This window comes from Arthrobacter sp. M71 S08, from assembly GCF_059089725.1.
Genome location: NZ_JBNHEY010000002.1, coordinates 284745 through 340763, shown reverse-complemented (window position 1 = coordinate 340763; position 56019 = coordinate 284745). Strand labels below are relative to the sequence as shown.

Below are 56019 nucleotides of genomic sequence, written 5' to 3'. Positions count from 1 at the left end.
CAGTGCCGGAGCCGGCCTGATCGCGCTCATCGTGGTTGCCGCCGCCTACATCGCCGAAACGATCCGCGCCGGCATCGAAGCCGTACCCAAGGGCCAGGTCGAAGCAGCCCGTTCACTGGGCATGCGCCCGTCCTGGACCCTGGTGTCAGTGGTTCTACCGCAGGCCTTCCGGATCATCACGCCTCCCCTGACCAATGAGCTGGTCATCCTGATCAAGGACACCTCGCTGCTGTTCATCGCCGGTATGGCCCTCAGCGACCGTGAACTCACCACTTTCGCCCGTGACTCCGTGTCATCACAGGCCAACGCCACACCCCTGGTGCTCGCCGCACTCATGTATCTGGTCATCACCCTCCCCCTGACCCAGCTGGTTGCCAAGCTGGAACGCCACAACAAGAGAGGCCGATAAGCCATGGCCGAACCGCACCGCAGAACTGATGTGCCCGCCATCGAGGTACGCGATCTGCATAAGTCCTTCGGGGACAACGAAGTGCTCAAGGGCATTGATTTCCATGTGGACCAGGGTGAGGTGGTCTGCGTCATCGGCCCTTCGGGCTCGGGCAAGTCCACGCTGCTGCGCTGCGTCAACAGGCTTGAGGAGCCGACCTCGGGCACCATCATGGTCGAGGGCGTTGACATCACCGACGAGGACACCGACCTGGACAAGGTCCGCACCCGCATCGGAATGGTTTTCCAGCAGTTCAACCTGTTCCCGCACCTGAACGTGCTGCGCAACCTAACGCTTGCCCAGATCCGTGCTAAGAAGCGCGGGAGGGTAGAAGCTGAGGAAGTCGCGCGGCGGAACCTCGCCAAGGTTGGCCTCGCCGAGAAGGCAGGCGCCTTTCCCTCGCAGCTTTCCGGCGGCCAGCAGCAGCGTGTGGCGATTGCCCGCGCGCTGTCCATGGACCCGGACATGATGCTGTTCGACGAGCCCACCAGCGCGCTCGACCCTGAGCTCGTCGGGGACGTGCTGGACGTGATGAAGCAGCTCGCCCGCGACGGCATGACCATGATGGTGGTAACCCACGAGATGGGCTTCGCCCGCGAAGTCGGCGACCGGGTGGTCTTCATGGACGGCGGAGTGGTGGTGGAGCAGGGCAGGCCGGAGGATGTCCTCGGCAATCCGCAGCACGAGCGCACGCAGGGCTTCCTGTCAAAGGTTCTCTAACTGTGATTTAAGGGGCCGTTCCTAAACGGGTTGGTGCGTGCGAAGATAAACGCACCAACCCGCCTGGTCTCCCCTACCCCAGGAAATCCATGTCCGAGTTATCCCCCGCCGGACGTCCGCGCCTGAGGGCGCGGTTCGCCGCCGTCGTCGTTGTTTGTCTCACTCTGCTGACCGGCTTGCTCACCGCACCGCCGGCCACTGCCGCCCTCCCGGTCAACGATCCCAATAACGTCCAGGTGCTGGTGACCAAGTCCCGGCCCCTGAATCCACTCAGATACGTTCCCCCGGACCTCGTGTACTACCCGGGCACCAGCTATCTGGTGCGCCGCGAGGTGTCGTCCAACCTCCAGAACCTGTTCTCCGCCGCCCGCGGTGCGGGCGCCCCGCTTTCCTTGATAAGTGCCTACCGCTCGTATGACGAGCAGGCCGCGCTCTACAACTACTACGTCGGCCTCTACGGTCAAGCGGTTGCCGACACCATCTCCGCGCGCCCCGGCCACAGCGAACACCAGACCGGCCTGGCAGTCGACGTCGGTAACCAGGACGGATCCTGCGGGCTCGGCGCCTGCTTCGCGAACACCCCCGGCGGCCGCTGGGTTGCAGCGAACGCGCACCGGTACGGGTTCATCGTGCGGTATCCGGACGGGTACCAGCCCACCACCGGCTACACCTTTGAGCCGTGGCACCTGCGCTATGTCGGCCGGTCAGTCGCCACCGAAATGAAAACCCGTGGCATTCCGACCATGGAGCACTACTACAACGGCTCCAATCCATCGGTGAAGCATTCCTCTGATCTTGTGGCAGCCGATGCCACCGGCACCCTGTGGACCTATCCATCGAACTACCTCAACGGATTCCGTCCAAGGGCCCGTCTTGGCGCCGGTTGGTCCTCGCTCAAGGCAGGCTTCAATACGGACTGGAATGCCGACGGGATCCAGGACATCCTCGCCCAGTGGAACGACGGCCGGCTGACCGTGTACCGCGGCTTGTTCGGTGGAGGATTCCAGGCACCGATCAGCATTGGCCAGGGCTGGGGCTCCCACGAGGTCACGGTAGGCCGCTGGCTCCGGGGCAGCCGTTTCCCATCCGTGGTGGCCAAGGACAGCGCAGGCGGACTCTGGCACTACGCGAACACTTCAGGCGGTGCACTCTCGCGCGGAGTTCGGCTCGGACACGGCTGGCAGGGCCTGCGGATTGCCCAGGCCGATTGGGACCGGGACGGGAATCAGGACATCCTGGGCACGCGGTCCAACGGCCAGCTCGCGCTGTACCGCTCCAACGGGGCGGGCGGTTTCGTGAACGAGACCCGGCGTGTGATCGGCCAGGGCTGGCAGTCCATGGACAGCGTCACCGCCATCTCCGGATTCCAGGGCCCGGGTTCATACGGTTTGAGGGCACGCTCAACAGCAACCGGACAGCTGAAGTACTACCCGATGCCGGGCAACAGGTGGGGAACCGCCGCCACCATCGGGCAGGGCTGGCAGAGCTACCGGCTGTTCCGGTAACTAGCGCTCGACGGCGTCCCGCACGGCGGTTTTCACCCGTGCGTGGAAACCACGAAGGCCGGCGCGGTCGGTCCTTACCTCAAGGACCGACCGCCCGCTGATCGGTTGCTCCAGAGCGGCGTCCAGCTCGTCCGGGGTGCTGATGAGCCGGTGCTGAACGCCGTAGCCTGCCGCCAGGGCTGCGAGATCCGCAGCGTGCGGCGTGCCGAACAGGCGTTCGACAGCGGGCCCGTAGCGTTCCACCGTTGCGGGATCCCCGTGCTCCAGCAGGCCGAAAATGCCGCCGCCCGAGTCGTTGAGCACAACAACCTGCAGGTCCGGTTCCTCCTCGCCGGTGCCGAGAAGGAGGCCGCCGGCGTCATGCAGGAAGGTCAGGTCTCCGACCAGCAGCCGGGTGGGAATACCTGCGGCGAGCGCAATGCCGGTCGCTGTGGAGATGGTGCCGTCGATTCCGGCCAGCCCGCGGTTGGCATACACCTCAAGGGGGTGCCAGTCGCCGGAGGCCATCAGGTCGATGTCACGGATGGGGTTCGATGAGCCGAGCACCAGGTTGTCCGTCGTGTTCTCCCATACAGCATCCGCGACGTGCAGCCCAGTCAGGGCGGGCTCGTTGGCGAGGTGCAACTGAAGGGCGGCCTCGGCGCGGGCACCTGCATCCCGCCATTCCCCGAGCCATTCGTCAGCGCCGCGCCCGGCGAAGTCCAGCAGCCCGTCGAGCTTGCTGATCAGCCGCTCAGGGCGCCTGCCCTCCTCGAACCACGCCTGCGGTTCCGGTGCATACAGTGCCCGTTCCACGTCCGTCCTGGCCAGCAGCGCCGCCACCGGCCGGGAGAGCGTCGGCCGTCCGAAGACAACGACCCGCTCTATCCGCGGGCCGAACTGCTCGAGCAGCAGCCGGTATGCGCCGATGGCGGACGAGCCGAACCGTGCGTTCGAGGACGGCTCCGCCAGCAGCGGGAGGCTCAGATGCTGCGCGAACACCGCTGCCAACTCACCTGCTCCGTGCCCGGCGAGCACAACAGTGCGGGCGGCGTCGTTCGGAGCAGACGCAGCGGTCCCCGCTGGTTCTGCTGCCTGGGCCATCGGCACCGCGTCAGGGAGCGGCGTCTCAGCCGGCCCGCGGACCTCGTCCTGGTCCGGTACGAGCGGATCCCGGAACGCGAGGTTGACCTGCACAGGGCCCGCGGGGCCGTTGGCTCCGCGCGCCTCAGCGAGCGCCCGCGCCAAATAGGGCGAAGGATCAGTGCCTGCCGGAACATCCAGCGCGGCACGGGTGTGGATGCCGAACAGGCCTGCCTGGCGTGTGGTCTGGTTGGCACCGGTTCCGCGCAGCTCGTCGGGCCGGTCTGCGGTGAGGACCACGAGGGGCACAGCGGCATGGTTGGCCTCCATCACCGCCGGGAGCAATTCCCCCACCGCGGTACCGGAGGTGGTGACGACGGCGGCCGGACGCTGGGACCCCAGTGCCAGTCCCAGCGCGGTAAATCCACCCACCCGTTCATCGATGCGAACGTGAAGTCGGAGTCCGCCGTGTTCAGCCGCCTCTGCGAGGGCATAGGCAAGGGGCGCGCTGCGTGATCCCGGGGCCAGAACGACGTCGGTGATTCCGGAGGTGCGCAGCGCCCGAACGACGGCGCGGGCTGATTCGATCGAGTTCACCGCTCCATCCTTTCACTGATGACCTGCCTTCCCCTGGCGCCCAACTATTTACCCCGGGTTCACCTGATAGTCCTCACCGGGACAGGTGGCACTGACAGCCTCAGATTCGACCGTTCACCTTCGGAAGGCAACACTCCCATGACTATCGAATCCCGTCGCCGCTTCCTGCCCATGCTGGACCATGTGAAGGGCAAGCGAAGCGCGGTTACCTGCGCGCTGAAGTGTGACAACGCGTGCGCCAAAGACGTCTGCAACACGTCGAACAACAGCTACATGCGCGACATCATCTCCGCCGAATATTCACGCCGCAACGTACTCGGTGTGGGCGCTGTCGGGGCGCTGACCCTGCTGCTCGGCGCGAACGCCGTCAACCAGGCACCGGGCGCCTCCGGCCTTTCCCCCGCGGCAAAGGCCGGAGGTCGCCTGCCGTTCTCGGCCATCGCCCCCGTGCCCGCGTCCGTCGATGAGTTCACCGTCCCGAAAACGTACTCATGGGAGCCGATCATCCGCTGGGGCGACCCGATTCTGCCGGGAGCGCCAGAGTTCGACATCAACAACCAGACCCCGGAGTCCCAGGCCGGCCAGTTCGGCTACAACAACGACTACCTGGACATCCTGCCGCTGGACAGGAAGAACACCCGTGCCGTTCTCGTGGCCAACCACGAATACACCAACGAGAACATCATGTTCCCTCCCGGCACCGATGCCGCCACCATCCGGGCGATCGCGAAGAACGCCCACGGCATGGCCGTCGTGGAACTGGAACGCAAGGGCGAGGGCTTCCCCTGGAAGTACACCCGCACCGGCAAGCTGAATCGTCGGATCACCATGTCGACGCCGTTCACGCTCACCGGCCCTGTGGCTGGCTCCGACCTTGTCAAGACCGTTGCGGATCCCGAGGGACGCACCGTGCTCGGCACCCTGAACAACTGCGCCGGCGGCACCACCCCCTGGGGCACCATCCTCTCCGGCGAGGAGAACTTCCAGGGCTACTTCAAGGTGGGAACTCCCACCGCTGCGCAACGCCGCTACGGGATCACCAGCACCAACCCCGGCCGCGGCTGGCATCTGGATGAAGAGCGCTTCGACGCCTCCACCGATGCCTACAAGAACGAGCCGAACCGCTTCGGCTACATCGTCGAGGTCGACCCCATGGATACCAACTCGACCCCGGTCAAGCACACTGCCTTGGGCCGTTTCAAGCACGAAGGCGCCAACGTCCGGCTCAATGCCGACGGACACGTTGTGGCCTACATGGGCGACGACGAGCGATTCGACTACCTGTACAAGTTCGTTTCACGCGACAAGCACATCGAAGGCAACCGCGAGCACAACAAGATGCTCCTCGCCAACGGTGACCTGTTCGTGGCACGGTTTCGCGGCAACTCTGAAACCGAAATCGACGGTTCGGGCACAGTGCCTTCCGACGGTTCCTTTGACGGCACCGGCGAGTGGATTCCGCTCACCCGCGGCGGACGGAGCGCCGTTCCGGGCATGAGCATTGAGGAGGTGTTGGTCCACACCCGCCTGGCTGCGGACAAGGTCGGCCCCACGAAGATGGACCGTCCGGAAGACGTTGAGCCCAACCCGGTTACCGGTCGGATCTACGTGGCGTGCACCAACAACTCAAACCGCGGTGTCGGTTCCAACCCTGCCGCCGATGAAGCCAACCCCCGCACGCAGAACCGCGACGGCCACATCGTCGAGATCACCGAAACCAATAACGATGCCACGGCTTCGACCTTCAACTGGAACCTGCTGATGGTCTGCGGTGACCCTGCGCAGGGTGACGTGACCTACTTCAGCGGCTACCCGGTGGACCAGGTCTCCCCCATCTCCTGCCCGGACAACGTGGCCTTCGACTCAGCGGGCAACCTCTGGATCTCCACCGACGGCGCGCCGTCCGGTATCGGCTACAACGACGGCCTGTTCAAGGTCACCCTTGAGGGCGCCGACCGCGGCAAGGTCGAGCAGTTCCTCTCCGTGCCGAGGGACGGAGAGACCTGCGGACCGGTCATCCACGACCAGGAAGGCATGGTCTTCGTCGCCGTGCAGCACCCGGGCGAGGACGGCTCGTGGGGCAACCACACTTCGCTGTTCCCGTATGACGGAACCCCTGCACCCCGCCCGTCAGTGGTCCAGGTCTTCCGCGGCAAGAACGGCAAGGGCCTGCGGAAGTAACCTCCGCGGATGCGGCCGGGGTGTGCATGAACCGCACACCCCGGCCTTTGCCGTTATGCCCCGGCCCCAAGGGTTGCGCGCACCCGCCGAAGCCGTTCCAGCCACCAGGCAGTACGGTCGGTCGGTGCCGCGAAGCGCTCAAGGAGTTCTTCGGTAACAGGTACCGGGCGCACCGGCAGCCAGCCGCCGTCAGGCAACATGGGCTCGGGCGATACGTCACCGTCCATCAGCGACAGTGTGGCCAGTCCGCAGGCGTAGGGCAGGTCCGGCAGAGAGGCGGCGAGCGCCACGCCGGCTCGAATACCCACCGAAGTGTCCAGAGCGGAACTTACGACGGCGGGAAGGCCCGCCTGCGCCACGATGTCCAGCGCCAGCCGGACGCCGCCCAGCGGTGCAACCTTCACGACAATCAGATCGGCCGCGTCCTCCCGGGCGACGCGGAGCGGATCCTCCGCTTTGCGGACACTCTCATCCGCCGCGATCAGAACCGGGATGCCGCGTCGTCGTACTTCCAGCCGCACGGCCCGCAGATCAGCCGTATCCATGACTGGTTGCTCGGCGTATTCAAGCTCGAACGGAGCGAGCGCCTCAAGCGCTGCCAAGGCATCGGCACTATTCCAGCCGCCGTTGGCATCGATGCGCAGCTTCGCCTCCGGAAGGAGGCGGCGCACCTCGGCGACGCGGGCGACGTCGTCGTCAATGGTTTGCCCGCGCTCCGCCACCTTGATCTTGACCGCGCTCACGCCGCCGAACCGCGCCAGCACGGGTTCGACGCCGGCCGCCGCCACAGCGGGGACGGTGGCGTTCACGGGTACGCGGCTGCGCACCGGCGCAGGGAAGCCCTCCCATGCGGCTTCGACCGCAGCGCGTAGCCAGGAAGCCGACTCGGCGTCGTCGTACTCGGGAAAAGGCGAGAACTCGCCCCAGCCCGCCGGTCCGCGCAGAATCAGCGCCTCCCGATGGGTGACTCCGCGGAAGCGGACACGCATCGGGAGTGAGACTACGCGTGCGGAATCCAGCAGCTCATCCGAGGTGGGTTGATCCATTGGATCAGCGTAGTCATAACGATCAATTAAGAAATTCCCAAGATGTCGGGGTGATCCTTGCCGGAGCAGGCGTCCGTCCTGCGGCGAACTAGTTCGGGGCCTGCGAGCTCCGTTAGGAAAGGATTCGTGATGAAGTCAGACAATCACGTTTCTCCCGGTGCTACAGGTACCCCGTCTTCCCGGAGACGCGTTACCGGACTGCTCGCGGGAACCACCGCACTGGTGCTGGTTGCAGGGGGTGCGTCAGTTGTCATGGCGGCGAACCCTCCTATTGGACCAGGCAATGTAGAAATCTTCACCAAACGCGACATGGTCGCCATCGAGGGTTACACCGCCCAGGCTGGCCAGGATGTCATCATCAAGGTCACCCGCGGCGGGAACCTCATCGGCATTTCGCACGGGGTGGTCGGCGATGATGGCTTCTTCGAAGTCAACCACCCCGGTGGATCCTGCTGGGACGTGGTCACCCCCAACATCACCGGCCTCGACGTCGTCACGGCGGAATTCGAGGATGGCAGCAGCGACGGGGCGGTCGCAGGAACAGCGGTGATCACTTCCGTCGAATCGGTTGACGGCACAGTAACCCCGGATGTCGCTGGAGACGTCGAAGGCACAGTTGTTGTCAAGGGAACCTATGGCCCCGACGTCGACCTCGCCCGCATGGGAGTTGAAATCGTCAACCCCGACATGAGGGACATGGGAATCGGCGAGCGTGCGATCGGTTGGCCGGATGACGAAACGCCGGCCGGGTACCGGGTCAATGGCAACGCGGCGAACGGAGAGTTCACCGTCACGTACGGCTTCTTCTCCAAGGCCGAGCAGGATGCCGCGTTCGCCGGCGACCCTTCAGTAGCCAGCTGGCAGGCTGAGCCGGCGAATGTTGAAGCGCAGTTGGGACTGACCATTTCTGAATTCAAGGAGATCGACGGCCCTGGCTTCGGCGGTTGCCCCGCCGGTCCAGCGGGACAGGCTCCCGACGCTCCGACCGAAGCGTTCGCCAGCGCAGCCGGCCAGAACGGCATCAAGGTCACTTGGAAACCCGCAACTGTTCCTGCTGACGCCCCCGCCATCACCGGGTACGAAGTAGTTGCGGTGGACACGGTCCTCGGGCAGGAAGTGAGCGTGAAGGTCGGGGCGGAAGCGACCAGCGCCACCATCCGTGGACTGGTCAACGCCCAGGCGTACCCGGTGCAGGTGTTTGCCCTCAACGGGCAGGCGAGCACCGCCGCAGAGGCCGGTACCGTCATGGTCACCTCCGCCGCCACGCCTCCGGCGGCGACTGCACCGTCGGCTCCGGGCGACGTAGCGGTCAAGGATGGTTCGCTGCTTGGCTCAGCCGAGATCTCCTGGACCGCCGCGGCTGCGAACGGCTCTGCCGTGACCGGCTACACAGTCACGGCGATGTCCGGGGCCGCGGAAGCTGCAACCACCACGGTCGGAAGCGGGGCCACGTCGGCAACGCTTGAGGGCCTTACCCCGGAAACTGAATACAGCTTCACTGTGACGGCGAACAGCGCCGCGGGCAACACCGCAGCTGCACCGGTTCTCTTCACCCCGAAGGCCGGAGACCTGACGGCACCGTCCGCTCCCAACGTCGTTCGCGTGACGGCCGGGAACGGCAGCGCGACCGTCGAATGGCAGCCCGCAACCGCAGGCAATACGCCGATCACGGGCTACCGCCTCACGGCCACTCCGCCGACGGGTGAACCGGTGATCGCGACACCGGATGCTGCGGCCCGGAGCGCGGTGCTCAATGGGCTCACGAACAACATCACCTACACGTTGGAGCTCGTTGCCACCAGCGCAGCAGGTGACAGTGCGCCCGCAACCTTCGGCAGCGGTGCATCGTCCACGGTAACCCCGGCGGACCAGCTCACCGCGACCGCTGAGTTCCGCGCCGACAAGAGGGAGTGGCGGATCGGTGGCAGCGCAAGCATCACCGCGAACAACACCATCACCGCGGTGAACGCGAACGGTGTGCTGATCGGGAGGGCAACCGTGCTGGCTGACGGCAGTTGGACCATCCGCGTTCGCAACTCCAACGCCCCAGTGACGGACACCATCAAGGTCACGTCATCGGCCGGAGGGTCGACCACGGCGACGGTGAACAGACGCTAAGCGCTTCGTCAAGTTTGTCCAGACGGATCCGCCCGCACACCCCAGGGTGTGCGGGCGGACCCATGCGGCGCACAGTACGGGCGCGCTGTTCAGGAACCAACCCGGGATCGTGTAAGTGTTAATCAGGTGAGCACCAAGCACTCGACCAAGTCCCGCCGCTTCTCCACTGCCGCACGGCACCCCGTGCTGTTTGTCCTCGGCGCGTTCGGCTGCTTTGTTGCCCTGGGGTGGACCTACTGGGCGTTTGTGCGCACCACGACGGGGCAGTTTGCGGATGAATCAGCCTGGGCGGAGGCAGGGATCGCCGCACCGGACAGTCAGGGACCATTCCTTCGACTGCTCGACAGCCTGCCCATGATCTCAGTGTTCATCGCGGCGGTGGTGATCCTGTTCGTCACACTGGCACGACGGCGGTGGGCCGCGGCCGGTATAGCCCTCGGCACGATCATCGGCGCGAATCTCACTACGCAGATCCTGAAGAACCTCCTTTTCGACCGCCCGGACCGGGGCGTGCCCACGCTCGACTTCAACTCGCTTCCCTCCGGGCACACAACCCTGGCCGCGTCCGCCGCTGCGGCCATATTCCTCGTCGTCTCGCCCCGCTGGCGCCCCTTCGCGGCCGCCGCCGGTGGCACCTATTCCGTCCTGGCGGGAGCCGCAACCTTCATCAATTTGTGGCACCGGCCCGCTGATGTCGTGGCCGCGTATCTGGTGGTCGCCGCGTGGACGCTCATCGGCGGTCTTCTCATCATGCGTACCGGCAACCCCTGGAACGTCTGGGACGGCTTCGGTGAATCGTGGGCTGCGTCCCGGGCGTGGCTGGCGTTGTGTTGGATCCCCGGCCTGCTTTCCTTGGTGCTGTCGCTCGGCTTGTACGTGTATGTACAGGCAATCGGTCCCGCTCCCGTGCCGGGCACCGCCCGGGTTCCGCTGTTTTTCTGGTCCGGGCTGTCGCTCATTGTCGGCGTGGGTTACACGTTGAGCGGCACGGCGTGCTGGTTGTTCGGCTCGCAGGCGCGGCTCCGCAAGTCCTAACCCACCAGCTTCCGGTTCTGTGACGGCGGCACCCACCGCCACAGAACGAGCGCCCCCAACAGACCCAGCGCACCGGTGGCCCAGATTCCGCCCGCGAGTGTTGCCGCAGCTGTCACCAGGGACACGGTTCCCGGGCCCGCCATGGTCCCGGTGTCAGATAGCAGGCGCCAAATGCCAAGGAACTGCGGCCGACCCGGCGACGGCGAGAAATCGGCCCCCAGCGTCATGACGATGCCTGAGCCGATACCGTTGCCGAATCCGATGAGCAGCGCCACGGCCAGCAGGCCAAAAGCATCCCGTGTCAGCGGGAGCAGGAGCAGCGCCGTACCCATGATCAGCATGCAGGGAACTGCAACCCAGCGCCTGCCGTAGACGTCCATCACCTTGCCTGCGGGATAGAAAATGAGCATGTCGATCCCGCCGGACACACCGTAGATAAGCGCCGTCGTCGTCGGGTCCAGACCGATTTCCTGGGCCCAGAGCGGAAGGACGGCCTGCCTTGTGGCACGGACCGCGGCTATCAGCAGCACTCCGACGCCGACGGTTCCGAAGATTCGCGCATGGCTCCGGAGAGTCGCCCGGAGGGTCGGCACGGCTATGGCGATGTCCGAGGTACCGCGTTTTCGGGACGCCCGCGTTCCGCCCAGTTCAGGGACCTGGAAGCTCAGCACAGCGGCAACAAGGGTGGTGACAGCACCAACCCAGTAAGCGCCGTCGAGCCCGAGGAAACTCATCGCGAGAGCACCGGCAAACGGACCGAGGAAGACGCCGATCCGGGTCACCCCGCCGAGTGTGGAGAGGGCACGGGCACGGAAGTGAACGGGTACAGCCTCGGTGAGGTAGCTCTGACGGGCGAGCCCGAAGACGGCTCCGGCCATTCCGATCATGAAGATGGCGGTGGCGAATACCGCGAGGTTCGTCGCGACGAGCGCAAGGATCATTGCGGCAGAGCACCAGAGCGACGCCGCCACGAGCGACCAGCGCTCACCGAAACGGGAGGTGATCAGGGTGGCCGGAACGTTGGTGACCAGCGATCCGATGCCGGTGAGCGTGAGGACCAGTGCCGCCGTCGCGACGTCGGCGCCCAACTCCGTGGCCGAGAGCACGATGACCGGCATGATCGACCCGGTTGCGGCACCGTACAGGAGTGAGGGACCGTAGGCGCCAACGGCTATTTTTCGAAGGTTGAACGGTTCCTGGCGCACCGTTCAACGCTAGCGCAGTGCGGCATCCTTCCGCGGCGCCAGGAAGAATCCGATGACGGCGAGCACTCCTGCAATTCCTTCGGCGACTGCACTCAGGGTTTTTTCGAAGAACCAGACCGGCTCATACATCGCTGGTATGGGCCCTATCTGCGGCAGCTGGATGTAGGCGGACAGTACGACGGCGGCAAACGCCGAGAGCGCAACAAGAGCCGCGATGGCGTAGGACAGGCGGCTTCCGCGGATCAGTACGTAGAGCCCGGCGATGATGGCCGCCACGGCCTGGATGCGGAAGAGAGTTCCTCCGCCCATCCCGTCCGGGTAGGCCATCTGGTAGTTGGGCGCGAGGATGAAGTGCACGTACGCGTCGATTGCCAGGCCCAGCGCGATGAGGACGCGGAGACCCATGAGCAGCGGAGCAGATCGTCCGCGGCTGACACGCCGCCCGTGCGTCGCCGCACTAGCCATCGCTGCTCACCACGAGCGTTCCCGTCATATTGGGGTGGTACGTACAGACGAAGGGATACTCTCCGGCCTCTGACGGCGCGGTGAAGGTGACGGTCTCCCCGCCCTGGGCGACGGCGTCGAAGTCTTCGGTCTCGGTGGAGGTCACGGTATGCGGGGCCGTGTCCTCGTTGACCACGGTGATCTCGGCACCGGCGGGCACTGTTTCGGGCATTTCGTACTCGAAGTTGCGGATGGTGATGACGACTTCCTCGGCCGGTGCCTCTTCAGTGGGTTCCTCACCTGCCGCCGTCTCATCCGGTGTGGCTTCTGCTGCGCTGGTGGTTTCAGCCGGCGGAGCTTCGCTGGCCGGTTGATCGCCTGCCCCGCATCCCGCGACTCCAACAAGCACAAGTGCAAGACTCAGGCCAAGCGCGCTGCGTCTGATATCCATAGCGGTCCCCTTCACTGCCGATTACCAGTCTTCATCCAGTCGCCCTCGCGATGATTGTTTCCGAAGAGTACACCCGCGAGAGGCGAAAATGACCGGTGTTCCAAGGAATCCGCATGGTCCCGGTGTGGTGCTGCTCGGAATAGACGGGGCGGGGAAAACAACGGCCGCGCGAGCAGTGGTCAGTCAGCTGCATGCGCGGGGCATCGAGGCCGAGCTGTTCCGCAATCCCGGTGGCCGGCGAACGCTCGACCGCTTCACCTCAAGGCATTCACCTACGGCTGAGGCGCTGCTGGGCGCGCGTCTTCTGGACACGATCGAAACATCGTTCCGCGTCCTCGCGGTACTGCGGTCAACCCTGCAGGCACGACGACGGCGGGGGGTTGTTCTCTTCGACCGTCACCTGCAGTGCCAGCTGGCCCTGCGGCAGGTGCGCGGTCTGCCGGCAGGCGTGCTGCTGCCGTGGCTGCTGCGCGTACTGCCGCAACCTGATCTGGTGGTCTACCTCCGCGTGGAACCGGACACGGCGCAGCAGCGCATCGCTTCCCGGAACACGGACATGGAAACCCGCGAGTTCCTCAGGGCGCTGGACGCCTCCTACCGGAGGCTCCCTGGATTCGGCGAGTACACGCTGGTGGACGCAAACGGAACTGAAGCGGAGACAGCCGCAGCCCTGCTGGAGCAGATCGACGCCAGGCTGAAGCCGCTCATCCCGCCGCCGTCAGCCCCTGTTGCTCTGGCGCTCCAGCCACTTCCAGTGGGCGAGGGTGCGAAGGCGGGTCAGTAGCGCCCGGGACTGTTCGGGGCCATACGGCAGGATGGGGATGGCCTTGGTCATATCCGTTGAGGCCTCGTCCATGGCGATCTTCGTGACCCGGACCGCGCTGCGCATCTTGTTCAGTTGAGTGAGCACAAACTCGACGTCGACCGGCGCACCATGACCGGGCACGAAAATGTCGTACAGGTCTTCGAGCGCTGCCATCTTGCCCAGCGTCCGGAGCCACTCCGCCGGATATGAGTCCTCGAACCCCGGGTCTGCGCCTTCCTCCACCAGGTCGCCGGTGAAGAGGACGTTCCCGGCTGCAACCAGGAGGTCGTTGTCGGTGTGGCCGAACCCGAGGTGAAACAGCGTGACCGAGATGCCTCCCAGGTCCAGGTCGACCGGCGACCCGGAAACATGCCTGTTGGCGGGATGGATAGCGGTGTGCTCGCCCTCGTTGGCAGCCATCGCCGGCTCGATCTGGGCAACTTCGGCCCGCTGTTCCTCGGCGCTTTCGCTGACGACGGCGGCGCACCGGTCGGTTGCCCAGAAATCCTCCACGCCGTGCGCAGCAAAATATGCGTTCCCGAAAACATGGTCGTAGTGGGAGTGCGTGTTCACAACAACGAGCGGCAGGTCGGTGAGCTGGCGAACAGCGTCCATGATCCGCGCAGCCTGCTCCGGTCCGGCTCCGGTGTCAACGACGAGCGCCCGTTCCGTTCCAACCACCAGTCCTGTGTTCAGGCCCAGCGGATCGGTCCGGAGCATCCATACCTCCTCCCCCAACTGCTTCCAGGGATGGGACTGTTCGATTTGCTGCTCGGACATAAGTTCCTCTCTGCTGGCGGCTGATCCTAAGCCTATCGGCAGGGACCCGGCGCGAGCGCAGCGAGCCCCGGGGGGCCGGTAGGCGCTATCGGCAGGGACCCGGCGCGAGCGCAGCGAGCCCCGGGGGGCCGGTAGGCGCTATCGGCCCCCCGGGTCAGGGAGGCGCTAGAGGTCGGCGAGGACTCCACCCGGGTTCTCGATTGCATCGGCAACGTAGCGCAGGAATCCTCCGGCCACGCCGCCGTCGCAGACGCGGTGGTCGAAGGTCAGCGTCAGCTCGGTCACCTTCCGCACAGCCAGCTCACCGTCCACAACCCACGGTCGGTCGATGATCCGACCCAAACCGAGGATCGCAGCTTCCGGGTGGTTGATGATCGCGGCGCTGCCGTCCACCCCGAACACGCCGTAGTTGTTCAGCGTGAACGTGCCGGATGTGAGCTCCGCCGGGGTGGCCTTGCCCTCGCGTGCGACGGCGGCCAGCCGCCGGATCTCAGCGTCCAGTTTCCGGGCGCTCATCCTGTCGGCCCGCTGAACGGCGGGGACCAGAAGTCCCCGGTCCGTCTGGGCAGCAATGCCGAGGTTGACTCCGTCGAACTTGAGGATAACCTGGCTCCCGTCAGCACGGTCGACGATGCGCGTGTTCAGTTCCGGGTACCGGGTCAGGCCGGCCAGCGCAAACCGCGCAACGAAGGCCAGCAGTCCGGGCGTGGCGTCCGGCTGGCGGCGCTTCAGGTCGGCGCGCAGCTCCACCAGGGCGGTTGCGTCGACATCCACCCACACGGTTGCCTCGGGGATCTCGCGGCGGCTGCGGGTCATGGCCTCGGCCACGGCCTTTCGTACTCCACGAACGGGGACCCGGCCGGTGACGCGCAGACCGGTCCGGCGATCCTGGTCTTCCACCTCCGGAGTGGCCTGTTCGCGCTGCGATGTCGGTGTGCCGGCCGCATCCTCAAGGGCGCGCTCGACGTCGCGGCGCAGGATCATGCCGTCGGCTCCGCTGCCCTCGATCGACCGAAGGTCCAGTCCCGCGTCCCGCGCCAGTTTGCGCACCAGCGGTGAGATACACAGCACCGCCCGCAAGGCGGCGTTAGGCTCCGGTACTTCCGGCACGGCAGTCAGAGCGGTCCCGCTCCTGCGGCGCCGGGTCCGGCCTCCCATTCCTGTCCCGGGGGTCCCGTAGCCGATCAGGACGTTGCCTGATCCTCCATCTGACTCCCCGGCGTTATCTGCCGTCTCCTCGTCCACAGCGGGCGCAGCAGCGACCTCCGCGTCCGTGGGTACGCTGACGCCGGCGCGTTCTTCTTCGCGGTAGGCCTCGGCCTCAGGATTGGGCGCCGACTCCGGTGAGGATGGTTCCGCTGCAGCACCGGCGGGCCGCACGGAAATCAGTGGGGCACCGACGTTGATGGTGCTTCCCGCCTCGCCGTGCAGTTGGGTCACGACGCCGGCGAAGGGAGAGGGAACCTCCACCATTGATTTCGCCGTCTCAACCTCGGCAACCGGCTGGTCGACGGTTACGGTGTCGCCCTCGGCCACGAGCCAGTTCACCAGTTCGGCCTCGGTCAGTCCCTCGCCGAGGTCCGGGAGCAGGAACACCTTGACGGATGGTGAGATGGTTTCCGCGCTCATGCGTCCTCCCACTGCAATTCATCCACGGTGTCGAGGATTCGGTCAACGCTGGGCAGGAAGTAGTGCTCCAGTTTCGGTGCTGGGTACGGGATATCGAACCCGGTTACGCGCCGCACCGGGGCGGCGAGCGAATGGAAGCAGCGCTCCTGGACACGGGCAACGATCTCCGATGCCACCGATGCGAACCCCGGCGCTTCGGCAATAACGACGGCCCGGCCTGTCTTCCGGACGCTGGCGGTAACGGTCTCGTCGTCGAACGGCACGATGGAGCGCACGTCGATCACTTCCAGGCTGCGTCCCTCGGCGGCAGCCGCTTCCGCTGCGGCGAGCGCGGTCGGTACGGAGGGGCCGTAGGCAATGAGGGTGGCGTCGGTTCCTGAACGGGCGACGACGGCGCGGCCTACGGTCACGCCGTTGGTTGCGGCGTCGTCGGCTTCTTTGCGCAGCTCATCCAGGTCGAGGGTCTCCTTGGACCAGTAGAGCTTCTTCGGCTCAAGGAAGACGACCGGATCCGGAAAACGAATGGCTTCACGCAGCATCAGGTAGGCGTCGCGTACCGTGGCGGGCGCAAGCACAGTGAGGCCAGGTGTGTGTGCGTAGTAGGACTCCGAGGAGTCGCAGTGGTGCTCCACTCCCCCAATGCCGCCGGCGTACGGGATGCGTATGACCAGCGGCAGTTTCACCTTGCCCTTGGTCCTGTTGGGAATCTTCGCCACATGGCTCACCACCTGCTCGAAGGCAGGGTAGGCGAAGGCATCAAACTGCATTTCGACGACGGGACGCATGCCGTTCATTGCCATGCCCACCGCCATGCCCATGATTCCCGACTCCGCGAGCGGCGTATCGAAGCATCGTTCCTCCCCGAAGCGGGCAGTCAGCCCGTCGGTGATCCGGAAGACGCCGCCGAGCGGGCCCACGTCCTCGCCGAACATCACGACAGAGGAATCGGCTTCCATGGCGTCGGCCAACGCCGTGTTCAGGGCCTTGGCAAAGGTGAGCGGCTGAGGCCCCGCCTGGGTGGTGCCGGCGGACTTCTCAGCCGGCCCGGGCCGGACTGCGGTCTCGGTCATTGCTACGCCCCTTCCCTTGAAAGCTCGTCGGCCAGGAGCGCCGCCTGTTCACGCAACTGGCTCGTCTTCTCGGTGTAGACGTACTCGAACAGATCGGCGGGGTTGATCTCCGGATCCGAGTTGAGGCCGTCACGGAGGATCGTTGCTGTGTGCTCGGCGGCCTCGGCGATGCGCTGCTCGCCATCCGATGTGAGCAGGTTGAGGTTGCCGAGGTACGTATGCATCCGGGTGATCGGGTCCCTCGGCACCCATCGGTCGACGTCGGACTGCGAGCGGTACCTCGATGGATCGTCCGCGTTGGTATGGGCCTGCATCCGGTAGGTGTGCGCCTCAACAAGAGCGGGGCCTCCGCCGTCGCGCGCACGGTCCACAGCCTTGCCGAGCACGGACAGCATGGCTGCGAGGTCATTGCCGTCCACGCGTTCACCGGGCATGCCGTAGCCGATCGCCTTGTGGGCAAGCGACGGGGCCACGGTCTGGTGCTTCAGCGGCACCGAGATGGCGTACTCGTTGTTCTGCACGAGGAAGACCACCGGAACGTGGAATACGGCAGCGAAGTTCAGGGCCTCGTGGAAGTCCCCCTCGCTGGTGGCACCGTCACCGCACAGGGCGAGCACCACCGTGTTCTCGCCGCGGAGCTTGGCTGCGTGTGCCACGCCGACGGCGTGCAGCAGCTGGGTGGCAAGCGGTGTGGTCTGCGTCGCGGTCTTGTGCTTGTACGGGTCATAGCCCGCATGCCAGTCGCCCCTCAGCAGTGTCAGCACTTCGAGGGGATCCACGCCGCGGGTGACCACCGCAACCGTGTCCCGGTAGGTCGGGAAGAGCCAGTCCTCCTTCTCAAGCACGACGGCGGCAGCCACCTGGCATGCCTCCTGTCCGTGCGATGAGGGGTAGACAGCCATCCGGCCCTGCCGGACCAGTGCATTGGCCTGGTCGTTGATGCGGCGGCCGACCACGAGCTTCTCATAGGCAGCGAGGAGCGCTCCGCCGTCGGGTAGGGGGTAGCGGTCATTGTGGACGTGCTCGCCCCGGGGATCTACGAGTTGGACCGGTTCGGGGGACGGAAGCATATATTCCTCCGCCGTGGGACCCATGTCGCTGGTGCGGTGCCCCGAGCGCTTCATGGATTCGCCGTACTGGTTGGCGGAGCTGCCGGTCGAAATGGTCATGCTGCCTCCTCAGCCGTCACGACGTGAGGACGGCTTCTCTGCCTGGCGTCCCCGACGACTGGTCGAGAACTATATCTGTTCCTCAATTATGCTTTTAGGACCGGTTTCGTATCCACAAGAACCCAATATCGTGGAAGAATGGTTTCGTAACGCGACTTCTCGCGGACATATTGGCATTGTGAGATGGATAACAAACAAGGGTGTAGACAGATGGCCGAGCAGTCCCTCGACGAGGTCGATCGGAAGATCCTCGCCGAACTCACCCGTGACGGCCGGCTCTCGGTAACTGCCGTTGCCGAGAACGTCCATATCTCGAGGGCCCACGCCTACTCGCGCATCTCCCGGCTGACTGAGACCGGGGTGCTGACCAAGTTCACGGCGCTGATCGATCCGATCAAGGCAGGTCTCAGGTCGTCGGCGTATGTAACCCTCAAGGTCCAGCAGCACTCCTGGCGGGAGCTGCGGGAGCAGTTGCGGGCCATCCCCGAGATCCACCACATTGCACTGGTTGGCGGGGATTTCGATGTCATCCTGCTGGTACGCGCTGAAGACAACGTGGATCTTCGACGCGTCATTTTCGATCAGCTGCAGTCCATGCCGGGTGTGCTGGATACACAGACTTTCCTCGTGTTCGAGGACATGGATACGCGCTAGGTGTGTCGGCAGACCATGAGCAGTGCATGAACGAGTACGAGCCCCGTCCTCCCGGACGGGGCTCGTACTCGTTATCTGCTAATTGATGGGTGCAGGCGGTCCCTCGCCGCTGAGCACGGCGAGGGCATTGTCGGCGGCAAGCATTGCCATCGCTGTGCGCGTCTCCACCGTGGCTGAGCCGAGGTGCGGCACAAGCACCACGTTCTCGAGCTCGAACAATTCGGGGTGCACGCTGGGTTCGTTCTCAAAAACGTCGAGCCCCGCGCCCGCGATTTGTCTCTCGCGAAGAGCGGACGCGAGCGCCGCTTCGTCGACGATTGGGCCTCGCGCAGTGTTGACGAGGTATGCCGAGCTCTTCATCGCCGTCAGTTGTTCGGCGCCGATCAGATGATGCGTGGCAGGCCCGTAGGGGCAATGCAGCGAAACAACATCGGAGACGTTCAGCAGCTCGTCGAGATCGACCCGTCGGGCACCCAGCTCGGCGGCGATCTCGGGATCGATCTCACTGCGCGACTGGTAGACGATCTCCATGCCGAAGGCCCTGGCCCGGCGCGCGGTCGCCTGGCCGATGCCGCCCATGCCGACGACGCCGAGGGTCTTGCCTTGCAGGCTGCTGCCGAGCAGGAAGAACATGCCCCACTTCCAGGCCTGGCCGGAGCGGATAAGCCGTTCCCCCTCGCCGAGACGGCGGGTCGCCATGAGGATCAGGCCGAAGGCGATGTCGGCTGTAGCGTCCGTGAGCACGCCCGGGGTGTTGGTGGCGACGATGCCCCGTTCGGTGCAGGCAGGCACGTCGATATTGTCATAGCCGACGGCGACGTTCGCGACCACTTTGAGCTGCGGACCGGCGGCGTCGAGCAGCTCGGCGTCGATGCGTTCGGTGAGCAGGCTCACGACAGCGTCGGCGCCGGCTACCCGGCGCAGGAGCTCCTCGCGGCCAATCGACTCCTGACCCTGCCAGGCGTCGACATCATGCTCGGCGCGAAGCTTTTCGATGGCGGCTTCGGGTATACGTCCCGTGACGACGACCCGGCTCATGCCGTCTCGATCCACTTGCGCAGGCGTCCGAGGCCGTCGCGGATATTGGCGACGTCAATGCCCGAGTAGGCGAGCCGGATGTACTGCCGCTCTTCGCCGGGCTGACGGCGCCCGAAGTGCTCTCGTGTGCAGAAGGAGACGCCAGTCTCGTACAGGGCTGCGGAGGCGAAATCACCGACTGCCGTGTAACCCATACGCTGCATGACGTCGGTGACGTCGGGGAAAAGGTAGAACGTCGACTTCGGAACGGCGACCTGCATACCGGAGATGTCGTTCACGAGTTCACACGCGGCATCCCGGCGCTCGCGCAGGATGTCGAGCATCTGCTGTACGGGTTCCTGGGTGCCACGGAGCGCTTCGATGCCGGCCCATTGCACGTAGTGAGTTGTACACGACTCATCGTTGGTGTTGAGCGTGCTGAGAATTTTGGCGATCTCGACCGGCGCTACGGCGCAGCCCAGACGGGATCCGGTCATGGCGAACTTCTTGCTGAACGTGTAGAGGATCACGGTGCGCTCCGCCATGCCGGGAAGCGAGGCGATGGAACTCGAGACACCCTCGTAGCGCGTCTCGAAGTACGCCTCATCGGAGAGCACCCAGAGGTCGTGCTCCTGCGCGAGCTGTGCAATAGCTTCCCGCTCGGCCGACGTCGACTCGGCAGAGATGGGGTTCTGCAGGTCGTTGTAGATGATTGCGACAGTATTCGGCGTAATCGATGCGCGCACCTGGTCGAGATCGATCGCGAAGCCCTGGCTCGTGGGCAGGTAGCGGTAAGGCACGGCCGTGCCACCGAGGTACTCGATCTGCGATTCGTAGATCGGGAAGCCTGGGTTGGGGTAGAGCACTTCCTGGCCGGGGTTCATGACCGCCTGCAGGAATTTCGTGATCACGGGCTTGCCGCCCGTCATCACGACGACGTTCTCGGGCGAGAACTCGATACCTCGGCGGGACCCAATATCGTCGGCGAGGGCCTCGCGCAACTGTGGGATGCCGGGGCCCGGGCAATATCCCGTATAGCCGTCGGCGATTGCCCGGTTCATCGCCTCGACGATATGCGGGGCCGTCGGGATGTTGATGTCGCCGAGATGGAAGGGGTACACAAGGTTCCCCTTTGCCTTCCAGGCGGCCGCGGCTTGGGCGACGCTGAAGGCGGTTTCGGTGCCCAGGCGTTCGAGCCGGTGCGCCAGTTGCTGCATGCTGTTCCACTCCTCATCGAGTTAGCGATCAATCCTCCGGGCGGATTCAATCTAGTATAGGACTCATATATCAGATCGCAAGTTAAAGATATACGCGAAGATCTCACAGGCGTTAGGGAAAGCTGGCTCTGGGAACAGCGGGAATGGTCATCGAGAGGTCCCGGGCATCAAGACAGGCCCGGTTTCCGGACGTCATTGGGGCTGAAGAAGAGGCGTGGCCGGGGTGTCCGCCGTACTGGAGGTGACATCCCGTTCTGAATGTCACCGTCCCCCATGAGGCCCCCCGACAGACTCCCCGGCCACAAGTCCTAGTAAATGCCACGAAATGACAAATTTGGCCAGTTCTGCGCAGATTACGCCGTATTGAGTTCAAACCGTTGCGTAAGTGGTTGCTTCGGTGTATCAAACACGGCGCCCTTGCATCAGCCCGTGAAAATCGGGGGGCGTTTCTCCTGGAAAGCCCGGAATCCCTCGGCGTAATCGGTGCTCCTGCACAGCTCGCCCTGGGCGGCGTTTTCGTCAGTCAATGATTCCCACAGGCCAAGCCTCCGGTCGCGAATCGACGCCACGAGGTTTTTCGACGCCAGGAAGGCTCCTGTGGCGCCTTCTGCGACATGCTCGACGGCAGACCGTGTGGACGGCAGTAGTTCACCGGCCGGGAAGACCCTGCTGAAGAGCCCACCTGCTACAGCTTCGGCGCCACTCATCAGGTCGGCGGTGTAAATGAGGTCGAGCGTGCGGTGCGCGCCCAATCGCTCGGTGAAGAGCCAGTGCCCGCCGGAATCCAGTGTTGCGCCGAGCTTCGCGAATGGAGAACCGATTTTGGCAGAGTCGGCGACGTAGACAACGTCCGTCGCGATGAGGAGACCAAGACCCACCCCGAGACAGGCACCCTGTGCGGCCGCGAAAGTGGGCGCAGGAAAGGCCGACATCTTCTTCAGCAGCGGCGCGACCAGACCGTCCAGGTAGGCGACGGCGTCGTCAGTTTCCGGCTCGACGCCGGCAATGTCCCGTCCGGCGCAGAACGCCCGGCCCTCTCCACGCAGCAGCAGGGCACGTACTCGGCCCTCCGCTGCAGCGGAGGCAGCGTCGTCGTACGCGTCAGAGAGTTCGGCGAGCGCCGCCTCGTTGAGGGAATTGAGCTTCTCCGGCGCGTTGAGGACAATCTCGGCGACGTTGCCGTCGATGGTCAGATCAATCAAGCGACCGCTCCTGTTCTGTAGGGGTCAGGCGTCGTAGTCGACGGTGACTTCGGGGCTCGTAGGCCGCGACTGACAGGTCAGCACATAGCCGTTTGCCAGTTCATCCGGCTCCAGGGCGTAGTTCTCTTCCATGTCCACGGTTCCGCTGACCACTTTGGCCCGGCAGGTACCGCACACGCCGCCGGCACATGCGAAGGGCACGTCCGGCCGGACGCGCAGCGCCGCGTTGAGGATGGACTCGCGCGCGTGCGTCGGGCTGGACACCGTGCCCTGGAGGCCGTCGAGGTTGAAGTTGATGGAGTAACTGTCCTCGCTGCCGTCGTCCTTCACGGGTCGGCCGATCTGACCTTCGGGCTTCGTCGGCTCACCCGTGGTGAACAGTTCGAACCGCACCTTCTCTGGCGCAACTCCACGTTCGGCAAGGGTGTCCCGGCACAGCTGAACGAGTTCGAAGGGCCCGCAGAGGAACCATTCGTCCACCTCTTCAGTGCGGATCACCCTGGTCAGGATGGTCTGCAGCTTCTCGGCATCGATGCGTCCGCTCAAAAGCGGCGAAATGCGCTGTTCGCGAGAGAGCACGTGGTGCAGCGCGAACCGGGCGGGATACCGGTCCTTCAGGTCAGCAAGCTCCTCCAGGAACATGACATCCATTGAGGCCCTGTTGGCGTAGATGAGATCGAAGCGCACCGCCGGGTCGGCGGCGAGCACCGAGCGCGCAATGGCGATCACGGGCGTGATGCCCGAGCCGGCCGCCACTGCGACAAACGAATGCTCGGTCGTAGTGTCTATGCTCTCGGGGTCGTTGAGGCCCGTCATGGGATGCTTCGAGATGAACTGACCCATCGGGCTCATCACGTCGAGCTTGTCCCCCGCCTTGAGGAACTCATTCGCCCAGGTCGAAAAGGTACCGCCGAGGTCCTTCTTGATGGCGACGCGGATTTCACCGGGTTTAGGTTCTGCACAGATGGAGTAGCTGCGACGCACCTCCTTCTGCTCACCGTCGATATCCATCGTCGTTCTCAGCGCGACATACTGCCCGGGCACGTAATCGAAGCGGCCGGCCAACTCCTCCGGAACCGCGAAGGTCACCTCGATGGCGTCTTCGGTGAGGCGCCGCACCTCTGCGACCGTCAGTTCGTGGAAGGCGGTTCGCCGTTGGGTGGACGGTGCCAGCTTTACTGCCATTAGTGGACCTTGAAGTAGTCGAAGGGCTCCCGGCAGTCCTGGCAGACGTAAAGCGCCTTGCAGGACGTGGAACCGAAACGGGTGAGCTCGCGGGTATTCAGGGAGGAGCACTGCGGGCATTTGACGCTCAGGCCAACGCTCACTTTTCCGGCGGTAGCTTTGCCGGTGGGCGGGGCAATACCGTAGTCCTCGAGCTTCGCCTTGCCCGTCGCACTCATCCAGTCGGTTGTCCAGGCCGGCGAGAGCACCAGGTTCACGCGCACGTTGGTGAAGCCCTGCGCGTCAAGAGCGGTGATGATGTCGTCACGGATCGCATCCATGGCCGGGCACCCCGAGTAGGTGGGGGTGATGGTGACAGTGATGGCGCCGTCGTCGGCTATTGTCACCGCTCGGAGGACACCAAGGTCTTCGATGGTGAGCACGGGAATCTCGGGATCCGCGACGGTTGCGGCGATCCCCCAGACAGTAGCCTCAAGGGCGCTTCTGGACGGATGCAGTGTGGTCACCATGTCGCTCCCGGATGTTCGCGGGCGAGGACCTGCATCTCGGCCAGGATGTAGCCCAGGTACTCGCTGTGGCGGCCGTGCCGTCCGCCGCCTGTCGCGGCGGGAACGTCCGGGACTTCAAGCTCTGCTTCGGTGAAGAGGGATTCGATTTCCGTGTCGAAAGCGGCACGGAGGTCGGAGGGGCGAACCGCGACGCCGTCGAGCCCCTTCACGAGGCCGTCATCCGCGAACAGTTCCCCGACGTACGGCCAGGTGAGGATGAGCCCTTCGATCATGCGGCGGCGGGATTCGTCGGTTCCCAGCGCGAGGCGGAGCACCCACTGGCGGGCATGGTCGCGGTGGTAATCCACTTCCTTCACCGCTTTGGCGGCAATGGCCGAAAGGGTGGCGTCAGCTGAATCCACCAGCCGGGAGTACAGCTCGAACTGGTACTGCGAAATCACCAGCTGACGCGCGATTGTCCGGGCGAAGTCTCCGTTGGGCTGCTCCACCAAATGAGCCGAGCGGAACTCATCTTCCCCGCGAAAGTACGCGAGGTCATCCTCGGTCTTGTCCCATGCATGCCCGGCGTAGGCGAGGAAAGAACGCGCATGTCCGATCTGGTCCAGTGCGATATTGCCCAGCGCCACATCTTCTTCAAGCTCCGGGGCACGCGAGATCCACCAGCCCAGTCGCTGGGCGAGAATGAGAGCGTCATCGCCGAGACGGATCGCGTACTCCGCCACAGCCTCGCTGGGCCGGACGCTGGAGGCTGCAATATCCTCCGGTCGGAGGGCATTACCCGGAGTGATGCGGGTGGCGCTCGCATTTGACTCGCTCACAGGTGCTTCACTCCCTCGCTCTTGGTGTAGTAGGTGGCGTGGCGGTAGTCCTTGCCCTGCGGAGACTCGAAGAATTGGCCCTTCGCATCCGGGTCGCTGGAAACAATGGCCGACGCCGGCACCACCCAGAGGCTCACGCCCTCATTGCGGCGGGTATAAAGATCGCGGGCGTTACGCACGGCCATCTCGGCGTCCGGCGCGTGCAGCGATCCGGCGTGTACGTGACTGAGACCCCGCGAGGACCGAACGAACACTTCCCACAGCGGCCATGGTTCGGCCGTCGGGTGATCCGGCTGCTCAGCGCTGGGAGCCTTGGCGCCGTCGTCGCCCGTTTGTGATCCGCTGACCATTTACGCCGCCTCTTTCACTTCGTTGCGCTTGGCGGCCTGCTTCGCGGCGTAGGCTGCGGCGGCCTCGCGGACCCAGGCACCGCCGTCGTGAGCTTCCCGACGACGTTCCATGCGTTGGGCGTTACATGGTCCGCGACCGGCAAGAACTTCCTTGAACTCGTGCCAGTCCAGTGGACCGTGCTCCCAGGTGCGGGTTTCCTCGTTGTAGCGGATCTGGTCATCCGGCAGGGTGAGCCCGAGGGTCCTGACCTGCTCGACGATCATGCCGACAAAACGCGAACGGAGCTCGTCGTTGGAGAACCGCTTGATGTTCCAGGCCATGGACTGCTTGGAGTTCGGCGAATCCTCATCAGGAGGGCCGAACATCATGAGGCTCGGCGCGTACCAGCGGTTCACGGCGTCCTGTGCCATCTGCTTCTGGGCCGGCGTTCCATTCGCGAGTTCCAGGAGGATCTCGAATCCCTGGCGCTGGTGGAAGGACTCTTCCTTGCAGATCCGCACCATGGCGCGTCCGTACGGCCCGTAGGACGCACGGCACAGCGGGACCTGGTTGGCGATTGCGGCGCCGTCGACCAGCCACCCGATGGCACCCATGTCAGCCCAGGTGCGTGCCGGATAGTTGAAGATGCTCGAGTAGCGCGCTTTACCGGCGATGAGGTCTGCCATCATCGAATCGCGTGTGGTGCCGAGGGTCTCCGCAGCCGAGTACAGGTACAGCCCGTGCCCGGCTTCGTCCTGGACCTTCGCCATGAGGATGGCCTTGCGCTTCAGGCTTGGTGCACGGGTGATCCAGTTGGCCTCCGGCTGCATGCCGATGATCTCCGAATGCGCGTGCTGCGAGATCTGGCGGGTAAGGGTCTTGCGGTAAGCCTCGGGCATCCAGTCACGGGGCTCGATGCGCGAGTCCTCGGCGATCAGCCGGTCGAACTGTTCCTGCTCCGCTGTTTTCTCCTGCGGAGCGTCAGTCGCGGTTGTCATGATGGTCACCTCACTGTGCGAGGCCGGCAGATTCGCCGACCCGAAATAATTACCGACCGTTCGTTCAGGATATCGGCGCGGTGAGTTCAGAGTCAACACCACGGGTCTCCGTGGACACGCAAAAGGTCGGAACAGTGTGTACTGTTCCGACCTTTTGGGTTAGCTACTACTTCGCTTCGAATACCGCAACCGTGAGCGGCGGGACGGTGAAGCTGCCCGTCGATGAGTCGAACGTTGCATCCTTCACAATCTCATCCGAGCCGTCCAGCTGCACCGGGTGCAGTCCGAAGGACTGCCCGACAGCTGCCGGGACCGTTTGCGTGGTGGCGGTGGCTGACGCATTGAAAACAACGACGACGCCGGTCCGCTCCCCATCCATATCCGGTCCGGCGGTGTCGTCAATGTGCATGACGATCACGCCCGGGGTCTGGTCCGGCCCGCCGGTTGGGAACGACACCTTCTGCTGCACAAGTTCAGCCGTGCCCAGATGGAACAGCGGCGTGCTCTTGCGGATCTGGAGCAGGGACAGCGCCTGATCGCGCGCAGCGCCGATGTCCGCCGGACCCGGCTTGAGTGCAGGGTCCGCCAGCAGGGGCCGCATGAACGCGTACTTGTCGGCGTTGTCCTGGCGTGGCGGCAATCCACGGCCGAAGCCGTTCTCCGTACCGGTGTGGTCCAGAAGATTGAACCAGTCACCCGAGTCGTAGCTGTTGCGATCCAGCGACTTGCTGCGCAGCGCCTCTCCCCCGGCGTGCCAGAAGGACACACCCTGCCCGAAGGCCGTGATGCTGAGCGAGAGGGTCTGGAAGCGGATCCGCTCGGCCATCGAAGTTCCCGGGGACAGCTTGAAAGCGAGACTGTCGAACAGGGTTTCGTTGTCGTGGGCCTCGACGTAGGTGATGGCCTCCTGCGGATCGGCCGTATAACCGGCCGGGCTGCCGTTCGAGTGAACGTCCCCGCCCGCCACCCGGGCCCCGGTTCGGTCTGTAAAGGTGTAGTCCCGCAGGTTTCCGGTGAGCCCTACCTTGATCTGGTCCTGGTTCAGCAGCAGACGGGCGCGCTCTTCCTCAGGTGTGCCGCTGACCCCCGCACCGTTGGGATGGGTCCAGAGCCCGGAACCGAAGCCCTGCACGCGCGGGTCCTGGTCGAAGGGTCCTCCTCCGCGCACTGCGTCGCGAAGCCGGTCGTTGAAGGTTCCGATGCCCGTGCCTGCCATGTTCGCCTGGGTTGCCTGCTCGAACCGGGCGTTGTCTACCACCTCACCGAAGTTCCAGCCTTCGCCGTAAACATAGATGCCCTTGCCGTCGACGCCGTCCCGTTTGAGGGTCAGTTCGTCGAGGGCGGCACGCACGTCCAGCATGTTCTGCTTGCTGTGGTGGCCCATCAGGTCAAAGCGGAATCCGTCCAACTTGTAGGTGCGCGCGAGGGTCACCACGGAATCCACCATGAGCTTGCCCATCATGGCATTCTCAGTGGCGGTGTTGGGGCAGCAGGTCGACGTCTCGACGGCTCCACTGGCCGGGTTCAGCCGGTGGAAGTAACCCGGGACGATGCGGTCGAGGTTGTTGCTCGATTGCTGGCCGGCGCCGGCGGTGTGGTTGTAGACCACGTCCTGGATTACACGGAGCCCTGTGCTGTTCAGGACCGCCACCATGTCGCGGAACTCGCGGATACGGGTGGCGTCTTCGGGGTTGGTGGAGTAGGAGCCTTCCGGCACGGTGTAGTGCAGCGGGTCATAACCCCAGTTGAATCCGTCCCTGCCTGCGACGGCGGAGATACAGGCCTGCTGCTCCTCGCTGTCGGGAGCGAAGCCCGCAAGATCGCACTGCGGCTGTGCCTGTGCGTCCCGGCGCTCCTCTATGGTTGCGATGTCGTTCAGGGGCAGGAGATGGACGGCGTTGAGGCCGGCGTCCGCGAGTTCCGCCAGGCGCTTCATCCCGTCGCTGCCACTTTCGGCGAAGGCCGCATAGGTGCCGCGCCGTTCCACGGGAACCGTGATGTCGCTGATCGAGAAGTCTCGCACGTGCAGTTCGTAGATGGACAGGTCTACTGGCCGGGTTAGGGCGGGCTTCGCCAGGGAATCCCAGCCAGTGGGTGCCAGCTCCGGGTCGTCCAGATTGACGATCAGGCTTCGTTCGGAGTTGGTGGACAGGCCCACACTGTAGGGATCGGTGACGAGGTTGTTCTCCACTTTTCCGGTTTCAGGTACGTAGACCTGAACCTCGTAGAGGAAGTAGGCGTCTTTCCAGCCCTTCTTGCCGTTAAGGGACCAGACGCCGTCGTTCTCTTCATTCAGGGGGACGGTAGCCACAGGCTCCCCGCCGGATCCCTCCCGGTACACGTGGATGTGCACCTGGCGGGCAGTCGGGGCCCACAGGGCGAAGCGGGGACGCCGTCCTTTCCAGCTGAGACCGAGCGCGCGCTTGCGGGCACTCCGGTACAGAGAATCGAGGACGCGGGGGACCTGCACTCCTGTCGCCTGCAGCACCGATCCGTCGGCACCGATCTGAACGGCGAGCAGCTCGCCCTTCAACAGGGGCTTCGCCCGCCGTGCCGCCTTTTTCGGGAGGGTCAACGTCTCGAAGGATCTCAGGTGCGGGGACGCAGCCGCCAGCTCCGGGTCCAGGGCGTCGGCGCTGCGTTTCAGGTCAAAGTAGTCACCGCCCGTGACCGCTCCGTCCACCATCTCCAGGCCGCCGTCGGGCGAGTGGTAGAGGCGGTACGAGGACCCCGTCGGAGCATCCGGAAGGTCCCACGCCAGCACGCGCGGGGCGAGCCAGTGCGCAGCAGCATAGACGACCAGCGACTCTGGAACGTCACTGGTGGTCGCGGGTCCTGCCTGCGAAGTCATTGCCATATCGGCTCCCCTGCCGCGCCGCCGTCGCCGTAGTTTTCGGCTCAGCTCCCTTTGAGCGCCGCCCTGTCAGCGTAATCCCCCGCCCTGAACTTCAACCAGCTGACGCGCCTGTCCCTCTGGCAGGATAGTGCCATGACTTTCACCCCTCCCGTTGCCAAGAAGGTTCCCACCGAACGCACCCACCACGGCGACACCGTAATCGACCCTTACGAATGGTTGCGCGCCAAGGACTCCCCGGAGGTCGTTGAGCACCTCAAGGCCGAGAACGCCTACACCGAGGCCGTGACCGCCGGGCAGGAAGGCTTGCGGCAGGACATCTTCAACGAGATCAAGAACCGCACCCAGGAAACGGACCTCTCCGTCCCCGCCCGCAAGAAGGACTGGTGGTACTACTCCCGCACCGAAGAGGGAAAGCAGTACAGCATCCACTGCCGGGTACGCGCGACGGACACCGGCGATATCGCCAGGGACTGGACACCGCCCGAGGTCGTGCCGGGACGGCCCGTCGAGGGCGAGCAGGTGCTGCTCGACGGCAACGCCGAAGCGGAGGGCAAGCCCTTCTTTTCGCTCGGCGGACTCTCCGTGAGCGAGGACGGAAACCTGCTGGCCTTCAGCGTGGACAACGCCGGGGATGAGCGCTTCACTCTCAGGCTGAAAGACCTTCGTACCGGGGAGCTGCTGCCCGATGAGATTCCCAATGTCTTCTACGGTGTGGCTTTCTCACCGGACGGATCCCAGGTGTTTTACACCGTCGTCGATGACAGCTGGCGCCCCTATCAGGTGAGATCCCACCGGCTTGGCACCGCCGTCGAACAGGACGTCCTGGTGTACCAGGAGGACGACGTCGCGATGTGGACCGGCTTCGACCTTTCCGCCGACCGCACGCAGCTCCTCATCGGCATCGGCTGCTCGGAGTACAGCGAGTACCGCGTGCTGGATCTCGAGAACCAGGAAGCCGGCCTCACCACCCTGATCCCGCGTTCTGAACGCGTTCTTTACGAGCCTGAGCCCCTGCGCATCGAGGGCCGGCTCCACTACCTGCTGACCCATGATCATGGCGCGAAAAATTCGATGGTGAGCCTCGTTCGCGCGGAGCAGTTCGAGCGCCCGCTCGCGCAGCAGGAGTGGCTGACCGTAGTGGCGCATGACGACGCGGTCCGCGTTCACGGCGCCACCGTCACCGCCACACATGTGCTGGTTTCAGTGCGGAAGGACACCACCATGCGCGTGCAGATCCTGCCGCGCGAAGGCCTCGGCACACCCGCCCAGCCGTTGCTGACAGAGCCCACCTTCGACGAATCGCTGTACACCTGCAACCTCGCCGGCGCCGAGTTCGAATCTCCCATGATCCGGCTTTCCTACGCCTCCTACTTCACGCCGCCGCGTGTGTATGACTACCTGCTCGACGGCGGTGTTCTGACCCTGCGCAAGGAGACGGAAGTGCGCGGCGGCTACCGGTCGGAGGAGTACGTCGCCGAGCGCCAGTGGGCAACGGCAGCGGACGGAACGCAGATCCCGCTGTCGGTGCTTCGCCGTCGTGACCTTCAGCAGGACGGCACCAACCCCGCCGTCGTCTATGCCTACGGCAGCTATGAAATCAGCATGGATCCTGGGTTCTCCATTTCGCGCCTCTCTGTGCTCGACCGGGGGATCATCTTCGTCGTCGCGCACATCCGTGGCGGCGGCGAGATGGGGCGTACCTGGTACGAGGGCGGAAAGAAGCTCGCAAAGAAGAACACCTTCACAGATTTCGTGGACGCCACCACGTATCTGGCCGAGTCAGGCTGGGTGGACCCGAACCGGATCGCGGCGATCGGCGGTTCCGCCGGTGGGCTCCTGATGGGTGCGGTGGCCAACCTGGCACCCGAGAAGTACTGCGCAATCGTCGCGCAGGTTCCGTTCGTCGACGCCCTGACAACCATTCTGGATCCAGACCTTCCGCTCTCGGCGCTGGAGTGGGAGGAGTGGGGCAACCCCATCACCGACTCCAACGTCTACCGGTACATGAAGGAATACACCCCGTACGAAAACATCCGCGGGACGGCATACCCGCGAATCGCTGCTGTGACGAGCTTCAATGACACCCGTGTGCTCTACGTGGAGCCCGCCAAGTGGGTGGCACGGCTGCGCGAGGTCACGACCGGCAGCCAGCCCATTGTCCTCAAGACCGAGATGGACGGCGGCCATGGCGGCGCGAGCGGGCGGTATGAGCAGTGGAAGGACGTCGCTTGGGACTACGCGTTCGTCGCTGACGCACTCGGCGCTACGAGGGTGCTTTCACAGGCCGGCGTCGCGGGCTAGATCCCGGGGTCAGGATGACGCCATAGTGCCTTCATTTGCTTGACAGTGGAGGCCCTCGAGGTATTACCTAATGAACGATCGGTAAATAAATCTCGAGAGGCCTCCATGAAGGACACTGACGTCCGCCCTGTTCACCCCATGCTGGAGAAGGACTACGCCTCTCACTGGCTCGGCATCGAGGTACTGCGCCTTGCCGACGGGCACGCCACCACAACCATGCGCGTGCGCGAGGAAATGCTCAACGGCTTCGGCATTGCCCACGGCGGAATGATCTTCGCCTTCGCCGACACCGCCTTCGCCCTTGCCTGCAATCCCGTCGGTGAGACCGACACCATCACTGTTGCCTCCGGCGTCGACATCAACTTCCTGTCCTCGGCAATGCCCGGTGAACGCCTCACGGCGGTGGCGGACAGAAGTGCCGGCGCCGGGCGCAGCGGCATCTATGACATCACCATCACGGCAAGCGATGAGGGCGGCGGCCCCGACAGCGAGCGCCTCGTCGCCCTGTTCCGTGGTCGCTCCCGCACGGTCCCGAACCGCCGTAATCAGAACCTGCCCCAGTCGGAAGACGCGTCCGGAACGAGGAAAGCATGACCACCACGGCCATCAAGGCAACCGCAGCGGAAGCAGCCACCTGGGATCCCGAGGAGAGTTACGACCGGGCCCGTATCGAGGAGCTCCAGCTTGAGCGGCTGCAGTGGACGGTCAAGTACGCGTACGAGAATGTGGATCTGTACCGTCAGAAGTTCGATGACGCCGGCGTCCACCCCACCGACCTGCGCGGACTCTCCGACCTCGCCAAATTCCCTTACACCACCAAGGAAGATCTCCGTCAGACGTATCCCTTCGGAATGTTCGCCGTTCCCCAGGAACGGGTGGCGCGTATCCATGCGTCCTCCGGCACGACCGGGCGGCCTACCGTGGTCGGCTACACAACCGGGGATCTGGACCGATGGGCGTCCCTTGTAGCGCGGTGCCTGCGTGCCAGCGGTGTGAAGAAGGGGCACAAGGTCCACAACGCGTACGGCTACGGGCTGTTCACCGGCGGCCTTGGGGCTCATGCCGGTGCTGAAAGGCTCGGCTGCACTGTTATCCCCATCTCGGGCGGGCAGACCGAACGCCAGGTGCAGCTCATTCGGGACTTCGAACCGGACGCCATCCTCAGTACTCCGACCTACCTGCTGACCATCCTTGACGCGATGGTGGCTGCGGGGATCGATCCGCAGAGCACCTCGCTGAAGACCGCCGTGCTTGGTGCCGAGCCGTGGACCAACCAGATGCGCCTGGAGCTTCAGCAGCGGATGGGCTTCGATGCCTGTGACATCTATGGCCTGTCTGAGGTGATGGGCCCCGGCGTCGCGGGTGAATGCGTTGAGACGAAGGACGGCTCCCACATCTGGGAAGATCACTTCCGCCCGGAAATCATCGACCCCTTCACTGACGCAGTGCTCGACGACGGCCAGTCCGGGGAGCTCGTGTTCACCTCCCTCACCAAGGAAGCGTTGCCGATCATCCGCTACCGCACCCATGATCTGACCCGCCTGCTCCCCGGTACCGCACGCCCCGGCATGCGGCGCATGGACCGCATCACGGGACGCAGCGACGACATGATCATCCTGCGTGGAGTGAACCTTTTCCCCACGCAGATTGAGGAGATCGCGCTGCGCATCCCCGCGCTGAGCCCGCACTTCCAGCTTGAGCTCACACGCCCTGAGGGGCAACGCATGGACCAGTTGACCGTGCGGATCGAGCCGCGTGAAGGTGTTAGCGCCAATGAGGCTGAAGCGGCGGCATCCCAGCTCAGCGAGCAGATCAAGATCCACATCGGTTCAAGCTGCGCCGTCTCCGTCGTGGAAAGCGGATCGCTGGCGCGCTCAAGCGGCAAGTTGAAGCGGATCTACGACCTGCGTCCGAAGGCGTAACAGCATGATGTCCGCTGCCTGGTCTGACCGAACGTTCATGCGAAAATAGCCCGTATGCCCAGCCCACAGGCCGCTACCCGCCGCGGACGCCCCGGATATGATCAGCAGACCGTTCTCAACATCGCCGTCGACGTTTTCAACCGGCATGGCTATGAGGCGACGTCCATGGGTGTCCTCGCCGAGAACCTGGGCATCAGCAAGTCGGCAATCTATCATCACGTGCCCTCGAAGGGTGACCTGCTGCGACTTGCCCTGGACCACGCACTCGGCGGACTCGAGGCTGTCCTGACAAAAGCCGAAGCAACCTCCGGCAAGGCGGATCAGCGGCTTGAGTACGTGCTGCGCGGCACCATTGCAGTGCTGACCGAGCGGCTGCCCTTCGTGACGCTCCTGCTGCGGTTACGCGGCAATACGGAGGTTGAGCGCGAAGCCCTCGAGCGCCGTCGTACGTTTGACCGTCAGGTAGCGGCACTTGTTGAGGCGGCCCGGTCCGAGGGGTCCATCCGCAAGGACATCGACCCGCGCACCACCACGAGGCTGCTGTTCGGCACCATCAACTCGGTGGTCGAGTGGTACAAACCGGGCGGCCCGCTGACTCCTGAGAAGCTTGCCGACGACGTCATCGCCATGGTGTTCGAGGGTCTCCACCACACCTGATGCCTTTTGGTCTTGACTGATCCCCGCCCTGAGCGGACCCTGATCCTATGACCGCCAAGCTCTCCGACACGATGCTGGGTCTGCTTTCCGAACTTCGTTACGAGCCCACCCTTAAACGGGTTCGTGGTGACCTCGACGGCAATTCGATCGTCGACACCCGCCGGGCGCTGCTTGTCTGGGAGCCCAAGCGGGTCACACCGATTTTCGCGGTGCCGGAGGAGGATCTGCAGGCGGAACTCTCGCCCGCGGATGCGGACCAACGGATCGGCGAGGAGTACCCCGTCGCCCTCATGCTGGAGGGCCCCCCTGTTCTGGACCCCCGGACGCCCTTCAGCCGGCACACGACGACCGGTACCCCATTGACCGTCACTGCGGGCGGCTCTACCCGGCCACATGCTGCCTTTCGTCCCGACGACGCTGCACTCGCGGGGTACATCCTGCTCGACTTCGACGCGATGGACTGGCGGGAAGACGACGAATCGATCATCGGACATCCGCGCGATCCGTTCCATCGCATCGACATCCGCCGTTCGTCCCAACAGGTCACGGTGCAGATGGGAGGCACCACACTCGCCGAGACGTCGCGCGCTGCCCTGCTGTACGAAACGTTCCTGCCCCCTCGCCTGTACATCCCTCCCGAGGATGTGCGGTTCGATGTGCTTGAGCCAAGCGCGACCAGGACGGTATGTCCCTACAAGGGGCAAGCGAGCTACTTCTCTTACCCGGAGTCGCCGAAGGGTCAGGACATCGCCTGGCAGTACGATTCACGCTTCCCGGACGCAAACCAGATCCACGGCCTCGTGTGCTTCTTCGACGAGCGGGTCGATGTGTTGGTTGACGGCGCACACCAGGAAAAGCCTGTCACGCCCTGGTCCTAGCCTGTATCGCGGCAGCCTCATCTGAATCCCGGTGGACTGTCGAGGTGGGGCGGGAGGGGCTGCGCCCGCGGAGACGAGGGGTTACTTCTCCACGAGGGTCAGCACATCGTAGGTGGCCACGATCTCGTCGTCCTGGTTCGTGAGCACCGCGTCCCAGGCCACCTCGCCGTACTCCTCATCCTCGCGCGGGGTGATGCGCTTCGCCGTCAGCGTCACGCGGATAGAGTCACCGGCCGCAACGGGGGTAATGAACCGCAGGTTTTCCAGGCCATAGTTCGCGAGGACGGGCCCCGGCGCAGGCTCAACGAACAGCCCTGCACCCCAGGAGAGCAGCAGGTACCCGTGCGCCACAATGCCAGGAAAGAACGGATTGGCGGCCGCGGCTTCCTCGTTGGTATGCGCGTAGAACTTGTCGCCCGTCGTGTTCGCGAACGCCGTGATGTCCTCGAGAGTTACCTGACGCAGGTCGGACCGCACCGCGTCGCCGATACGCAGTGTCTCAAGGTTCTTCCGGAACGGATGTTCCTCATCGAAGTTTCTGTCAGCCCCGGCATGCCAGACGCCGGTGATCGCGGTGAGCATGTTCGGCGAACCCTGCAGGGCTGTGCGCTGCATGTGGTGCAGCACGGATCGGATACCTCCGAGTTCCTCACCACCACCGGCGCGGCCCGGCCCGCCATGCACCAGGTGCGGCACGGGTGAGCCGTGCCCGGTTGATGACCGCGCATCCTCACGGTTCAGCAGAAGGACGCGGCCATGGTGGGCGGCAATGCCGGTCACGAGTTCGCGGGCGATGGACGGATCGTTCGTGCAGACCGTCGCCACGAGCGAACCCTCCCCCATGGCGGCCAGGCGCACGGCATGGGGGACGTCGTCGTAGCCCACCACCGAGGCGACGGGACCGAAAGCCTCAACCGTGTGAAGTTCGACGGCGTCTGCATTCTCCCAGGTCAAAAGAACCGGAGCCATGAACGCGCCTTCCTCAGCCACATCCACGGTGCCGTCGGCGTGTGTCACGCGGGGAGAGTCGAGCGTTCCGTACGCGAGCTCACCGCCGGCCGCGAGCATGGACTCCACTGCCTCGCGCACACCCCGCAACTGCTCCACCGACGCGAGCGCGCCCATGGTGACTCCCTCCGCGCGCGGATCGCCGAGCGTGACGCGCTGCTCAATGCGGTCGCGGGCGGCAGCAACGACGTCGTTCACCACCGCCTTCGGAACCAGTGTCCGGCGGATGCTGGTGCACTTCTGGCCCGCCTTGACGGTCATTTCCGTCACGAGGGACTTGATGAAGGCGTCGAACTCGGGTGTGCCCGGCACTGCGTCCTCACCGAGGATCGCGGCATTGAGGGAATCAGTCTCGGATGAGAAGCGCACTCCGCCGGTCGTCACGTTCTCGTGGGACTTCAGCTTGTTCGCCGTGGACGCCGACCCCGTGAACAACACCAGGTCGCGGTAATCAAGGTGATCCAGAACGTCGCGGGCAGGCCCGGAAATGAGCTGCAGAGAACCCGTCGGAAGGATGTTCGACTCGATGATGAGCTTCACGACGGCGGCCGTGAGGTAACCGGTCGGCGTCGCGGGCTTCACGATGGTCGGCACGCCGGCCAGGAATGCCGGTGCAAGCTTCTCAAGCATCCCCCAGACCGGGAAGTTGAAGGCGTTGATCTGAACGGCCACCCCGGGGATGCGGGTGTAGATGTGCTCGCCGATGAAAGACCCGTCCTTCGACAAGACCTCCACCGGCCCGTCGATGACAACCTGGGAGTTGGGCAACTCCCGCCGGCCCTTGGAACCAAAGGTGAACAGGACCCCGATACCGCCGTCGATATCCACCATCGAGTCGATCTTCGTTGCGCCGGTCCGGGCAGAAAGCTCATAGAGCTGCGCACGACGGTCGTTCAGGAACTGGGCAAGCGCCTTGAGCTTCAGCGCACGCTGGTGGAAGGTGAACTCCCCCAACTCTGCCTGCCCGGTGGTGCGGGCGTAATCCACGACGTCTGCGACGTCCAGGCCGCTCGTGCTCACCAGGGCGAGCAGCTCGCCGGTGCTGGCATCCCGGACCTCGGCGGTGTTGTCTGCGGACAATGTGTGCTGGTCAGGGGCCCACCAGGCGTCGCGGATGAAGCTGGGGACAATGTCCACGCTGAGGGCGGTCGAAGTCATCGTTGACCTTTCGCGTTCGGAAGCTCACGGAGGTGTCTGAACAAACATTACTGAACGGACGTTCGGTAATATGTCCAGAGTACATGAACGCGCGATCCGCCCACACCCCACAAGGAGCCCTTAAGTGACCGGCGAACCCTGGCAAATCACCCTCGGCGAACTCGACGAGAAGATGGGTGTGAAAATCCTCGAACAGTCCGTTGAGCGGGTCGTAGCGACGATGCCGGTGGAGGGAAACCGGCAATCGTTCGGCCTGCTACACGGTGGAGCGTCGCTCGCGGTCGGCGAGGCCGTCGGCTCCTGGGCCGCCGTGATTCACGCGAGCACACTGGGCAAGACCGCCGTGGGGGTGGACGTTTCAGCGACGCACCACAGGTCCGCACGCAGCGGCACCATCACCATTACCGCGACCCCGATTCATCTCGGGCGCACCCTCACCACCCATGAGGTGCTGATAACCAACGACGGCGGCGGCCGCCTCTGCACCCTGCGCATCACCAACCTGCTGCTCGAGAAGACACCCGGGAAGGATTAGTCCTGGGAAGTCAGCCGGGCGCGAACCGCATCCAGCTCCGCCTGCGACAGCCCGGCATCCCGCAGGTAGGCCTCAGCGTCGAAACCCTCCAGCAGCTCGAGCAGATGCGCGCGGGTGTGCGAGATCCACTCGTGCAGTTCCTCGGGTGATTTCGGCCTCTCGTGCGGCTTCTCCTGCGCACGGTGGTGCTCGTTGATGCCGTGCACGGCCAGCGCGTAGTCGTCGGCAATGTCCTCGTGCGTTGCGCCGGCGAGCGCCAGCAGCACCGCGGTCACCAGGCCGGTCCGGTCCCGCCCGGCGGAACAATGCACGACGACGGCGCCCTCCGACTCCGCGATGACGCGCACCACCGCGGCAATCTTCTCCGGCCACCGGCGAAGGTTCTCCAGGTAGTACTCGGGGGTGCTCAGGTAAGGGCCGACCAGCCGCATGAACTCCTCATCGGATTGGTCCTCGGTCGGGCAGTTGATGACCCGGAAGCGGTCCAGGACGGCTGGGTTGATCACGGGATCAGTGTCCCGCCGTCCGCGCTCCCCCGGGTTCCTCAGGTCCACAACGGTGCGGACGCCGTCGTCGTATGCCTGTTGCCACCCGGCGTCCGTCAACCATTCTTGGCGGCCCATCCGGTACAGCCTTCCGGGGCGGATGTCCGGGCTGACGCCGCCGAGGTCCCGCGCATTGACCGCGCCCTGCCATGGAACCGTCCGGCTCACGCCGTTCCGGCGCAAGTGATCCAGATCAATCGAAGCCATGTTTCAGGGTAACAAGCGGCAACGAGGCCGTTAGGGCAACAACTCGTAGAAGCGGAAGAACCCGAAGTCCCCAATGGGCAGGACCCGAACGTCGCTGAATCCGGCTGCCGAGGCATACCGGCGCAGGGTGTCCGGCCGCATGACGGTTCCGGTGCCGGCGCTGCTGGGGTGAGCCATGCCGTCAGGCAGGCAGATCAGCAGACTGAATCCATACATGAGTCGCTCAACCTCATCACCGGGTGGAGCGAAGGCTTCCGCGACGGCCTCATCCATGACGATGACGCTTCCGCCGGCACGGAGCGACCTGCGAGCCGCTGACAGAACGTCAACCGGGTAGGGCATGTCATGGATGCACTCGAAGGCGAATACCGCGTCGAACTGCTGCCCGGGCAGCCCCGCCGCGTCGATGTGCTGGAAATCCACGCTGCTCCCTGCGGCGGATGCATTGGTCCGTGCGAGATCGATCGAAGCCGCGTCAATATCGAACCCGGTGACCCGCGCTGAGGGGAAGGTCCGGGCGAGCGCGATCGTCGACCAGCCGGCGCCGCAGCCGATGTCTGCGATCGAAGCCTCGGGTACCTGCAGTCGGGCAACTACGTCAGGTGCCTGGCTCAGGGCATTAGCAAGTTCCCGTTCAAACCACGGCCGGTTCATATCAGCCTGCGATAGACGGGCGTCATCGCCGAACTGCTGCCAGCTGACCCCCTTTCCGTCACGGTACGCCGCTTGCAGCGCAGGGAGCTGCACGGCAGCACCCGCGAGCATCCGTGCCAGTGGAGCGAGGAAGTTGAGGCTGCTGCTGTCGGTCAGCACCTCAGCGGCACCGGGAGGCAGAGTGAAGCGGGGCTTGTCGCCGTCGTCGGAGTTCACAGTCAGGAGGCCGGTGATGGCCTGCTGCTCGAGCCATTCCACGGCATACCGTTCGGAAGTACCCGTGCGCTGTGCCAGTTCGGCCGCAGACGCAGGGCCATCGTTTGCCAGGCTCCGATACCAGCCGAGCCGGTCACCGAGGTGGATGGCGAGGATGTCCATGGTGCCGAGTGCCGCGTTGAAGACACGCTCCGCGACGGCCTCTGCATCGGGTTCCGGGCCCACTTTCCCTCCCGCGTTGAGGTGTCGGTGAGAACTAGGATGTACCTCTTCGGCGAGGCTGGCAAGGCTCGCCGAAACCCTATTTTCGAATTCGGGATTCAGGCGTATCTTGATGCGATGAAACTCATCCGACACAGACCTCGTGACTCTGACGGTTGGCGGTAATGACGTGCGGTACCTTGACGTGATCCTCGCCTGCGGACAGGGACCTGTGGTCTGCGAACAAACCGTCGGCGCGGCAGTGTTCGGAGCACAAACCGGGCTTGCCACGCAGCTGGCAGGGCTCTACGGCGAGATCAACCGCTTGGCTCCCAACGCCGAAGTGCTCGTGACGGGCTACCCGCACCTGTTCTCGCCGGAGTTCGGCACCACGATCACCATCCCAGTCATCGATCCGGTCACAGGCGCCCCCGTTCTGGATCCGACGGGCGCGCCAGTGCCGCCACTGGTCCTCACCCCGGTCGAACAGCAGATCCTCAACGACGGCACCGATGCACTCAACGCCGTCTTCCGCGCCCAGGCCGAAGCCACGGGCTTCACCTACGTTGACGTCGTCGAGCGCTTCGACGGGCACGGCCTCGGTTCACCGCACCCGTGGATCCAGCCATTCACGGACCCGGCCGCCCTCCATCCCACCGCGAAGGGCTACAAGAACGGGTACCTTCACGAGATCCGGCACGCGCTCTACTAACGGATCGACTAATCGATCGTGATGGTCGCCTGCACCGGCGTGTGGTCTGACGGCCACGCGCCGTTGTAGCGCGTGGTGTTGATGCCCGCTTCCACCACAGTGACGCCCCGGTTCACCATCAGCCAGTCGATCCGCTTGGTCCCCTGCTTCGGCGCGCGGTAGTGCGGGAAAGTGCCCCAGAGATCGGTTACCCGCTTCTGCGCGGCGTCCCAGGCATCAGCGAGCACCTCGCCGTTGGTCAGCTCCTCATAGGGCTGCGACGCGGCGCCGGTATTGAAGTCGCCCATGACGACGACGGCGCCCTCCGTCCGCGAAACGAGCAACCTGATCGCCTCCGCCGACCGCTGGCGCGACTTGCGGGACATGTGGTCAAGATGCGTGTTGACCACTGTGACTTCCTTGCCTGTGTCCCGATCCCGGAAGCGGCCGGTCACCACGACGCGGGGAATAAGGTTTCCCCAATCGTTTGAGCCCGGCGTGTCCGGAGTAGTGGACAAGGCGTCCTGATCCCAGTCGAGCAGTTCCAGCCGGTCAGCGTCGTAGACAATCGGGCACTGTTCGCCGTCACCGTCGGCATTGCGGCCACGGCCGATGCTCCGGTACCTGTCTCCGAGACTCTCGAGGATCGCCGGCAACTGGTCAGGAAGTGTTTCCTGCACGCCGAGAATAGTGGGCTGCTCAGCCGCGAGCAGGCGGCGGACCAACGGTTCCCTGCGGCCCCAGTAATCGTGGCTCCAGGGGTTCACATGAGCCACCCGGCGTCGGATATTGTACGTCATGACATGGAGCTCAGGCGCATCAACAGGTCCGATCAACGGCTTGTCCACCAAGGTCGTCCGCTCGCTCATTCCAGTACCTTAGCCCTTTTGGCCCTCGTGCGGGCAAGGCTTTCGCGCTACGGTCACTCGTCCCAGGTGAAGAACCCCTGGCCGGACTTCCGTCCCAACTCCCCGCGCTCTACTTTGTCCCGGAGAACCTGCGGCGGAGTGAACCGTTCGCCGAGGGTCGAGGCCAGGTATTCGGCAATTCCCAGCCGCACGTCGAGGCCCACAATGTCGGTTGTCCTCAGCGGACCAACGGGGTGCTTGTAACCGAGAACCATCGCCGTATCGATGTCTTCGGCGGATGCGACACCTTCCTCGACCATCCGCATCGCCTCCAGGGCAATCGCAACGCCCAGGCGGGAACTGGCGAATCCCGGAGCGTCCTTGACCACAACAGGCGTCTTCCCCAGGGCATCAGCCCACCCGCGTGCCTTCTCGGCCAGTTCAGCCGACGTAGAGGGCGCGAGCACAACCTCAATGAGCGTCGACGCGGGCACGGGATTGAAGAAATGCAGGCCGCAGAACCGGTCCGGCCGCCGCAGGACGCCGGCGAGTTCGCCGACGGACAGGGAGGAGGTGTTCGTTGCGAGCCAGGCGTCGTCGTCGAGCTGCTCCTCTACACCGCGCAGTGCCGCGGTTTTCAGGCCAAGGTCCTCCGGCACGGCTTCGACCACCAGGCCGCACGGCCCGAACGCGGAGTAGTCGGTCGCCACCTCCAGCCTTGTCGACAGCGCGTCGAGGCTCTCCTGCGTGGTCCCTTTGGCGATGCTGCGATCTAGCGCTGCGGTGATGCGTCCTCGCGCGGCCTCCGCGGCGTCGTCGTTCTGTTCAACGACGACGACGGCGGCTCCCGCCACACAGAACGCGTGCGCGATACCCGCGCCCATACGCCCGCCGCCGAGGACGCCGACCTTGGAAGGAATGGCCTGACTGCGCTGTGTGGTCAATGTTCCTTCTTCCGGTCTGTGTCTTTCCTTGTCAGGAATGCCTGCATGCGCTCGAACTTCGCCTCGGACTCGAACAGGATGCCCTGCGCGAGCTGGTCGATCATGGGGTGGGCCTCGCGCGGCGCGTGGAACACGGCTTTGGTGATTCGGGTTGCCAGCGGATCCTGGCGGGCAATGCGGTCCGCGAGCCGGTGGGCAGCCTGCAGCAACTCCTCAGCCGGATGGATCTCGCTGATGAGCCGGACGGCGAGGGCCTCGTCGGCGTTCATCACCCTGCCCGCAAGCAGGATCTCCTTTGCGAGCGGCTCTCCGACAAGCTCGCGCAACCGCCACGTGGCGCCGGCCGCGGGCAGGATGCCGAGGCCGGTCTCCGGATTCCCGATCTTGAGTTCGGGAGTACCGATCCGGAAATCGGCGGCGAAGGCGAGTTCGGCGCCGCCACCGAGTGCGTAACCGTCCAGGGCGGCGATGACCGGCATAGGCAGGCCCGCGATCCGGGAGAACAGCGTCGAGTTGATTCCGGCCAGGGCGTCTTCGCGCCGTCGTTCCTTCAGCTGTGCAATGTCGGCGCCGGAGGCGAACACGCCGCCCGTTCCGGAGAGAATGAGGATCCGCGGAGTGCGCTCGAGGTCGTCGCACACTTCGTGCAGCTCGACGACCATCCGCTGGTCGATCGCGTTTCGGACGTCGGGGCGGTGGAGCTGGACGCTCAGGCGGTCGCCGCCGTCGTCAATTTTCAGGGTTTGCACTACACACGCTCCAGGAGCATGGCGGTTCCCTGCCCCACACCGACGCACATGGTGGCGAGGCCAAGGCGTCCGCCCTCCCGCTCCATGCGGCCCATGAGGGTGACCGCGAGACGCGAACCGGAGGAACCGAGCGGGTGCCCCAGTGCGATCGCGCCGCCGTCGCGGTTGACGATTTCCTCGTCCAGCCCGAGCCTGCGGATACAGGCGAGGGACTGGGTGGCGAAAGCTTCATTGAGTTCGACGGCGTCGAGGTCGCCGATGGAGCGACCCGAGAGTTCCAGGATCTTCTGCGTTGCCGGAACCGGGCCGATGCCCATGATTTCCGGGGGCACTCCCGCTGAGGCGCCGGTGACGATCCGGGCTCGGGGCGTCAGGCCGAGCCGGGTGAGTGCCGCTTCAGACGCGACGATCACGGCGGACGCGCCGTCGTTGAGGGAGCTGGAGTTTCCGGCGGTTACCACGCCGTCCTTGGTCACCACCGGTTTCAGTCCGGCGAGTACCTCGAGGGTGGTGTCCGGCCGTGGTCCCTCATCGGTGTCAACGGTGACGTTCTTCTTGCCGTGTGTGGTGTTGACCGGGACGATCTCGTCTGCGAACCGGCCGGCTTCTGTCGCCGCGACCGCGCGCTGGTGTGAGCGGAAGGCGAAGGTGTCGGCGTCCTCGCGGGTGATGCCGTCAACGCGGGCCACTTCCTCTGCCGTCTCCGGCATCGAGTAGGTGGTCTTCTCCTGTGCCGCGAAGGTCGGATTGGTGAAGCGCCACCCGATCGAGGTGTCGAAGGCTGCGCCGGGCTTGGCGAACGCCGTCGTCGGCTTTTCCATCACCCAGGGTGCGCGGCTCATGGACTCGACACCACCGGCGATGACGACGTCGGCAGCACCCGCCTTGATCATGTGCGAGGCCATGATGATGGCCGACAGCCCGGATGCGCACAGCCGGTTCACCGTGATCCCCGGGATGGTGTCCGGCAGACCCGCGAGCAGGGTGGCCATGCGGGCGACGTTGCGGTTTTCCTCGCCGGCGCCGTTGGCGTTGCCGAGGATGACTTCGTCTACAGCCTCGGGATCCAGCCCCGAGCGGTGGACCAGTTCACGGAGAGTGAGCGCTGCGAGATCGTCCGGCCGGACCGCCGAAAGCGCTCCACCGTACCGTCCCACAGGGGTGCGAACCCCGCCCACCAGAAAAGCCTCGGCCATGCCAGCCTCCGTCATCATCGTCATCATCGTCAGCGCGTCACGCTGAGGGCGGCACAATTACCGACCGTTCGTTCTATAAAGAATCGCACGGGGTGCCGGGGCGGTCAACCAAGGCGAAAGAAGCGCCGGCGGAGCTGCCCCGGAATGGCGCATCGGGGCGAGCTCAACGCCGGCGAGAATACCGTTGCGGGTTCAAACCGCAAGGGGGTTGTGTGTTGCGTATTTCGTCAACTGTTCGGCTGGCTCACGGTCAGTTCTCCAGACGGAAGCCCAGCTTGACGGTCACCTGCCAGTCAGCGACGGCGCCATCCGCCAAATGCCCCCGGATCTCCTTGACCTCGAACCAGTCGAGGTTCCGGAGCGTCTTGGCCGCGTGCGTCACCGCGTTGGTCACGGCTGCGTCCACCCCGTCCGGTGATGTGCCGACAACCTCGGAAATGCTGTACGTATGGTTCGCCATGCTTCCTCCTTCAGCGGACGCCGGCCACTCCGGCGGGTGGGTGTCACGCTAGTCCTCCCCGCCGTTCCGGTCCAGACCCTCCTGCGGCAACCGCCACCGGAATAGCGGACAGGGCATGTCCGGAATGCACTGGATCGGGGTTGCAGCCGTTCCTACGCTGAGAGCCATGACGTACAACATTCAGGTAGTAGTCGACAGCGCAGATCCCCATACCCAGGCTGACTGGTGGGCAGAAACCCTCGGATGGGAGGTTGAGCCGACGGACCAGGATTTCATCGACAAGATGCTCGCAGAAGGGTACGCACAGCAGAGTGACCTCATCGAGCACAACGGCGTTCGCGTCTGGAGCACCGGCGAGGCGGTGTGCCGTCCGGAAGAAAAAGGCAAGAAAGGTCGCCAGCGCATCCTGTTCATGAAAGTTCCGGAACCAAAGACGGTCAAAGACCGCATCCACCTCGACATCAGCCTCAACGGCGATGACAGGGACACCGTTCGTGCCGCACTGGAGAGCCGCGGGGCGCGCTTCCTGTACCAGGGCAATGAGGGTCCACACGTCTGGTACACCATGGCTGACCCTGAGGGCAATGAATTCTGTGTGAGCTAGGCAGGAAGCACTTTGAAGTCACCCCCGCCCTCGAAGCTAGACTCGATTGGTGACCACAGACCTTCCTGCCCAGGTATCCGATGTCTTTGACCCTGCCCGCTGGCGGCTCGTGGAGGGGTTCGAGAACCTTCAGGACATCACCTACCACCGTCAGGTGGAACACAGCCAGGTAGAACCCAGCCATAACGACGGCGCCGCGTCGCGGGACCTGCCCACCGTCCGCATCGCGTTCAACCGGCCGGAGGTTCGTAACGCTTTCCGTCCGGGCACCGTGGATGAGCTGTACCGGGCGCTGGATCATGCCCGCATGACCCCGGACGTCGCGACGGTCCTCCTCACAGGTAACGGCCCCTCCCCCAAGGACGGCGGTCACTCGTTCTGCTCAGGCGGCGACCAGCGGATCCGCGGGCGGGACGGCTACCGCTACGCAGAGGGCGAAACCCGGGAAACCATCGACCCCGCACGTGCCGGGCGCCTCCACATCCTCGAGGTCCAGCGGTTGATGCGGACCATGCCGAAGGTGGTCATCGCCGTCGTTAACGGCTGGGCGGCAGGCGGCGGCCACAGCCTCCATGTGGTGGCGGACCTGACGATCGCCTCACGGCAGCACGGCAGGTTCAAGCAGACCGATGCGACGGTGGGCAGCTTCGACGCCGGCTACGGGTCGGCCCTCCTCGCCCGTCAGATCGGGCAGAAGCGCGCCCGCGAAATCTTCTTTCTCGCACGTGAGTACTCCGCCGAGGACATGGTCGCCATGGGAGCAGTGAACGAAGCCGTTGACCACGAACGGCTCGAGGAAGTCGCGCTTGAGTACGCGGCAGACATCGCAAGGCAGAGCCCGCAGGCTATCCGCATGCTCAAGTTCGCCTTCAACCTGCCCGACGACGGCCTGGCCGGGCAGCAGGTCTTCGCCGGTGAAGCCACCCGCATGGCCTACATGACCGATGAGGCCGTCGAGGGCAAGGAAGCGTTCCTCGAGAAACGCAGCCCCGACTGGTCCAGCTTCCCCTACTACTTCTAGGCGCCCATGGAACTCCTGCCCGTTCATACCCCGTCCGGCTTCGATCCGCATACCCTGCTCCCCCCGCTGGCGTCAGCCCTCGCAGGCGAGGGACCAGCGGTTGCGCCGCATGCTGACGAGCACCAGAGCTTCGACGGCGAACTTCCGAACGACGAAATCGCTGCGGTGCTCAGCACGTCCGGCTCCACGGGCAACCCGAAGCAGACCATGCTCAGCGTCGATGCGCTTTCCGCGTCTGCCATGGGCACCGCCTATGCACTCAAGTCCGAGGGTCAGTGGCTGCTCACCCTCCCGGTGCACTACGTCGCCGGATTCCAGGTCCTGGTTCGTTCCCTGTACGCGGGAACCCGTCCGTGGGCCATGGACCTAAGTGGAAGCTTCAGCCCGGAACGTTTCACTGAAGCCGCCGGTGAACTGACCGACAAGGTGCGCTTCACGTCCCTGGTGCCCACCCAGCTGCACCGCCTGCTGGAGGATCCGGCGCCGGAAACCATCAAGGTGCTCCAGCGGTTCAACGCGATCCTGCTCGGAGGTGCGGCCGTCACCGACGCACTTCGCAGCAGAGCCCGTGCGCACGGCCTGAAAATCGTCCGCACCTACGGCATGAGCGAGACCTGCGGAGGCTGCGTGTACGACGGCGTCCCCCTCGACGGTGTGGAACTCACCAACGAAGAGGGCCGGCTCTGGATCAGCGGGCCCGTCCTGGCTGACGGTTACCTGGGCCAGCCGGAGCTGACCCGGGAGAAGTTCCCGTTCAACTCGGGGCGCCGCTGGTTCCGCACTGACGACGACGGCACCATCAACAACGGCGTCCTCACCGTTCATGGACGCGTGGACGACGTCATCATCACCGGCGGTCTCAAGGTCTCAGCAGTCGCAGTGGCCAGCGTCATCGAGGGCCTGGCGGGAGTCAGCGAAGCGCTGGTGCTTGGCATCCCGCACCCGGAGTGGGGCGCTCAGGTGGCTGCCGCCGTCGTCGGCTCAGTCAATCCGGACGCGGTGCGGCAGCACGCGCAGGAGCATCTTGGGTCCCACGCGGCACCGAAAATCGTGCTGACCCTCGACAAATTGCCCACGCTGCCCAGCGGCAAGCCCGACCGGCTGGCGGTTCGCGCGCTGTTCGAACAGTCAACACTGTAGTGGGCTACCGCGCTTCAGAGCAGCGTCCAGGCAAGATCAACACCGTAGACAACCGGAGGAACACCGTGGCAACAGCTGCGCAATGGGTGGAGGGAGCGCGCCCCCGCACGCTTCCGATGGCGGTGGCGCCCGTGATCATCGGGTGCGCCGCGGCCTTTGACCTCGGGGCATTCAAGCCCGTGCATGCCCTTCTGGCCGCCATGGTGGCGATCCTGCTGCAGGTGGGGGTCAACTACGCGAACGACTACTCCGACGGTATCCGCGGCACCGACAATGACCGCGTCGGCCCACTGCGGTTGACCGGGTCCGGGGCGGCAGAAGCGTCGCAGGTGAAGTGGGCCGCCTTCGGGTGCTTTGCACTGGCCATGGTCACCGGTCTCGCTCTGATTGTGCTGTCCCAGGCCTGGTTCCTCCTGCTCGTGGGCCTGGGTTGCGTTGCGGCAGCCTGGGGATACACGGGCGGGCGCAATCCTTATGGATACATGGGCCTCGGGGACCTTTTTGTCTTCGTTTTCTTCGGCCTGGTGGCGACCCTTGGGACCACCTACACCCAGGCCGGGCAGCTGAGCGCCCCCGCCTGGGTAGGCGCCGTCAGTACCGGGATCATCGCCATGGCGCTGCTGATGGCGAACAACGTGCGGGACATCCCCACCGACCGGGAAGCCGGCAAGCTCACCCTCGCTGTCCGGCTCGGCGACACGGCTGCCCGGATCAGCTACGTCATGATGCTTGCGGTGTCGCTGCTGCTGCCGCTGTTCCTTGTCTACGACTACCCGTGGGTGCTGCTGGTCCTGCTCCTGGTCCCGCTGTGCCTGATGCCGAGCTGGCTGATGCTCAAGGGCAAGAAACGACGCAGCCTCATTCCCGTCCTGAAACAGACGGGAATCATCAACCTGGGCTTCAGCGTGCTGTTCGGCGCCGGCCTGGTGCTCTCGAGCTCGCTGTCCTAGACCTGATCCCGCGCCTCGATTACGGCTGGCGGCGGTCCGAGTTGACTGGCGTATTGGGGTCCAGGGTGTCCTCGGCGTCCGCATCCCGGAGCTCGCTGGCGGTGCGGACGGGCGGGGCTCCGTCGCGGAATCGGCGCTGCAGGGATGACGCTGCTTCGTTGCGAAGATCTCGGAAGAAGAGGTACGTGACGCACCATGCCATGATGGCCCCGGCAATCACGGAGAAGATCGCCCCCAGGCCGAGGGAGTAGCAGATCACAAAGAACACCACGACGAAGCCGAGGCGTAAAGCGGTGAATTTGAGGAAGGGCACGACCCAAGTTTACTCGCCTACAATTGATGCATGCCGCGCCTGTTGCTGTTCCTCGTGATCCTGGGGATCGCTGTCATTATTTACGCGCTGTTCGACTGCGTCATGAGCCGCGCCGAATCAGTGCGCAGCATTTCGAAACCCGCCTGGTTCTTCACCATCCTCCTTGTTCCCCTCCTGGGCGCCGGCCTGTGGTTCCTCTTCGGGCGTCCCCGCGGCGATGACCGCCCCAGCCAGCGTCAGCCGCGCCGGCCAACCGCGCCCGACGACGACCCGCAGTTCCTGCGCAACCTTGAGGTACGCCGCCGTCAGGAAGCCCGCGAGGCAGAACAGCGCAAGCGTGAGGCCGAGCGCCGGGCCCGCGAGGAGAAAAAGAAGGACGAGGGCACAGCCAACGACGGCAAGACCGCTTAGGCCTTCAACTGACTTAACTGAATTGGCAGGACACGCCTCTAATGCGTCGGCATTAGGGGCGTGTCCTTCCAATTCGACGTCGGGGTGTTGAAGCGCTGGGTGTCCAGCGGTCAGACGCCTGCGTAGCTGTGCAGTCCCGAGAAGTAGATGTTCACGATCGTGAAGTTGAAGACGATGCACAGGTAGCCCACGATCGACAGCCACGCGGCGCGCGTCCCGGTCCAGCCGCGGGTGGCACGGGCGTGCAGGTAACCGGCGTAGACCACCCAGATCACGAACGTCCAGACTTCCTTGGTGTCCCAGCCCCAGTAACGTCCCCAAGCCTTCTCCGCCCAGATGGCTCCCGCCATGAGGGTGAACGTCCACAGCACGAAGGCAATCGCATTGATGCGGTAGGAGAGGTTCTCCAGGCTCAGGGCCGAGGGAACCAGCCGCATAAAGGGCAGCCGGTCGTTCCGCCCGGAGGCAAGCCGTGCCACCCGGTCAGCCTGCATCAGCTGCAGCACCGACATTGCGAAGGTCAGGGTGAACAGCGCGGAGGCCGCAACGGCCACGGACACGTGGATGATTAGCCAGTAGCTCTGCAGGGCGGGCACGAGGTTGGCCACCGGCGTCGGGAATCCGATCGTGGCCGCGCACAGCATGACCACCACGAGGCCAATTACGAAAGTGCCCAGGAACCGCAGGTCCTTGCGCGTGAGCACCAGCAGGAAGACAACAGCAACCACCAGGCCGCCGGTGGTACAGAACTCGTACATGTTGCCCCACGGCACCCGGCCGGCGGCGACACCGCGGCTGACCACCGCAACCGCGTGGATTGCAGCAGCGACAATGGTGAGTGCGACGGCGATGCGGGCCGCGGAGCGTCGCTCGCCCTGGTAGTTCATTGAGTCGTCGGCCGTCGAACCGGCTGGGGCGCCGTCGTCGTCGGTTGATTTCCCGCGCTTGCCTCCCGCTACGGCACCGGCGAGCACGAGCTCCCGCTCCTCGGCCGATTCGGCGAGGCCTGCCTCCATCTCGCGGATGCGCCTGCTGCTCTTGACGAGGTCCCAGGTGAAGGCGAGGAAAGCCACCGTATAGGCGAGAGCCGCGAGCAGCATAAACAGCTCGCTGTACTGCCCAAGGGTCTGGTTAATGTTCTGCATCAGTTGTCCTTACCGCTTACGGGCGCCGAGGCCCCCGCGTGCGCTGTCTCATTCTCGTCGTCTTCGGTGCCGCCCGCCAGCCAGCGTTCCCGCAGAAGCTTCTCGATTGCAGCACCCTCGCCTGCCAGCCTGTGATCCTCGCCGCGGGCCAACAGACCGTACTCGACCGTGATCCGGCCGTCCGCGCCGGTGCCCGTGCGTATCCAGACCCGGCGTCGGCCAATGAACAGGGAGGCGCTGAGCCCCGCAAGGGCCAGGGATGAAAACACCAGGGCGCCGACCTCAGCAGGGTCGTGGGTGATATCCAATGCTGCGTAGCGGCGCAGCCCGTCGAACGTTATCGAGCCCAGGCCGTCGGGCAATTCGAACGTCTCACCGGCGTCGAGCACGATGCCGCCCGCCTCACTGTTCCGGCTGTTCAGCTCGGTCAAGGTGTCGGTGTTCAGGACGTACACGTTCTGGGGTTCGCCGTCGTCCAGTCCAAGATCGCCGTAGTAGGAGTTGAGGTTCAGCTGCGGAAGGAACGGGTCGGGGTCGCGGCTGAAGGAGACACCGTTCTCGTCGATCGCCGCCGTGGGCAGGAAGAAGCCCACGAAGCCGAGCTGCTCCGGCTGTGCGTCGGGCACCTTGAGCACGATCAGGGAGGTGAACAGGCCGTCCTGCGGGATCGACACCACGGGGCCCTGGTGCGCGACGTTGCCGTCGCCGTCGCGCACTGTCACGACGGGCGCGTAGCCGTTGCCCACCAGGTACACGCTGGTGCCGCCGATGGTCAACGGCTCATTGACCTTCAGGATCCGCTGCTCCGGTTCCTCCCCGGGTGCGGTCCTGGTGGTCATGGTGGCAGTGAAGTCGATGGGCTGCCCATAGTGGGTGAGTTGCCGGTCGAACTTGACGTCGAATTTCTCAAGCGTGACGGAGTACGGGTCCAGGTTGTCTTCGGAGAAGTTGGTGCCCGGCGTGAAGGAGTCGTAACCGACGAGCGTGTTCACGAATGTCTCGCCCTCGACCAGGATCTTCTGCCCGCGGTAGCCGAACAGCCCGCCGACGGCTACGGAGACCAGCACGCCGATCAGGGACAGATGGAACACGAGGTTCCCGAATTCCTTCAGGAATCCCCGCTCGGCGCCGACTGAGGGCCGGGTACCGTTCTCGTCGCGCACATCAACGCGGTAGCCGCGCTTCTTCAGCACGCCTGCAGCGTCGACGACGGCGGCACCGGACGACATCGGACGCCCGCCGTCCTGCCCGCTGGACCGGGATCCTGGTCCGGCCGGGAGGGCGAACGTGCCGTGTACCGGCATTCGTGAGAGCCGACTCGGTGTGCGCGGCGGCTTCGAGCGCCAGGCACGGCCGTGGGCGATCGCGCGCGGGATGACGCACCCGATCAGCGAAATGAACAGGAGCAGGTAGATCGCGGAGAACCAGACGGACGAGTAGACGTCGAACAGCTGGAACCAGTCCAGAATGGGGCCGGTCTCCGGGTTGTCCTGAATGTACTGGGTGACAACGGCGGGGTTTGCGGGACGCTGCGGGAAGAGCGAGCCGGGTACGGCTGCGACGGCAAGCAGGAGCAACAGGAAGAGGGCCGTGCGCATGCTGGTCAGCTGGGTCCACATCCAGCGCAAGGTGCCCAGGAACCCAAGAGCTGGGAGCGCGACGTTGTCTTCGCGGTCCTTCGTTGCCATTGGGTTGTCCTTAGCTTCAGCCTTCGAATTATTCATGAGTCGATCAGATCGGGAGAGTGACGCCGCCCAGCCACTGCTGGAGCTCGTTGATCCACAGGTTCCAGACTCCGGACGCCATGAGCACGCCGACCAGGATGAGCATTCCACCCCCGGATCGCTGCAGGAGCAGCCTGTGGCGCCGGAAGAAGGCCAGCGCACCCATCCCCCGCCGCAGTCCCAGGGCGATCAGCAGGAACGGCAGTCCAAGGCCCAGGCAGTAGACGAAGGTGAGCAGCGCGCCCTTGGCCGCGCTGGCGCCGTCGTTCGAGAAAGCGAGCAGCTGCACCGCAGAGAGAGTCGGCCCGATGCACGGGGCCCAGCCCAGACCGAACGTCAGCCCGAGAAGCGGTGCCCCCCAGAGGCCGCTCGGAACCCTGGCGTGAGGCTTCCGGTCCTGCTGGAACCACGACAGCCCGCCCATGAACACAATTCCGAGCACGATCACCACGAGGCCGAAGATCCGGATCAGCCACTCCTGGGAGCCGGCCATCCACGCTCCGAGCTGCCCGAACAGAGCACCGTAGGCCATGAAGACCAGCGAGAAACCGACCACGAAAAGACCAATCCCGGCCACCATCCGCCCACGCCTCTGCTGCTCCAGGTCAACGCCGGTCAGTCCGCTGACGTATCCGAGGTATCCGGGAACAAGCGGGAGCACACAGGGCGACACAAACGAGACCAGACCTGCCAGAAGGGCCACGGGCAGCGCCAGCAGCATGGAGCCGTTGAGCACCGTGTCAGCGAAGGCGTTCCCCGCCGGAGCCAGTGCAATCACGGCACCGGATGGAAAGGTGGAGGTCACGGCCACTACTCGGCCAGCGCGGAGTCTATGAGCGCGCTGAGGGTTCCCTTGTCGGCCAAACCCAGGATGCGCGCGGAGACGCGCCCTTCCTTGTCCAGCACAATGGTTGTCGGCACGGCCTGCGGCGGAACGTAGCTTGTCATCGACAGGAGGACCCCGCCGTCGGAGTCGTTGAAGCTGGGGTACGGGATGCCGAAGTTCCGCTCGAACGCCTCCGCGTTCTGCTTACCGTCACGGATGTTCACGCCGTAGAACCGGACATCCTGTGCCTGGTACTCCTCATGGAGTGCAACGAGGTCGGGTGCTTCCTCCCTGCACGGGGCGCAGGCGGCGTACCAGAAGTTCAGGACGGTCACATCTCCCGGCCACTCGGACGAGGAAACAGCCATCTCGTTGTAGAGCGTGCCCTCGATCTGCACGGGTTCACCCCGCTCCGCGGCGGTGTACTCGGTGACGGAACCGTCACCGGCGATGTAATTCTTGTTACTGCCTTCAGCTGCCTGCTGGGCCAGCGGGTCCTGTACGGCACAGCCTGAAAGGACGACGACGGCGGCGAGCACCGGCGCGATCAGGCGCATCATCCTGCCGCCTCGTCGGCGGCGGTGGGCAGCATCAGAATGAGTCACAACATCTTCCACAAGTTCTACAACGTGTAGTAATCGTATTACGCTCCCGGGAGGTTCTTCGCGCCGGGGAGCAGGTCGGCGCACGGCTCCTCATACCTCACGCCGGTGAGCTCGTCGCCGTCGAAATAGAGGGAAGTTACCGAGCTCAGTGTGCATTTGCGTTGACGCGGATCATGCCACAGGCGCCGCTTCTCGGCGGCGAGCCGGGCAACCCAGATGGGTAGCTGGTGACTGACCATCACCGCTTCAGCGTCCTTGCCGCCGGTAGCCTTTAGAGCTTCGCGGCGCGCGTCATGAACCGCTGCCATTACCCGCTCCACCTGAGCACTGTACGGCTCGCCCCAGGACGGGGTGAACGGGTTTCTGAGCGACTTCCAGTGCTTGGGGTGCCTGAGCTGTTGGGCTACCTGCGTCATCCCCTCGAAGCGGTTCTCCGCTTCGATAATGCGCTCGTCGGTCACGATAGACAGGCCCAATTCCCGGGCCGTCGGCGCGGCGGTTTCCTGTGCGCGAGTCAGCGGCGAAGCGACCAGATGCACGATTTCGGCGCCGTCGTTCCTGCGTTCCGTGAAGTAGGTTGCTATCCGCTCTGCCATCTCGCGGCCGAGCTCTGACAGATGGAACTCAGGCAGGCGGCCGTAAAGGATCCCGTCCGGATTGTGGACTTCGCCATGGCGCACGAGATGAACGGTGGCTGAGGGCATGAGTCAAGTTTCGCATCCCTCGAGTCAGACGGTTAAATCGAGCGGGCAATACTAGCCAGGAAGAACATTTGAAGTTTCAAGCGATCTCTGGAATAAAAGATGCAAATGCATGTTTATTACATGTACAAGCCCGTTCGGCCACCCGGCCGTACAACCAAGAGCACTGCAGATCAGGAGAATCATTATGGCTATCCCCACCGGACTCACCCACGGCACCTGGAAGTTCGACGGCTCGCACAGCGAAGTCGGTTTCACCGTCCGCCACGCAGGCATCAGCAAGGTACGCGGAAACTTCGACACCGTCGACGCCACCCTGCAGGTCGGATCCTCACTCGAGGACTCGAAGGTCACCGCGACCATCAAGACTGAATCCTTCAACTCGAACGACGCGAACCGCGACGCCCACGTACGCGGTGGCGACTTCTTCGACGTCGAGCAGTTCCCCGAGATGACCTTCGAGTCCAAGCGCGTGGAAGGCGCCGGCGAGACCTACAAGCTCATCGGCGACCTGACAATTCGCGGCATCACCAAGGAAGTTGTCATCGACACCGAGTTCAACGGCGTTGCTGTTGACCCCTTCGGAGCCATCCGTGCAGGTTTCTCCGGCCAGACCGTCATCTCCCGCAAGGAGTTCGGCCTGACCTGGAACGCAGCCCTCGAGGCCGGCGGCGTTCTGGTGGGCGACAAGGTGACCATCAACCTCGACGCCGCCTTCGTGGCACCCTCGGCCAACTAGGCTCTTCTCGTCACAGACGATCCCTTTATGGGGCGTACCGGATCCCCCGGTACGCCCCATTGGTTTTCCCCCGAAAGGGCCCAACGCCTGGTGCCCGGCGGTACGCTGGGCGCATGAGTACGCCATCACACGATCCCGAGCCATCCGAACGTGACCCGCGTCAGCTCTCCGGAACTGACCCGCTGAATCCCGCAGAGCCCGGACCGACCCAGAACTCCGGGGCGGGTTTATCGCCGGAGCCGCAGAAACCCGCGTCTCCGTACTCCTACCAGTCGGCCCAGCCGGCCGGGTATGCCTATCCCAGCGCAGCCCATATGCCGGAGGCCGCCCGACCGCCGCTGCCCCAGGAAGTGAATCTGGCCTTCTGGCTGATCATCGCCGCGGGGGCGCTGAACTTCATCTCCACGCTGCTTGGGTCAGGCAGCGCCGGACCAGCCGGTGCTGCAGGCATCGGCATCGGAATAGCGCTGATAGTCGGCATCCTCACCACCGGCGTTTACGTCCTCCTCGCTGTCTTCATCCGCAAGGGGCACAACTGGGCTCGCATCACCGCAACGGTTCTGGCCGGCATCTCGCTTCTGCTCCTGTTGATGAGCTGGTTTACGCTCGCAGCGCTCCAGTCGAACCCCGAGGTTCAGGCCCAGCTCGGCGATCAAAGCCTCCAGCCCAGCGGCTTTGCGATCGCCATCAACATCCTCGTGGTCCTGCTCGGTGTGGCCGGAGTGGTGTTGTGCTGGCTCAAGCCTTCCAACGCCTACTTCAGAGCGCAGCAGATCACCCACTAGCGGGAGCACCCGGCGGGTCCTCCCGCTAGGACTCTGGCTTATTGGGCAGCGCGGGCACTGGGACCGGCATCTGCGTCCGGATCCTGTGCCCGCTGCGCGTGATAGGCAAGGATCTGAAGTTCCGTAGCCATGTCCACCTTGCGCAACTGCACATGGTCGGGAACCTGCAGCACAACGGGCGCGAAACTCAGAATGCTCGTGATGCCTGCCTCAACGAGTTCGTCGCAAAGCTCCTGGGCGACACTGACCGGCACGGCAAGAACAGCCATATTGGCACTGGTCCGACGCAATACCGTAGCAAGTTCCTGCACGGGACTGACGCGCAGCCAGCCCACCTCCGTGCCCACAACCATCTGGTCAGCGTCGAACAGAGCAACCACTTCAAAGCCCCGCGACTGAAATCCCGAGTACCCGGCAAGTGCCCGCCCGAGGTTGCCGGCGCCCACAATCGCAACCCGCCAGTCGTGGGTGAGCCCCAGTGCGGTCGAGATCTGGCTGTTGAGGTACTGGACGTCGTAGCCCACGCCGCGGGTTCCATAGGAACCGAGATAGGACAGGTCTTTGCGAAGCATGGGCGAGTTCACCCCCGCCGCATCGGCTAGTTCCTCGGAGGACACCCGCTCGATACCCTCCGCCAGCAATGAGTTCAAGGCGCGCAGGTAAATCGTCAACCGGGCCAGAGACGCAGGCGGAATCTGCCTGCCCTGCTGGTCACTGGCGGCCGCCCGTAGGCCGGGGATCTCCGACATGGTCACTGGTCCATCGCTCCATCACTGTTCGCCGGCGGCCCAGACCTGCTCCGCCCGCCCGCCGGAGGATGACGGCGGGATACC

At 64.8% G+C, this 56019-nt stretch carries 55 protein-coding genes (1 of these 55 cut by a window edge); 22 read left to right on the top strand and 33 right to left on the bottom strand.

Features of this window, described 5'->3' with window-relative positions; all coding sequences use genetic code 11:
* The 3 genes from AC5RTB_RS05470 to AC5RTB_RS05460 form a co-directional block, all read left to right on the top strand.
* Nucleotides 1–409: the 3' portion of an amino acid ABC transporter permease gene (locus AC5RTB_RS05470; protein ID WP_494060067.1), read on the top strand. The gene continues 377 nt to the left of window position 1, outside the view; only the last 409 of its 786 coding nucleotides appear in the window; the start codon falls outside the window, past its left edge; its stop codon occupies nt 407–409.
* Nucleotides 410–412: 3 nt separating this feature from the next.
* Nucleotides 413–1168, top strand: coding sequence for an amino acid ABC transporter ATP-binding protein (locus AC5RTB_RS05465; RefSeq protein WP_494060066.1), 756 nt, complete (start codon nt 413–415; stop codon nt 1166–1168).
* An 89-nt stretch (nt 1169–1257) separates the two neighbouring features.
* On the top strand, nt 1258–2673 hold the full coding sequence (locus AC5RTB_RS05460) for a D-alanyl-D-alanine carboxypeptidase family protein (protein WP_494060065.1): 1416 nt from the start codon (nt 1258–1260) through the stop codon (nt 2671–2673).
* Here the strand turns inward: AC5RTB_RS05460 and menD are convergent, their stop codons facing one another.
* The gene (gene menD / locus AC5RTB_RS05455; protein ID WP_494060064.1) at nt 2674–4332 is read right to left on the bottom strand and encodes a 2-succinyl-5-enolpyruvyl-6-hydroxy-3-cyclohexene-1-carboxylic-acid synthase; all 1659 of its coding nucleotides are present in this window, start codon (nt 4330–4332) and stop codon (nt 2674–2676) included. It lies immediately after the preceding gene.
* A 138-nt stretch (nt 4333–4470) separates the two neighbouring features.
* Between menD and AC5RTB_RS05450 the strand changes: the two genes are divergently transcribed.
* Nucleotides 4471–6513 (top strand): PhoX family protein, encoded by a 2043-nt coding sequence (locus AC5RTB_RS05450; protein WP_494060063.1) that lies wholly within the window; start codon nt 4471–4473, stop codon nt 6511–6513.
* Between the two features lie 53 nt (nt 6514–6566).
* On the opposite strand, the gene AC5RTB_RS05445 is transcribed toward AC5RTB_RS05450, so the two are convergent.
* Nucleotides 6567–7559, bottom strand: a complete 993-nt coding sequence (locus AC5RTB_RS05445; protein WP_494060062.1) for an o-succinylbenzoate synthase — start codon at nt 7557–7559, stop codon at nt 6567–6569.
* Nucleotides 7560–7688: 129 nt separating this feature from the next.
* Between AC5RTB_RS05445 and AC5RTB_RS05440 the strand changes: the two genes are divergently transcribed.
* Both AC5RTB_RS05440 and AC5RTB_RS05435 read left to right on the top strand, forming a co-directional pair.
* On the top strand, nt 7689–9677 hold the full coding sequence (locus AC5RTB_RS05440; RefSeq protein WP_494060061.1) for a fibronectin type III domain-containing protein: 1989 nt from the start codon (nt 7689–7691) through the stop codon (nt 9675–9677).
* Nucleotides 9678–9803: 126 nt separating this feature from the next.
* Nucleotides 9804–10712 (top strand): phosphatase PAP2 family protein, encoded by a 909-nt coding sequence (locus AC5RTB_RS05435; protein ID WP_494060060.1) that lies wholly within the window; start codon nt 9804–9806, stop codon nt 10710–10712.
* Here the strand turns inward: AC5RTB_RS05435 and AC5RTB_RS05430 are convergent.
* The 3 genes from AC5RTB_RS05430 to AC5RTB_RS05420 are packed head-to-tail and all read right to left on the bottom strand — an operon-like array spanning nt 10709 to nt 12812.
* The gene (locus tag AC5RTB_RS05430; protein WP_494060059.1) at nt 10709–11917 is read right to left on the bottom strand and encodes an MFS transporter; all 1209 of its coding nucleotides are present in this window, start codon (nt 11915–11917) and stop codon (nt 10709–10711) included. The two genes, AC5RTB_RS05435 and AC5RTB_RS05430, sit on opposite strands and share 4 nt — an antisense overlap.
* 9 nt (nt 11918–11926) lie before the next feature.
* Entirely contained in the window at nt 11927–12382 is a 456-nt protein-coding gene (locus AC5RTB_RS05425) for a hypothetical protein (RefSeq protein ID WP_494060058.1), read from the bottom strand.
* On the bottom strand, nt 12375–12812 hold the full coding sequence (locus AC5RTB_RS05420) for a cupredoxin domain-containing protein (RefSeq protein WP_494060057.1): 438 nt from the start codon (nt 12810–12812) through the stop codon (nt 12375–12377). The genes AC5RTB_RS05425 and AC5RTB_RS05420 overlap by 8 nt, the downstream gene beginning before the upstream one ends.
* 88 nt (nt 12813–12900) lie before the next feature.
* On the opposite strand from AC5RTB_RS05420, the gene AC5RTB_RS05415 reads away from it, so the two are divergent.
* On the top strand, nt 12901–13596 hold the full coding sequence (locus tag AC5RTB_RS05415; protein ID WP_494060056.1) for a dTMP kinase: 696 nt from the start codon (nt 12901–12903) through the stop codon (nt 13594–13596).
* On the opposite strand, the gene AC5RTB_RS05410 is transcribed toward AC5RTB_RS05415, so the two are convergent.
* From AC5RTB_RS05410 to pdhA, 4 genes are all read right to left on the bottom strand, one after another.
* Nucleotides 13531–14397 (bottom strand): MBL fold metallo-hydrolase, encoded by an 867-nt coding sequence (locus AC5RTB_RS05410; protein WP_494060055.1) that lies wholly within the window; start codon nt 14395–14397, stop codon nt 13531–13533. The two genes, AC5RTB_RS05415 and AC5RTB_RS05410, sit on opposite strands and share 66 nt — an antisense overlap.
* Before the next feature lie 165 nt (nt 14398–14562).
* Nucleotides 14563–16026 carry a dihydrolipoamide acetyltransferase family protein gene (locus AC5RTB_RS05405; protein WP_494060054.1) on the bottom strand — a complete coding sequence of 488 codons (1464 nt, stop codon included), beginning with the start codon at nt 16024–16026 and terminating at the stop codon, nt 14563–14565.
* Entirely contained in the window at nt 16023–17096 is a 1074-nt protein-coding gene (locus tag AC5RTB_RS05400; RefSeq protein ID WP_494060053.1) for an alpha-ketoacid dehydrogenase subunit beta, read from the bottom strand. Before AC5RTB_RS05400 ends, AC5RTB_RS05405 begins: the two co-directional genes overlap by 4 nt.
* 2 nt (nt 17097–17098) lie before the next feature.
* On the bottom strand, nt 17099–18265 hold the full coding sequence (gene pdhA, locus AC5RTB_RS05395) for a pyruvate dehydrogenase (acetyl-transferring) E1 component subunit alpha (protein ID WP_494060052.1): 1167 nt from the start codon (nt 18263–18265) through the stop codon (nt 17099–17101).
* A 210-nt stretch (nt 18266–18475) separates the two neighbouring features.
* Here pdhA and AC5RTB_RS05390 point away from each other — a divergent pair, with 210 nt between their 5' ends.
* Entirely contained in the window at nt 18476–18919 is a 444-nt protein-coding gene (locus AC5RTB_RS05390; RefSeq protein WP_494060051.1) for an Lrp/AsnC family transcriptional regulator, read from the top strand.
* Between the two features lie 78 nt (nt 18920–18997).
* On the opposite strand, the gene AC5RTB_RS05385 is transcribed toward AC5RTB_RS05390, so the two are convergent.
* The 9 genes from AC5RTB_RS05385 to pulA all read right to left on the bottom strand — a co-directional run bounded on the left by AC5RTB_RS05385 (nt 18998) and on the right by pulA (nt 29046).
* A complete protein-coding gene (locus AC5RTB_RS05385; RefSeq protein WP_494060050.1) occupies nt 18998–19957 on the bottom strand; it encodes a 2-hydroxyacid dehydrogenase in 960 nt (319 codons plus the stop codon).
* Entirely contained in the window at nt 19954–21153 is a 1200-nt protein-coding gene (locus AC5RTB_RS05380; protein ID WP_494060049.1) for a pyridoxal phosphate-dependent aminotransferase, read from the bottom strand. The genes AC5RTB_RS05385 and AC5RTB_RS05380 overlap by 4 nt, the downstream gene beginning before the upstream one ends.
* Before the next feature lie 422 nt (nt 21154–21575).
* On the bottom strand, nt 21576–22355 hold the full coding sequence (locus tag AC5RTB_RS05375) for an enoyl-CoA hydratase/isomerase family protein (RefSeq protein ID WP_494060048.1): 780 nt from the start codon (nt 22353–22355) through the stop codon (nt 21576–21578).
* Nucleotides 22356–22379: 24 nt separating this feature from the next.
* Complete coding sequence (paaE, locus tag AC5RTB_RS05370; protein WP_494060047.1) at nt 22380–23540, bottom strand: 1,2-phenylacetyl-CoA epoxidase subunit PaaE; 1161 nt, start codon at nt 23538–23540, stop codon at nt 22380–22382.
* A complete protein-coding gene (gene paaD, locus AC5RTB_RS05365; RefSeq protein ID WP_494060046.1) occupies nt 23540–24049 on the bottom strand; it encodes a 1,2-phenylacetyl-CoA epoxidase subunit PaaD in 510 nt (169 codons plus the stop codon). Before paaD ends, paaE begins: the two co-directional genes overlap by 1 nt.
* Nucleotides 24043–24867, bottom strand: a complete 825-nt coding sequence (gene paaC / locus AC5RTB_RS05360) for a 1,2-phenylacetyl-CoA epoxidase subunit PaaC (protein ID WP_494060045.1) — start codon at nt 24865–24867, stop codon at nt 24043–24045. The genes paaD and paaC overlap by 7 nt, the downstream gene beginning before the upstream one ends.
* On the bottom strand, nt 24864–25217 hold the full coding sequence (paaB, locus tag AC5RTB_RS05355) for a 1,2-phenylacetyl-CoA epoxidase subunit PaaB (RefSeq protein ID WP_494060044.1): 354 nt from the start codon (nt 25215–25217) through the stop codon (nt 24864–24866). Before paaB ends, paaC begins: the two co-directional genes overlap by 4 nt.
* Nucleotides 25218–26195 (bottom strand): 1,2-phenylacetyl-CoA epoxidase subunit PaaA, encoded by a 978-nt coding sequence (paaA, locus tag AC5RTB_RS05350; RefSeq protein WP_494060043.1) that lies wholly within the window; start codon nt 26193–26195, stop codon nt 25218–25220.
* A gap of 166 nt (nt 26196–26361) precedes the next feature.
* On the bottom strand, nt 26362–29046 hold the full coding sequence (gene pulA, locus AC5RTB_RS05345) for a pullulanase-type alpha-1,6-glucosidase (RefSeq protein WP_494060042.1): 2685 nt from the start codon (nt 29044–29046) through the stop codon (nt 26362–26364).
* A 138-nt stretch (nt 29047–29184) separates the two neighbouring features.
* Here pulA and AC5RTB_RS05340 point away from each other — a divergent pair, with 138 nt between their 5' ends.
* The 5 genes from AC5RTB_RS05340 to AC5RTB_RS05320 all read left to right on the top strand — a co-directional run bounded on the left by AC5RTB_RS05340 (nt 29185) and on the right by AC5RTB_RS05320 (nt 34810).
* Nucleotides 29185–31353, top strand: a complete 2169-nt coding sequence (locus AC5RTB_RS05340) for a S9 family peptidase (protein ID WP_494060041.1) — start codon at nt 29185–29187, stop codon at nt 31351–31353.
* Between the two features lie 105 nt (nt 31354–31458).
* Complete coding sequence (paaI, locus tag AC5RTB_RS05335) at nt 31459–31947, top strand: hydroxyphenylacetyl-CoA thioesterase PaaI (RefSeq protein ID WP_494060040.1); 489 nt, start codon at nt 31459–31461, stop codon at nt 31945–31947.
* Nucleotides 31944–33275, top strand: coding sequence for a phenylacetate--CoA ligase PaaK (paaK, locus tag AC5RTB_RS05330; protein WP_494060039.1), 1332 nt, complete (start codon nt 31944–31946; stop codon nt 33273–33275). Before paaI ends, paaK begins: the two co-directional genes overlap by 4 nt.
* 54 nt (nt 33276–33329) lie before the next feature.
* The gene (locus AC5RTB_RS05325) at nt 33330–33932 is read left to right on the top strand and encodes a TetR/AcrR family transcriptional regulator (RefSeq protein ID WP_494060038.1); all 603 of its coding nucleotides are present in this window, start codon (nt 33330–33332) and stop codon (nt 33930–33932) included.
* A gap of 47 nt (nt 33933–33979) precedes the next feature.
* Nucleotides 33980–34810: a DUF427 domain-containing protein gene (locus tag AC5RTB_RS05320; RefSeq protein WP_494060037.1), complete on the top strand. Its 831-nt coding sequence runs from the start codon at nt 33980–33982 to the stop codon at nt 34808–34810.
* Between the two features lie 81 nt (nt 34811–34891).
* Here the strand turns inward: AC5RTB_RS05320 and paaZ are convergent, their stop codons facing one another.
* Nucleotides 34892–36976: a phenylacetic acid degradation bifunctional protein PaaZ gene (gene paaZ / locus AC5RTB_RS05315; RefSeq protein WP_494060036.1), complete on the bottom strand. Its 2085-nt coding sequence runs from the start codon at nt 36974–36976 to the stop codon at nt 34892–34894.
* A gap of 172 nt (nt 36977–37148) precedes the next feature.
* Here paaZ and AC5RTB_RS05310 point away from each other — a divergent pair, with 172 nt between their 5' ends.
* Nucleotides 37149–37511, top strand: a complete 363-nt coding sequence (locus AC5RTB_RS05310) for a PaaI family thioesterase (RefSeq protein ID WP_494060409.1) — start codon at nt 37149–37151, stop codon at nt 37509–37511.
* Here AC5RTB_RS05310 and AC5RTB_RS05305 read toward each other — a convergent pair.
* Both AC5RTB_RS05305 and AC5RTB_RS05300 read right to left on the bottom strand, forming a co-directional pair.
* Nucleotides 37508–38263 (bottom strand): tyrosine-protein phosphatase, encoded by a 756-nt coding sequence (locus AC5RTB_RS05305; protein WP_494060035.1) that lies wholly within the window; start codon nt 38261–38263, stop codon nt 37508–37510. The two genes, AC5RTB_RS05310 and AC5RTB_RS05305, sit on opposite strands and share 4 nt — an antisense overlap.
* 30 nt (nt 38264–38293) lie before the next feature.
* Nucleotides 38294–39358, bottom strand: a complete 1065-nt coding sequence (locus tag AC5RTB_RS05300) for a class I SAM-dependent methyltransferase (protein WP_494060034.1) — start codon at nt 39356–39358, stop codon at nt 38294–38296.
* Between the two features lie 139 nt (nt 39359–39497).
* On the opposite strand from AC5RTB_RS05300, the gene AC5RTB_RS05295 reads away from it, so the two are divergent.
* The gene (locus tag AC5RTB_RS05295) at nt 39498–40046 is read left to right on the top strand and encodes a GDSL-type esterase/lipase family protein (RefSeq protein WP_494060033.1); all 549 of its coding nucleotides are present in this window, start codon (nt 39498–39500) and stop codon (nt 40044–40046) included.
* 8 nt (nt 40047–40054) lie between these two features.
* On the opposite strand, the gene AC5RTB_RS05290 is transcribed toward AC5RTB_RS05295, so the two are convergent.
* The 5 genes from AC5RTB_RS05290 to AC5RTB_RS05270 form a co-directional block, all read right to left on the bottom strand.
* Nucleotides 40055–40894, bottom strand: a complete 840-nt coding sequence (locus tag AC5RTB_RS05290; protein WP_494060032.1) for an endonuclease/exonuclease/phosphatase family protein — start codon at nt 40892–40894, stop codon at nt 40055–40057.
* 53 nt (nt 40895–40947) lie between these two features.
* Nucleotides 40948–41817, bottom strand: coding sequence for a 3-hydroxyacyl-CoA dehydrogenase family protein (locus AC5RTB_RS05285; RefSeq protein WP_494060031.1), 870 nt, complete (start codon nt 41815–41817; stop codon nt 40948–40950).
* Entirely contained in the window at nt 41814–42566 is a 753-nt protein-coding gene (locus AC5RTB_RS05280) for an enoyl-CoA hydratase/isomerase family protein (RefSeq protein WP_494060030.1), read from the bottom strand. Before AC5RTB_RS05280 ends, AC5RTB_RS05285 begins: the two co-directional genes overlap by 4 nt.
* A complete protein-coding gene (locus tag AC5RTB_RS05275; protein ID WP_494060029.1) occupies nt 42566–43762 on the bottom strand; it encodes a thiolase family protein in 1197 nt (398 codons plus the stop codon). The genes AC5RTB_RS05280 and AC5RTB_RS05275 overlap by 1 nt, the downstream gene beginning before the upstream one ends.
* Before the next feature lie 250 nt (nt 43763–44012).
* Nucleotides 44013–44222 (bottom strand): dodecin, encoded by a 210-nt coding sequence (locus AC5RTB_RS05270; RefSeq protein WP_494060028.1) that lies wholly within the window; start codon nt 44220–44222, stop codon nt 44013–44015.
* Between the two features lie 166 nt (nt 44223–44388).
* Between AC5RTB_RS05270 and AC5RTB_RS05265 the strand changes: the two genes are divergently transcribed.
* From AC5RTB_RS05265 to AC5RTB_RS05250, 4 genes are all read left to right on the top strand, one after another.
* Nucleotides 44389–44826, top strand: coding sequence for a VOC family protein (locus tag AC5RTB_RS05265; protein ID WP_494060027.1), 438 nt, complete (start codon nt 44389–44391; stop codon nt 44824–44826).
* 49 nt (nt 44827–44875) lie between these two features.
* Nucleotides 44876–45847: a 1,4-dihydroxy-2-naphthoyl-CoA synthase gene (locus AC5RTB_RS05260; protein WP_494060026.1), complete on the top strand. Its 972-nt coding sequence runs from the start codon at nt 44876–44878 to the stop codon at nt 45845–45847.
* A 6-nt stretch (nt 45848–45853) separates the two neighbouring features.
* Nucleotides 45854–46987 (top strand): AMP-binding protein, encoded by a 1134-nt coding sequence (locus AC5RTB_RS05255; protein WP_494060025.1) that lies wholly within the window; start codon nt 45854–45856, stop codon nt 46985–46987.
* A 65-nt stretch (nt 46988–47052) separates the two neighbouring features.
* Nucleotides 47053–47937 (top strand): 1,4-dihydroxy-2-naphthoate polyprenyltransferase, encoded by an 885-nt coding sequence (locus tag AC5RTB_RS05250; protein ID WP_494060024.1) that lies wholly within the window; start codon nt 47053–47055, stop codon nt 47935–47937.
* 19 nt (nt 47938–47956) lie between these two features.
* On the opposite strand, the gene AC5RTB_RS05245 is transcribed toward AC5RTB_RS05250, so the two are convergent.
* Entirely contained in the window at nt 47957–48250 is a 294-nt protein-coding gene (locus tag AC5RTB_RS05245; protein ID WP_494060023.1) for a DUF4229 domain-containing protein, read from the bottom strand.
* Between the two features lie 30 nt (nt 48251–48280).
* Here AC5RTB_RS05245 and AC5RTB_RS05240 point away from each other — a divergent pair, with 30 nt between their 5' ends.
* On the top strand, nt 48281–48661 hold the full coding sequence (locus AC5RTB_RS05240) for a PLD nuclease N-terminal domain-containing protein (RefSeq protein WP_494060022.1): 381 nt from the start codon (nt 48281–48283) through the stop codon (nt 48659–48661).
* Between the two features lie 110 nt (nt 48662–48771).
* Here the strand turns inward: AC5RTB_RS05240 and ccsB are convergent, their stop codons facing one another.
* The 5 genes from ccsB to AC5RTB_RS05215 form a co-directional block, all read right to left on the bottom strand.
* Nucleotides 48772–49806: a c-type cytochrome biogenesis protein CcsB gene (gene ccsB / locus AC5RTB_RS05235; RefSeq protein WP_494060021.1), complete on the bottom strand. Its 1035-nt coding sequence runs from the start codon at nt 49804–49806 to the stop codon at nt 48772–48774.
* Entirely contained in the window at nt 49806–51494 is a 1689-nt protein-coding gene (resB, locus tag AC5RTB_RS05230) for a cytochrome c biogenesis protein ResB (protein ID WP_494060020.1), read from the bottom strand. The genes ccsB and resB overlap by 1 nt, the downstream gene beginning before the upstream one ends.
* Before the next feature lie 43 nt (nt 51495–51537).
* The gene (locus AC5RTB_RS05225; RefSeq protein ID WP_494060408.1) at nt 51538–52251 is read right to left on the bottom strand and encodes a cytochrome c biogenesis CcdA family protein; all 714 of its coding nucleotides are present in this window, start codon (nt 52249–52251) and stop codon (nt 51538–51540) included.
* An 89-nt stretch (nt 52252–52340) separates the two neighbouring features.
* Nucleotides 52341–52961: a TlpA family protein disulfide reductase gene (locus tag AC5RTB_RS05220; RefSeq protein ID WP_494060019.1), complete on the bottom strand. Its 621-nt coding sequence runs from the start codon at nt 52959–52961 to the stop codon at nt 52341–52343.
* A 38-nt stretch (nt 52962–52999) separates the two neighbouring features.
* A complete protein-coding gene (locus tag AC5RTB_RS05215; RefSeq protein ID WP_494060018.1) occupies nt 53000–53665 on the bottom strand; it encodes a histidine phosphatase family protein in 666 nt (221 codons plus the stop codon).
* A gap of 184 nt (nt 53666–53849) precedes the next feature.
* Between AC5RTB_RS05215 and AC5RTB_RS05210 the strand changes: the two genes are divergently transcribed.
* Both AC5RTB_RS05210 and AC5RTB_RS05205 read left to right on the top strand, forming a co-directional pair.
* On the top strand, nt 53850–54401 hold the full coding sequence (locus tag AC5RTB_RS05210; protein ID WP_494060017.1) for a YceI family protein: 552 nt from the start codon (nt 53850–53852) through the stop codon (nt 54399–54401).
* Nucleotides 54402–54514: 113 nt separating this feature from the next.
* Nucleotides 54515–55186, top strand: a complete 672-nt coding sequence (locus AC5RTB_RS05205) for a hypothetical protein (protein ID WP_494060016.1) — start codon at nt 54515–54517, stop codon at nt 55184–55186.
* Between the two features lie 38 nt (nt 55187–55224).
* Here the strand turns inward: AC5RTB_RS05205 and AC5RTB_RS05200 are convergent, their stop codons facing one another.
* On the bottom strand, nt 55225–55935 hold the full coding sequence (locus AC5RTB_RS05200; protein WP_494060015.1) for a redox-sensing transcriptional repressor Rex: 711 nt from the start codon (nt 55933–55935) through the stop codon (nt 55225–55227).
* Between the last annotated feature and the right edge of the window lie 84 nt (nt 55936–56019).

Excerpts from the sequence above, each read along its gene's own strand:
- paaZ (WP_494060036.1), bottom strand. The coding sequence starts at position 36,976 with ATGACTTCGACCGCCCTCAGCGTGGACATTGTCCCCAGCTTCATCCGC.
- AC5RTB_RS05200 (WP_494060015.1), bottom strand. The coding sequence starts at position 55,935 with ATGTCGGAGATCCCCGGCCTACGGGCGGCCGCCAGTGACCAGCAGGGC.
- paaE (WP_494060047.1), bottom strand. The coding sequence starts at position 23,540 with ATGGCAGTAAAGCTGGCACCGTCCACCCAACGGCGAACCGCCTTCCAC.
- AC5RTB_RS05415 (WP_494060056.1), top strand. The coding sequence starts at position 12,901 with ATGACCGGTGTTCCAAGGAATCCGCATGGTCCCGGTGTGGTGCTGCTC.
- AC5RTB_RS05390 (WP_494060051.1), top strand. The coding sequence starts at position 18,476 with ATGGCCGAGCAGTCCCTCGACGAGGTCGATCGGAAGATCCTCGCCGAA.
- AC5RTB_RS05380 (WP_494060049.1), bottom strand. The coding sequence starts at position 21,153 with ATGCAGCAACTGGCGCACCGGCTCGAACGCCTGGGCACCGAAACCGCC.
- AC5RTB_RS05270 (WP_494060028.1), bottom strand. The coding sequence starts at position 44,222 with ATGGCGAACCATACGTACAGCATTTCCGAGGTTGTCGGCACATCACCG.
- AC5RTB_RS05255 (WP_494060025.1), top strand. The coding sequence starts at position 45,854 with ATGGAACTCCTGCCCGTTCATACCCCGTCCGGCTTCGATCCGCATACC.
- AC5RTB_RS05400 (WP_494060053.1), bottom strand. The coding sequence starts at position 17,096 with ATGACCGAGACCGCAGTCCGGCCCGGGCCGGCTGAGAAGTCCGCCGGC.
- AC5RTB_RS05460 (WP_494060065.1), top strand. The coding sequence starts at position 1,258 with ATGTCCGAGTTATCCCCCGCCGGACGTCCGCGCCTGAGGGCGCGGTTC.
- AC5RTB_RS05320 (WP_494060037.1), top strand. The coding sequence starts at position 33,980 with ATGACCGCCAAGCTCTCCGACACGATGCTGGGTCTGCTTTCCGAACTT.
- AC5RTB_RS05445 (WP_494060062.1), bottom strand. The coding sequence starts at position 7,559 with ATGGATCAACCCACCTCGGATGAGCTGCTGGATTCCGCACGCGTAGTC.
- AC5RTB_RS05275 (WP_494060029.1), bottom strand. The coding sequence starts at position 43,762 with ATGGCCGAGGCTTTTCTGGTGGGCGGGGTTCGCACCCCTGTGGGACGG.
- AC5RTB_RS05385 (WP_494060050.1), bottom strand. The coding sequence starts at position 19,957 with ATGAGCCGGGTCGTCGTCACGGGACGTATACCCGAAGCCGCCATCGAA.
- AC5RTB_RS05205 (WP_494060016.1), top strand. The coding sequence starts at position 54,515 with ATGAGTACGCCATCACACGATCCCGAGCCATCCGAACGTGACCCGCGT.
- AC5RTB_RS05405 (WP_494060054.1), bottom strand. The coding sequence starts at position 16,026 with ATGAGCGCGGAAACCATCTCACCATCCGTCAAGGTGTTCCTGCTCCCG.
- AC5RTB_RS05340 (WP_494060041.1), top strand. The coding sequence starts at position 29,185 with ATGACTTTCACCCCTCCCGTTGCCAAGAAGGTTCCCACCGAACGCACC.
- pdhA (WP_494060052.1), bottom strand. The coding sequence starts at position 18,265 with ATGACCATTTCGACCGGCAGCTCCGCCAACCAGTACGGCGAATCCATG.
- paaB (WP_494060044.1), bottom strand. The coding sequence starts at position 25,217 with ATGGTCAGCGGATCACAAACGGGCGACGACGGCGCCAAGGCTCCCAGC.
- AC5RTB_RS05420 (WP_494060057.1), bottom strand. The coding sequence starts at position 12,812 with ATGGATATCAGACGCAGCGCGCTTGGCCTGAGTCTTGCACTTGTGCTT.
- AC5RTB_RS05450 (WP_494060063.1), top strand. The coding sequence starts at position 4,471 with ATGACTATCGAATCCCGTCGCCGCTTCCTGCCCATGCTGGACCATGTG.
- AC5RTB_RS05265 (WP_494060027.1), top strand. The coding sequence starts at position 44,389 with ATGACGTACAACATTCAGGTAGTAGTCGACAGCGCAGATCCCCATACC.
- paaI (WP_494060040.1), top strand. The coding sequence starts at position 31,459 with ATGAAGGACACTGACGTCCGCCCTGTTCACCCCATGCTGGAGAAGGAC.
- AC5RTB_RS05310 (WP_494060409.1), top strand. The coding sequence starts at position 37,149 with ATGGGTGTGAAAATCCTCGAACAGTCCGTTGAGCGGGTCGTAGCGACG.
- AC5RTB_RS05325 (WP_494060038.1), top strand. The coding sequence starts at position 33,330 with ATGCCCAGCCCACAGGCCGCTACCCGCCGCGGACGCCCCGGATATGAT.
- resB (WP_494060020.1), bottom strand. The coding sequence starts at position 51,494 with ATGGCAACGAAGGACCGCGAAGACAACGTCGCGCTCCCAGCTCTTGGG.
- paaA (WP_494060043.1), bottom strand. The coding sequence starts at position 26,195 with ATGACAACCGCGACTGACGCTCCGCAGGAGAAAACAGCGGAGCAGGAA.
- AC5RTB_RS05410 (WP_494060055.1), bottom strand. The coding sequence starts at position 14,397 with ATGTCCGAGCAGCAAATCGAACAGTCCCATCCCTGGAAGCAGTTGGGG.
- pulA (WP_494060042.1), bottom strand. The coding sequence starts at position 29,046 with ATGACTTCGCAGGCAGGACCCGCGACCACCAGTGACGTTCCAGAGTCG.
- AC5RTB_RS05215 (WP_494060018.1), bottom strand. The coding sequence starts at position 53,665 with ATGCCCTCAGCCACCGTTCATCTCGTGCGCCATGGCGAAGTCCACAAT.
- AC5RTB_RS05240 (WP_494060022.1), top strand. The coding sequence starts at position 48,281 with ATGCCGCGCCTGTTGCTGTTCCTCGTGATCCTGGGGATCGCTGTCATT.
- paaK (WP_494060039.1), top strand. The coding sequence starts at position 31,944 with ATGACCACCACGGCCATCAAGGCAACCGCAGCGGAAGCAGCCACCTGG.
- paaD (WP_494060046.1), bottom strand. The coding sequence starts at position 24,049 with ATGGTGACCACACTGCATCCGTCCAGAAGCGCCCTTGAGGCTACTGTC.
- ccsB (WP_494060021.1), bottom strand. The coding sequence starts at position 49,806 with ATGCAGAACATTAACCAGACCCTTGGGCAGTACAGCGAGCTGTTTATG.
- AC5RTB_RS05440 (WP_494060061.1), top strand. The coding sequence starts at position 7,689 with ATGAAGTCAGACAATCACGTTTCTCCCGGTGCTACAGGTACCCCGTCT.
- AC5RTB_RS05290 (WP_494060032.1), bottom strand. The coding sequence starts at position 40,894 with ATGAGCGAGCGGACGACCTTGGTGGACAAGCCGTTGATCGGACCTGTT.
- AC5RTB_RS05425 (WP_494060058.1), bottom strand. The coding sequence starts at position 12,382 with ATGGCTAGTGCGGCGACGCACGGGCGGCGTGTCAGCCGCGGACGATCT.
- AC5RTB_RS05305 (WP_494060035.1), bottom strand. The coding sequence starts at position 38,263 with ATGGCTTCGATTGATCTGGATCACTTGCGCCGGAACGGCGTGAGCCGG.
- AC5RTB_RS05465 (WP_494060066.1), top strand. The coding sequence starts at position 413 with ATGGCCGAACCGCACCGCAGAACTGATGTGCCCGCCATCGAGGTACGC.
- AC5RTB_RS05210 (WP_494060017.1), top strand. The coding sequence starts at position 53,850 with ATGGCTATCCCCACCGGACTCACCCACGGCACCTGGAAGTTCGACGGC.
- AC5RTB_RS05225 (WP_494060408.1), bottom strand. The coding sequence starts at position 52,251 with ATGCTGCTGGCGCTGCCCGTGGCCCTTCTGGCAGGTCTGGTCTCGTTT.